The sequence below is a fragment of the Sorangium sp. So ce834 genome (assembly GCF_051521425.1).
Taxonomy (GTDB): Bacteria; Myxococcota_A; Polyangia; order Polyangiales; family Polyangiaceae; genus Sorangium; species Sorangium cellulosum_D.
In genome coordinates this window covers 4,368,358-4,426,028 of sequence record NZ_CP150351.1, presented here as the reverse complement: position 1 = coordinate 4,426,028, position 57,671 = coordinate 4,368,358, and the positions used below count along the sequence as shown (strand labels likewise).

Genomic DNA, 57,671 nt, shown 5'->3' with positions numbered 1-57,671 from the left:
GGAATCGGGCTCGGCGTCGTGGGTACCCGTGCGACAGGCCAGCGCTCAAGCGTGGCCGTCCGCGGTTGTCTCGTCGAGGAGAACCATCAGTCGGGCGTGGTCATATCTCACTCGGACGCGAGGATCGATGCCAGCATCGTACGCACGACCAAGGCGCTCGCCAATGCGTTTGGAGATGGGATCGACGTAGACAGCGGCACAGCCATCATCGAGAACGCGACAATCAACGGCAACGCTCGCGCCGGAGTCGCAAGCTTTGGCTCCAAGGTGACGATCCTCGATGCGACCCTCTTCTGCAACGCATTTGAGCTCAACTACGAGTCATTCAACGGAGTCGAGGGCAACTTCGAGGACAGCGAGCGCTGGCAGTGTACTCGCCGCGACGCCAAGCACTGCGCCGAGATCGACGGCTCGTGCCGGGCCCTCAGCGCCGGCTTGAAGCCTCCGCCCTCGCCGGCGTCGGCCTCGTCCCTGCCGTAGCCCTGACCCGCGGCGCACCGCCGTCTTCACGCCGACAGCGCGTGCGCCGACCGACCTCGCGCGCCCCGCCCCACCGGCTCGCCACACGAACGCCCGCTGCGCTGCGCGGGTGCCCGAGCCTCGCTGCAGCGCGGTACCCTTCCTCGCACCGCTGGCTCAGGTACGTCTGTGAGCATGTCAACGATGGTCCGTTGCGCCGGGTCGGCTCATGCCTCGACGTCCGGTTCGCCGTCGAGGCGACAGCCGGCAAAGATCGCTCCGTCATGGAGCTGTCGCGCGGGCGCTCGCCGAGGAGAGCGAGCTCGCTGTCGAGCGAGCTGCCCTACCTGCCGGCGAGCGCCGGCGCGACTCGGACCAGGAAGAGGGCGTGAATGCTGATCACGGTGTCGCCGCGATCATCGCTGCGACGGCATCGCTCGAACGGGAGGGAATGATGACCGGGATCGACCGCGCCCGCTGCCGAGGCGCTTATCCCCGCTACGGCAGCTCCTCGAGCGACCGCGGGATGACGTGCCTGCGGTCCGAGACGGTCGGCGGCGCCATGCCTTCGGGCTGAGCGTCTCCCCTGCTGTAGCTCTGCTGCACGGGAGGCTCGTCCCCGGCCGCGATATGGATCCGCCCGATGTAGCTGTCGCCTTGCACGGGGCCGTCGAGCAGCAGGCTTTGCCGCGCGTTGCCGCTGAAGGCCAGCTCATCGATCCGCACTTCGGAGTCGCCGAGCCAGTCGACGCCGTCGCCCACATCCCTGACCGCCAGTGCGTCGTTTTCGTCGAAGACAGGCAGCTGCGAGAACGCGGTCGCGGTGATCGCCGATCTGCACAGGATGATGCCTCGCGACTCACCGGTGACGCCGATGCCGACGCCGAAGTTGCCGTCCAGCTTCCCGTTGTGCAGCGTGACGTTGCAACGCTCGTCGTGATGCATGGCGCAATCGTCGCCGTCGGGTTGGCGGACGTTCTGGATCCATAGGCCCAGCGTGTTCCGGCTGATCTCGATGGAGTCATCCTCTCCCTTATCACCCAGCATGGCCGTCGAGCCGTCGACGAGGATGCCGAAGGAGACGCTATCGATCACCCGCACCTGCCGGGCGCCGAGGATGCCCGAGCACCCCGCCGCCGAGACGCCGCCCCCGAACTTGCCCGCCAGGGACGCGACGCCTTCCCTCGTTCGGATCACGTCCACGCCCTCCAGGCTCGCGGTGGCGCCGTGCAGCGAGACGCCGATGACGCGGTTGTCGCGGATGACGCTGCTCCTCACCTCGAGCGCTGGGCGGCTCGTGCAGGAGCAGCGCTCGTCGCAGCCCCGCCCCAGCATCTCGACCGCGCCGCGCTGGGCACCCGAGACGATGCTCCGCTCCAGGGTCACGTCGGCGTCCGTGGCGAAGATCCCGACGTGCCCCGCATTGGCGATCTCGGAGGCCACGATCGCGATCGACGAGCCCGGGCCGAGCTTGATTCCGTCATGCTCATAGTCGCTCTCCCCGATGACGCGCACCGAATCGATGCGCACCCCGGTCGCCCCCTCCTGTACCGTCACCCCCTCTCGTCCGACCTTGAGGCCGCGCACCACGGCGCCGTCGCCCGCCTCCAGCACGATGCCCTCGATCTCCACCGCGTCCGCCGAGCGCCCGAGGAGGCTCACGCCGCCGGGGACGGTGACCACGCCGTACCGGCCCGATCGGACCGCGATGCAGGCGCCGTCCGAGGCCGCCTGAGCCGCGGACGTGAGCTCATCATCGCTCGCGACGTCGATCACCGAGGTGCACGTGACCCCCGCGGTGCATCTCTCGCCGCCGCAGACGTCCCCGGCCGGGACGCCCGCGCAGACGCCCCGGACCAGGTTCTCCTCGGGGCATGTCGCAAGCTCCTCAGCGCCACATCCAGCAACGGCGGCGCACGCGGCGCCGCCCAGAATCGCCGCCGAGAGCCGAGCCCAGAACCGATTCACCATGATCTCTCCTCCAGAATTCGCCGCGACCATATAGCTGGCGCGACGCGCAACACCAACATGCAAAAATGGGAGCACCTGCATCCCTCGCCCTGCCCAGGGGGCGCGGCGTCATGGCGAGACCGCCCCCGCCCCGCGCTCTGCGGCGCTCAACGTGCCGTGAGCGCAGATTCCGTGCTTTTGGCGCTGAGATCGGCCACCTCGCCGTCGCGCTGTTGCCGACCTATGGCCGGCACGGTGGCCGGCCTGTGGCCGGCCCTGCGGCAACATTCTGGTCGAGGCGAACACCAGTCTCCTGACCCCGATCCGCGCGACGGCAGCCACGACACGACGGCGACCTCGCGGGGCACCCCGCGGGCGGTGCGCCCCTTCTCATGGCATCCTCCAGCCGCTACCCTCGCGCGCCATGACGCTGACGGATCCCTTCGGCTGGGTGGGCGCGACGCTCGACGGCCAGTTCGCCGTCGAGGCGGTCGTCGGCGAGGGCGGGTTCGGCGTCGTCTACCGCGGCCTGCACCTCGGGCTCGACGTCCCTGTCGCGATCAAGTGCCTCCAGATGCAGCCCGGCATGCTCACCGCCGGACGGGATGCGTTCCTCGCCAAGCTCCGTGCCGAAGGCAAGCTCCTCCACCAGCTCTCGCGGCAGACAGCCAGCATCGTCCAGGCCCTGGATATCGGCGCCGCCACCTCTCCGCGCGGCGTATGGACACCCTACCTGGTCATGGAATGGCTCGAGGGAGAGACGCTCGCCGCGGCGCTCGAGGCGCGCCGCGCCGCGGCGCTCGGGCCCATGGGCCTCGACGAGGCGATAGCGCTCCTCTCCCCGGCCGCCGAGGCGCTCGCGGTCGCCCACGAGGATCGCGTATCGCATCGGGACCTGAAGCCCGCCAACCTGTTCTGTGTACGTTTCCGCGGCGGCAACGGGCTCAAGGTGCTCGATTTCGGCATTGCCAAGGTCTTCGAGGAGACAACGCCGTTCGCAGCCGCCCGCACCGGGACGGACGGGACCCAGCGCGCGTTCACTCCCGTCTACGCGGCGCCGGAGCAGTTCGTCCGCGAATACGGCGCCACCGGACCATGGACCGACGTCTTCGCCATAGCGCTCATCCTGATCGAGGCCGCATCGGGTCGGCGCGTGCTCCGGGGCGAGTCCCTCGTCGAGCTCCTCATGTCCGCGATCGATGCCTGGCGGCGTCCCGACCTGCTCTCCGGCATTGCCCTCGATCACCCCGGCGTGGCCTCCGTCCTCCGCCGCGCGCTGATGGTCGAGCCGGGCGCCCGCTATGGCAACATGAAAGAGCTCTGGTCGAGCCTGCTGGAGGCGCGCTCCACCCATCCGGATGCGTCGCTCGCCGCGACGGGCCGTGAGCCGGATCTGAGCGAGTGCCTCGCGGCGACAGCCTCCATGTCCGAGAGGCCCGCCGCCGGCCGCGCGAACGGAGCGCAGAGCTCGCTCCCCCCACCCTCCGCGCCGGCGAGCGCGCAACTCTCTGGATCGGGCGAGAACCGCGTCTGCACTGTCCTGTGCGTCGATCTCTCCAGCCTCGCCGCGCGCGCCTCGCACCTCGACGACGAGGAGATCGCCGAGCTCACGGACCAGAGCCGCGAGCTCGTCGCAAGGGAGATCGAGCGCGTGGGGGGCATTATCACGCGCTCCGGCGACGAGCGCGTCGTCGCCGTCTTCGGCGTCCCGCGCGCCACCGACAACGACGCGGAGCGCGCCGTCGTCGCCGCGCTCCGCGTGGACGGCCTGCGCATGAGCCCCACGCCTCGACGCTCGGCGACCCCTGCGCTCCTCGCCGCGTCGTTCGGGATCGCCACCGGGCGGGTCTTCGCGCGGACGGGCGGCGAGCCGCAGCGCCCGGAGCTCCTCGTGACCGGAGAGGCCGTGCGGATCGCCGCCGCGCTGCAGGCGGCCGCGCCCGCCGGGGCCATCGCCGTCACGCGGGACACGTACCGCCAGATCGCGGGCCGATTCAATGTGATGCCGCTCGCCCCCATCGCCGTCCCCGGCCGGACCGAGCCGCTCTCCTGCTACCGGGTCACGGGCGCGATCCACGGCCACGTCGCGTTCGCCCGCACAGATTTTCTCGGCCTCGCGACGAAGCTCGTCGGGCGCGGCGCCGAGATCCAGCGAATGCTCGACGCGCTCGAGACGGTGCTCTCGGAGGGGCGGGCCCAGCTCCTGACGCTCGTCGGGCCGCCCGGCGTCGGGCGGAGCCGGCTGCTCGCGGAGCTCTTCACGAACCTCGCCGCCCGGCCCAGCAGGGTCCTGGTGATGACCGCGCAGTGCTCGCCGCTCACGGCGGATACCACCTACGGCCTCGCCTCGGCGCTCCTCCGCCAGCGCTTCCGGATCCGCCCGCGCGACGGCCAGCACGGGATCCGGCGGAAGCTACGCCTCGGCCTGCGCTGGGTCCGAGGGCGCCATGCCAGCGAGGCGACATCACACGACGACCGCTGGACGGGTCACGCGACCGGAGAGGAGATCGACGTCGCGGACATCGACGCCGCGCTGCTCGAGATCGAGGGGCTCCTCGGCGGGAACGCCGGGACGAGCGCCACCTTCGACTCGCTCGGGGTCGAGGAGTCCGGGGCGCTCCTGAAGCAGCGGATCACCGCCGCCTTGACGCGCCTCGCCCGCGTCGCCGCGCGGCAGCTGCCGGTCGTGGTGATCTGCGACGACCTCCAGTGGGCCGACGACGCCAGCCTCGACCTCCTGGAGAGCCTCGTCCAGGGCGTGGCGGATCTGCCGCTCCTGCTCGTGTGCAGCGCGCGGGCCGAGCTGCTCGATCGCCGCCCCGGCTTCGGCGTCGACGTGGAGGCGCACCGTCGCCAGGAGGTCGCGCCGCTCGCCCGCCGTCACATCGAGGAGATGATCAGGAACTGGCTCCGCCGCGTGCCGGGCCTCTCCACCGACGTCGTGCGGACGCTCGCCGAGCGCGCCGAGGGGAGCCCCCTCATCGTCGAGGAGCTGCTCCACCTGCTCGTGGACGCGGGCGCGATCGTGACGCGGGGGAACACGTGGCTCCTGCACGAGGAGCGCCTCGGGGCGCTGCGGCTACCCGCGACGATCCACGGGATCGTGCAGGCGCGGCTCGACCGGCTCGAGCCCGAGCTCCGCGAGGTGCTCATGCACGCAGCCGTCGTCGGACGGACGTTCTGGCAAGGGGCCGTCGATCACCTGCGGCGGGCAAGCACGACGGCCAACACGGGCGCCTCGGTGACGGCGATGCTCGGAGGGCTCCGGCAGCGGCGGCTCGTCCGCCTGCGTGAGCCGTCGATGCTGCAGGGCGAGCGCGAGATGGCCTTCGCCGACGCAGCCACCCACGAGGCGGCGTACGAGATGCTGAGCGGGAAGCTCCGCCGCGCGCTGCACCTCGAGGCGGCCACCTGGCTCGAGCAGCGAGCGGAGACAGGGGTCGCCGTGGCGCTCCTGGCGGCGCAGTACGACCGGGCCGGCGATGCGGCGCGCGCTGCCTCGGCCTATGCGCGGGCGGCAGCGCGCGCCATGTCCTTCGGCGAGAACGCCGAGGCGATCCGCCACCTCGAGCGGGCGCGCGCCCTGCAGGACCGGGCCGAGGAGGCGAGCGACGGCGAGCGCGGCAGCGGCGGCGAGCAGGAGCGGCGGAGCGCCGCCTCGCGGGAGTGCCTTCGCGTGCGCTTCGACCTCGCCGATGCATTGCGCCGCGTCGGCCGGCTCGACGACGCCGAGCGCGTGTACGAGGAGGCCCGCGCGCTGATCCGCGGGCTGAATCGCGCCGCGGGCGCGAGGGGCGACCGGGCCGAGGCGTTCCTCTGGGACGCCCGCATCGACGCGCGGCTCGCGCTGATCGCGAAGGTGCGCGGCGCGCTCCCGGAGGCGCGGGCGCTCGCCGAACGGGCGATCGCCCGCGCCACGGACGCGGGGGAGATCCGCGAGACACCGGCGATGTACGCATTGCTCACCTTCCTGCACCGCCGCGAAGGGCGGCGTGACGAGAGCTGGCGGGCCGCCAGGACAGGGCTCCGGATCTGCCGGACGATACGCCGGCGCGACGAGCGCTGGCGGGAGGACGTCGCGTCGATCCTGCTCGGCGTGGCGCTCGCGCTCGCCGCGCGTCGCAGGATCGTCAGCGCGGAGCGGACGTACCGCCAGGTCACGCGCCTTGTCTCGGATGCGTCCCACCCCCACCTCGCCAGCCTGGCGTGGAACGGCGTCGCTGTGATGCGCCTCTGGGCGGGTGATCTCCCGGGGGCGCGCGAGACGTTCCTCCGCGCGATCCGGCTCAAGGAGCGCTCGGGCGATCTGCATCAGATCGCGATCGGGTACAGCAATCTGGCCGAGACAGAGCTCGCCATGAAGGAGATCTCCGCGGCGCGCGATCACGCCCGGCGCGCGGTGCGGATCGGGGAGCAGAGCCGCGCCGGCTCGGATCTTGCCGATATGTACCGGAACCTGGCCGAGGCGGAGCGCGAGACCGGCGATCTCGGCGCGGCGCTCGCGGCGGGTCAGAAGGCGCTCGCGATCGCGGAGACGCATGGGCAGGTCTACCTCGGCGACGTCGCGGAGACGCTGGCGCGTACCATCGCGAACGCGGCGCCATCGGCGGACGCGGCTCTGCGCGCGGCCGCGCTGGACGCGGTAGCGGCGCTCGAAGCCTCCCTCGACGCGCACTTCCGCGAGGGAGAGCTGCGCCAGAGGGCCGAGGCGTGCCATGCGCTGCTCGCCGGTGCCACGGGCCAGCGTCCGGCAGGGTGAGGCCTCCGAGGGCGATCCGCTCTCGATCACGCTCCCAGCGAGCGGGTCGCGCGCGAGCGCGATCACGCCCACGTCGCCCCAGATGTCCGGCCGCGGCCTCTGCAGCCCGGGGCGGTTGTTGTCCGCTGGCGAATTCAACGGTACCGGCGCTCAGGTGGAGATCAGCAGCGACGGGCGCGGCTACTTTCACTCAGTTTGACTCCGGGTCTCGCGTGAGCGGTAGGCCTATGTCCTGAGGCCACACGTCGCGGGAACGTCGACCGCGCAACACATCAGGATGGGGCCTGCACTTCCGACAAACGCGCTGAGAAGCCGATTCCGTGCCGGCCGCGCTGCCCCTGGACAACGGTGAAAACCCGTTGCGCAGGGGGGAGGCGGTGGGATGCTGGACCGGATTCACAAGGGTAAAAGGCTGTCATCGCCGTGATGACATAGCCACGACGCCCTGAATGAACGTCATTCCTTACAGTGAAGCGAGCGCTCGTCGAGCGCAGCCGCGCGTCGACCCGCTCAAGGGGGGATCGGGATGAAGCTCTGGGGGATCTCTGCGTGTGCTCTCTCGATGGTGCTCATCGGGTGCGTGGGCGAGCCCAGCGGGGAAGAGGAAGATGTGCAGCAGACCGCGCAGGCGCTGCGTGAGCGCAAGCGCGACCTGATGTCCGGGCCGGGCGCGAAGCTCGGGCCTCATCTGCGCGCGCTGCAGCGGGCGGCGGCGGCGCGTCCGTCGGCCGATGAAGCCGCGTTCGACCAGAAGTTCGCGGCGCTCCGCGTGCAGGACGGCTACGTCGCCGTCAGCGCGTACGGCGACGACGGCGCGGCGCTCGCGGCGCAGCTCGCCGGCGAGGGCATGCTCGACGCGAGGGTCCATGGCGAGTCCGTGTCGGGCCGCGTCCCGATCGCGCGGCTCGGCGCCATCGCGGCCATGAGGGACCTGCGGTACATGAAGCCCACGATGGCGATGACGCAGGCGGGTCTGGTCACGACGCAAGGCGATCGCTCGCTGCGGAGCGACATCGCGCGCGCGCGGTTCGGCGTCGACGGCCGAGGGGTCCGCGTCGGCGTGTTGTCGGACAGCTTCGACTGCCGGCGTGAGCCGTTCCTCCCCGGGCAGATGTTCACCGACGCCGCGGAAGACATCCGCAACGGCGACCTGCCTCCGGACATCGACGTCCTCGAGGATCTGGACCCGACGCAGAATGGCGGATGCTTCGATGAAGGCCGCGCCATGATGCAGATCATCCACGACGTCGCGCCGGGAGCGAGCCTGTCCTTCCACACGGCAGCCCTCGGCGAGGAGGACTTCGCCGCCGGCATCGTGGCGCTCGCCGAGAAGGGCGCGGACATCATCGTCGACGACTTCTTTTATCTCTCTGAGCCGATGTTCGAGGACGGGCTGATCGCCGACGCCGTGAATAAGGTGGTGGGACAGGGCGTGGCGTACTTCACATCCGCGGGCAACCGGGCACGCCAGTCCTACCAGTCCAGGTTCCGCGACTCTGGCCGCGTCGGCGCGTCCGGCGGGCAGCGCCACGACTTCGATCCGGGTGCGCGCGTCGACGACCTGCAGCGCGTCTCGGCGAGCGCACGCTCGCTGACGATCGTGGCGCTGAACTGGGATCAACCCTCGCTCTCGGCCAACGGCAGGCGCGGTTCGCGGAGCGACGTGGACCTGATCTTCTACCACGAGAACGGCGAACCCGTGGAGGAGTGCACGCTGGACCCCGCGCAGCTCGTCTGCCAGATCGCAGGCATCACCAACAACCTCGGCGGGGACGCGGTCGAGCTCGCCTGGCTCTTCAACGGCTCTGACGAGGACATGGATTTCCAGATCGGTCTCGAGCTGATCGCGGGCCCGAAGCCGGATCTCATGAAATACGTGTGGTTCGAGCGCGCGGGTAATTTCAGCGTCGACGAGTTCGACACGCGGAGCTCCACGACGTTCGGTCACTCGAACGCCGCTGGCTCCGAGGCGGTCGGCGCGGCGGCGTGGTTCCAGACCGAGGAGTGGGGCCCGCTCGATCCGGCGTGCGTGCCCGCATGCCTGGAATCCTTCTCCTCCGTCGGCGGCACGCCGATCTTGTTCGACGATCGCGGCAGGCGCCTCCCGATCCCAGAGGTGCGGCTGAAGCCCGGCGTGACCGGACCGGACGGCGGAAACACGACGTTCTTCGTAAGGCCTCTCATGATCGAGATCCCCGGCAGCACCGAGCCCGACCAATTTCCGAACTTCTTCGGTACCTCGGCGTCGGCGCCGCACGTCGCGGCCGTGGCCGCCCTGATGCTCGACGCACGCGCGCGCGACGTCGCGGCCGGCACGAGCTTCTTCGGCTCAGGCAGGCTCCCACCGTCTCTCGTGTACCTGGTGCTGAGGCTCACCGCGGAGGACATGCGGCTGCGGGACCTCGGAGGCGAGATCGGTCCGGTGCCGGTCGAAGGAGCCCGCGGCTTCGACTTCGAGACGGGCTTCGGCTTCGTGAACGCGGTGCGCGCGTTGCAGGCGGTCTCGAGCCTCTAGCGAAGCCCGGGCTCGACGCTCGGGCCACGCAGCGCGACGCGATGGAGCGCTCGCCGGCGGCTGCTGCGCGCAGCCGGCCGGCGCGTCGTTTTCTTGCCGTCATGTCAGACGCCCGGAGGGCGCGGCGAAGGAATGGGCAGGCGGATCGCTCGGGGTGAACCCCCGGGGCCCTGCCTCATTCCACGGCACTGGCCGCGCCGCTGGCCCACCGGCAGCGCACGCTCGCGTGGGCGCGCGCCAGGCAAGAAAGGCACTCATTTCCATGCGAACTCCCATGCACACGGGTTCTCTATCGGTCGCCCTCGCCCTGCTGGCGAGCCTCGCGGGCTGCGTCGCGCCCGGCCCTCTGGACGAGGCTGGAGGCGAGGCGGTGGACACCGCGTCCGACGCGCTCGTGGCGGACCGGGCCAGCCTGCCGACGCCGGCGGCTTACTGGAGCTTCGACACCTGCACGGACGGCACGAACGCGCGGGTCCGGGAGGACTCGGGCCAGGGGGCGTTCGGGGTGATGTCCGGCCGCGGCCTCTGCAGCCCGGGAAAGTTCCTGTCCGCCGGCGACTTCAACGGCGCCGGCGATCAGGTGGAGATCAGCAGCGCGGGGCGGAGCTATCTCCACTTCCAGGACCGGATCACGGCCGCAGCCTGGGTCAACCCGCGGAGCGTGACGGGGAACCGCACCATCGTGAACCAGTGGTACGCCGCAGACTCGTTCCTGCTCGGCATCGCCCAAGGCAAGTACTTCTTCTCCGTGGCCTTCCCCAACGGAGGCGCGGGCCAGCACGTGATCGTCGAGACCCCCGCCGTCGCGAACGCCTGGGCCCACGTCGCCGGCGTGTACGACGGCGCGGCGCTCAAGCTCTACGTGAACGGCGAGCTCCGCGCCTCGACGCCCGCGTCCGGCACCCTGCAGCAATCGACGCGGCCCGTCGTCATCGGCGGACACCCCGCCTGGAACGCCTACGATGGCCAGATCGACGAGGTCCGCCTCTACCAGCAGGCCCTGAGCGCCACGCAGGTGGCGCAGCTCGCCGCGGGCGAGGTCTACCCGGTGAGGGCGTATTACGTCTATCCGAACGACCAGCCGTATCACCAGGAGTACGTCGACGCCATCAACACGTACCTGGCCGAGCTGCAAGGCTGGTATCGCCAGCAGTCGAACGTCTCGTTCCACCTCGTGGGCTCGGTCCAGGCGGTGCGCTCGTCCCAGAATTACCTGAACATGCGCTGCGGCGCGTCGCCGTCGAGCGCCTGCCAGAACAACCCGATCGAGATCCCGAACTGGCTGAACGCGGTGTCTCAGGCCGTCGGCGGCTTCCCGGCGCGGCAGTCCACGCTGGTCTTCTCCCAGGGCGGCGGCGGCTATGCCGGCGCCACCCTCTATGGCGACTACACCGGCTTCGCCGTCGTGGGCGACTGGGTGCTGGAGCCCATCTCCGGCGTGCGCGAGCCGCTGGCCATCCACTGCGGGTACGCCACGTGGCAATGCCTCGACGGCACGCCGAAGGGGACCGTCGCGCACGAGCTCGGGCACTCGTTCGGCCTGCACCACCCGGACAGCTATCCCGGCGAGTCCATCATGGGATGGCACGGCGGCTACCCGACGACCATCTTCTTCGATCACGAGCAGATGATCCTCCAGGAGAGCCCGATGCTCTCGTCCGGCGTGCTCGTGCGCGGCGGGCTCTGGCTCGACTTCGGGAACGCCGACACCATGTACTCGAACACGACGGTGACCCTCACCGGCTCGGGCTTCGGGCCCGGCGCACAGGTCGAGTTCGTGGACGCCACGCACACCGCCGTCGTAAGCCCGACCACCATCACCGCGACGAGCCTCACCGTGCAGGTCCCGAGCGGCCTCGGCCCCGGGTACATCCGCGTGCGCAACGGCAGCGGGGCGAGCAACAAGGTCGCCGTGAACTTCTATCCCTGAGGGCGGAGGCCCTCGCCGCGGCGCCGCAGCGCCCGCGCCGCCGTGAGCTGCGGTGTCCGCGCGCCGCGCCGGGTCCGACCGCTGAGGAGGCTCGCCCCCCCCCCGGCGCGGCCGCTCTTGCCGCGCCCCGGCGACATCGCGCGCGCCGCCCGCCTCTTGACCTCGCGCGACGACAATGCGACAAGAGCCGTACGACGAACGAGGTCGCGAGGTCGCGAGATCGAGCACGGCGCTGTACGCGAGATCGAGGCGATGCTCGGGCCATCGCCGTGCCGCGAGGAGAAAAGTCGACGGCGCGCTCCGTCGACGCGATCCCCGTTCCTTACCTGTCCACTGCAAGCGGTTCATGCGCAGCGTCGATCCGCGTGCGTCGTGATCATCCGAGCGCCTTGCGGGAATCTTTGCGGTTAACCTATGTTGAAACAATCGCGATTGCGCCACTTCGGGAATTTTTCATCGTCACCCGTGCTCGGTGCGTTGCTCCTGCTCGGCGCGCTGCACATCAGCGGCTGCGGCGATGACGGCGATGGTGGCTCCGGCGGCGCCGGTGGCCAGCCTGGGACGACCAGCAGCGGCACGACGGGAAGCGTCACCTCCGGCGGTCCGGACGGCACGACCTCGGCGTCGACCGGAGGCACCGGCGGCGCGAGCACCAGCAGCAGCAGCAGCACCAGCGCCGGCACCGGCGGCGGCGGCGAGGGCGGCTCGGGTGACGGAGGCGCGGGCGGTGAGCCGACGCCGCCGGTCGAGTCCGGTCTTCCGACGCCCCCCGGCGCCGACAACGTGGCGAAGCCGTCCGGCGCTGTCGGCGGGCTCAAGGTCATCGATTGGGCCGGCTTCGCGGGCGCCGTGACGTACTCCTTCGACGACGTGAACCAGACCCAGATCCAGAACTACGATGCCCTGAACGCGCTCGGCGTGCCGTTCACCTTCTATGTCTGGACCGGCAGGAACGAAGCGAACAATCCGGTGTGGACGAAGGCGCTCATGGACGGTCATGAGCTCGGCAACCACACGAAGAGCCACAGCAGCAACGACAACGGCTCTGATACGGACGCCGCGACGCAGTTCATCAAGGACAAGTGGAGCGTCACGCCGTATACGATGGCGGCTCCGAACGGCTCGGATGCGTATGTGAGCATCTCCCAGTCGCGCTTCCTCATCAACCGCGGCGTGTCCAACGCCCTGATCAGCCCGAACGACTCGAGCAATCCGTTCAAGCTGCCCACCTACATTCCCCCGCAGAACGCCAGCACGGCGCAGATGGACGCGGAGGTCACGAGCGCGCGGACGGGCAAGAAGTGGCGCACCTTCTGCATCCACGGCTTCACCGGCGGCAGCGACGGCGCCTATCAGCCCATCCCGCTCAACGCCTTCCTCGAGCACGTCAAGCACGTCAAGGATTTCGGCGACGTGTGGATCGGCACCATGGAGACCATCGGCGCCTACTGGCGCGGCCAGAAGGCGGTCAGCGACGCCGACAGCACCCAGGCCGGCGGCGCGACGACCTACACGTGGCAGCTGCCCGCGAACTTCCCGCCGGGCAAGTACGTGCGCGTGACGGTCACCGGCGGCACGCCCAAGCAGAACGGCGCCGCGCTTCCCTGGAATCCGCACGGCTACTACGAGGTGGCGCTCGACGCGAAGTCCCTCACGCTGTCGCCGTGAAGCGAGCCGCCCGAAGGTCCGCGCCGTCACCGGCGCGGCTTCGGGCAGCGCCCACCCCACCCGTTCATGCCAGGATGGCGGCCACGCGCAGCCGTGGCCAGCGAGCGGCGACCGCGCCGGCGGCGTAGAGCGCGGTCGCCACACGCCCTGGTGTGCAGGCGGCCCCTTCGAACCACAGGTACCATGTCTGACACCAGCGGGAGAACCATGGGGAGCTTCGCTCGGTTGCTCCGCGAGCCGGTCGTTCATTTCCTCTTCATCGGCGCGCTGCTGTTTCTCGCCCACCGGCTCATCGTCGGCGACCCGAGGGTGGTCGTCGTCGGCCCGGGGCTGAGGGCGGACGTGGAGCGGCGGTTCCGCGATGAGACGGGGCGGGCGCCGACCGAGGAGGAGCTGAAGGCGGCGATCGACCGGTGGAAGCGGGACGAGGTGCTCTATCGTGAGGCGCTGCGGGAGGGGCTCGATCGGCAGGACGCGACGGTGCGGACCGTGCTGGCGGACAAGCTGCGGGCACGGGCGGCGCAGCGGACGCCGCCGCGGGAGCCGACGGATGCAGAGCTGGACGCGTGGTTGGCCGCTCACCGGAGCCACTACGAAGCGCCGCTGCGGTACAGCTTCGAGGTCGTCGCTTTTCCCAAGAGCGACCCAGGGGCAGAGACGCAGCGGTCGGCATATCGACGTGCGCTGGCCGACGGTGCAGACCCGAGCACGCTCGGTCGTCCGATCGCGGGCGGCAACTTCACCCGCGACAAGCTCACAGCCAAGTTCGGACCTGCGGTCTCCGAGAGCATTTGCAACCTGCCGCTCGCGACGTGGCAACCCCTGGAGACCGAGGACAGCCTGCTGCTCGCGCGGGTCAACCGGATCGAAGGGGGGCTGCCCAGCCGCGAGTCGATACGTCCGACCCTCGTCGTCGACTGGGTCGCCGCGAGGAAGAGGCAAGCCGCCGACGACTTCGTCGAGAGCGTCGTCGCGCGGTACAGGTTCGAGGAGGTGCCTTGAATCCTCCGTGGCTGCTCCGGCTGGCGCGCGCCCTGCCGCTCTTCTTGGCCGTATTTCTGGCGCCTGCCCTCGCGGGTGGCCACGAGCTCAATTCGGCGTCGCTCTCGCTGACGGAAGTGGAAGGACGCGAGGGGCGGTTCCTCGTGCGCTGGGAGGCGAGCTCGTCCACCCTCAGGTCCGAGCTCGCGTCGCCCGCCGTGTTCCCCCCGCCCTGCAAGCTCGACGGAGAATTTCTCGACTGCGGTCCCGCCGGCCTGGTCGGCACCGTCGAGCTCCCCTGGCTCGAGGGTAGCGAGACCAACGTGATGGTGGCGATCGAGTGGCGGAGCGGAAGCCGGCTTCTCCGGGTGTTGACCGGCGGCGACCCGAGCTTCGTGGTTTACGGCATCCCCGCCTCCGCCGGGCTCCTCGCGCTGAAGCCGATCGTGATCGATTACGCGTGGCTCGGCGTCGAGCACATCCTGACCGGGTTCGATCACCTCCTCTTCGTCATTGCGCTCACGCTCCTCGTGCGCGGCGGTCGGAAGCTGGTCGGCGCCGTCACGGCGTTCACGGTCGCGCACAGCCTGACGCTGGCTTGCGCCGTGTTCGGCTGGCTGACGTTGCCGGCTCCGCCGGTCGAAGCGAGCATCGCGCTCTCGATCGTCCTGGTCTGCGGCGAGTGCCTGCGGCCGGCCGACTCGCTCGCCCACCGCGCCCCGTGGGCCGTCACGTTCGCCTTCGGTCTGCTTCACGGGCTCGGGTTCGCGTCGTCGCTGCTCGACATCGGACTGCCGGAAAAGCATGTGCCGACCGCGCTCCTGTTCTTCAATGTGGGCGTGGAGGTCGGTCAGCTCGGCGTGATCGCGCTGGTGCTCGCGCTGAGCCTCTTGGCCGCGCGGGTCCCCGTGCAACCGGCGACGGTGCGGCGCGGTCTGGTGTATGCGATGGGCGGAATGGCAGGTTACTGGTCGATCGAGCGCGTCGTGGCGACCCTGACGGGCACCAGCTTGTAGCGGATCCCGCGGAGGGAGTAGCACAGAGGGCGCAGAAGGCGCAGAGGATAGAAATTCTTTTCTCCCCTCTGTGCCCTCTGTGGTTCAAATTCTCTCATGAGATCAGAGACGAGCTCGACCGAGACGGGAGCAGCGCGCCCCCGCTCCACGGCGGCGCTGAGATTCCACGGATGTCGATGGGTTTCGTCGCCGCCTCACCGCGCGGGAGCGCGGGCGGCTCGGGGCGGCGGCGCACTGGCCGCCGGAGGATCGCCCCCTCACACCGGCGGACGTCAGGACTCGCGCGGGCGCTCGAGCTCGTCCCAGAGGCGCACGTCGCTGCGCTCTTTCAGGAAGATCCCGCCGACGACCACGGTGATGAGCGCCACCGCGATCGGATAGAGGAGGCCCGCGTAGATGTTGCCGGTCGCGACCGTCACCGAGGAGGCGATGAGCGGGAGCAGCCCGCCGAACACGCCGTTGCCGACGTGGTACGGGATCGAGAGCGACGTGTAACGCACCTTCGCGGGGAAGGCCTCGACGAGGTAGGCCGCGATCGGGCCGTAGACCATCGTGACGAAGAGCACGAGCACGAACACGAGCAGGGTGAGCACGACCGGGCTGTCCGCGTTCTGCTTCATCGCCCAGAACACCGGGAAGAACCCGATCGCGCCGCACAGGTTGCCCGCGATCATGATCTTCTTCCGGCCGATGCGATCCGAGAGCGCGCCGAAGAACACGAAGAACGGCATGCCGAGGGCGAGCGCCGCGGCGACCACGACCGTGGACGTGATGAACGGGACCTTCAGCGTGTTCTGCAGGAAGTAGAGGGCATAGAACTGCCCCGTGTACCAGACCACGCCCTGGCCGGCCGTGGCGCCGAAGAGGGCGATCAGGATGACCTTCCAGTTGCGCTTGTTGCCGAGGCTGTCCTTGATGGGCGCGGCCGACGTCTTCCCCTCGGCCTTCAGCTTCGCGAAGATCGGCGACTCCTTGAGGCGGACGCGCACGTAGAAGGACACGCCGACGAGGAGCACCGACAGGAGGAACGGGATGCGCCAGCCCCACTCCTTGAAGGCGTCCTCGCCGACGATGAGGCGGCTGCCGAGGATCACCGCCAGCGAGACGAACAGGCCGAGCGTCGCCGTGATCTGGATGAACGAGGTGTAGAAGCCCCGCTTCGCGTCAGGCGCGTGCTCGGCCACGTACACCGCCGCGCCGCCGTACTCGCCCCCGAGCGCGAGGCCCTGCACGAGACGGATCAGGACGAGCGCCAGCGGGGCGACGAGCCCGGCGCTCTCGTATGTCGGCAAGATGCCGATGAGCGACGTCGCGCCGCCCATGAGCAGCAAGGTCACGAGGAACGCGTACTTCCGGCCGACGATATCGCCGATGCGCCCGAACACGAGCGCGCCGAACGGGCGGACGACGAAGCCGGTGGCGAACGTGCCCAGCGTCAGCAGGAAGCCCGCCGTGGGGTTGTCCTTCGGGAAAAAATGCGTGGAGATGATCGCGGCGAGACTCCCGAAGATGTAGAAGTCGTACCACTCGATCATTGTGCCGCCGGCGGACGCGAAGATGACCTTCCAGAGCGTGCCGCTGTCGACGACCTCGCGCCCGGCCTCGCGGTCGCGGCTCGGTGGGGTCACGGCGAGGAATTCGGGAGACGTCTGTGCCATGGGAGCGGTTCCTCGAAGGAGTTCCAGCGCTTGTCGAGAGGGCTGAGGTCGGCCTCGTGCCGGCGTCGCGCCGCGGAGAAGGAGCCACGGTGTCGCGCAGGGCCTCTCGTGCCCCGCGTGACGGCGCGGCCGCGTTCGGGGGACGAGGGGCCGGGCAACAGGGCAGCGCGCGGCTCGACGCCGCGTCACCCCCACGGTGTTCCGTCTGCTGATCTCCAGGATCCAAATACCACGCGAGGCGCCGCGAGAGTACACGTTCTGCTACGGGCCAATCACGTACACAGGCCCGTCCGGTGAGATCCCGTTACGATCGGTAACACCCGCCGGGGTTCCAGAGCGCATCTCGTCGACTCAGGCCCCTCCGGCGAGATCCCGTTACGATCGGTAACACCCGCCGGGGTTCCAGAGCGCATCTCGTCGAGTCAGACCCGTCCGATGAGAGCCTGTTACGATCGGTAACACACCGCCGGTGGTCCAGAGGGCATCTCGTCGACTCAGGCCGGTCCGGCGAGACTCCGTTACGATCGGTAACACCCGCCGGTGTTCCAGAGGGCCATTTCGCCCTCGCCCCGCGCGGTCCGGCTCACGGCGCCGCCTCGGGCCCGCGCCGCGCCCCGGGCGCGCCCGCGAGCGGGAGCCGCACGACGACCGTCGTCCCCTGCCCCACCGCGCTCCGCAGCGTGAGGGTGCCGCCGTGATCCTGGACGATCGAGCGCGACAGCGGCAGCCCGAGCCCCGTGCCGCTCGGATCGCGCTTCGTCGTCACGAACGGCTCGAACACGGCGGCGAGGAGCTCCTCGGGGATGCCCGAGCCGTGGTCCTCGACCTCGACCACGATCTCGCCCGCGTCGATCCGCCCGCGGACGGCGATGGTCGCGCCGGCCCCGGACGCGTCGCGGGCGTTCGCGAGCAGGTTGACGAAGACCTGCACGAGCTCGCGCCGATCCCCGACGACGACGAGCGACTCCGGGCAGGCCTGCTCCACCCGGACGTGCGGCGCCGCGCGGTCGAGCCGGAGCAGCCGCTCGGCCTCGGCGATCACCTGGGCGAGCGACACGCGCCCGACCCGCGCGCGCGGGCCCTCGCCGGGCGACGGCACGGCGCCGGTGCGGCTGTGCTCGAGCAGCGTCCGCAGGATGGCCTCGATGCGCGCGGTCTCGCCGAGGATGAGGCCCGCCCGCGCGCGGATCTCGTCGCTGTCGGCCTCGGCCCGGAGGTTCTGCGCGAGGCAGGCGATGCCGGTGAGCGGGTTGCCGACCTCGTGGGCCACGCCCGCGGCGAGGCGGCCGAGCTGGGCGAGCCGGTCCTTGTGGGCGAGCTGCGCCTCGAGCGCGCGCTGCTCGGTGCGATCCTCGACGAGGAGGACGACGCCGCCCGAGGCGGCGCGCGCGTCGAGCGGATCGAGCGCGGCGCGGTGCACGCGCAGCGAGCGCGCGCGCCCGGCCACGTGCGCCTCGATCTCCTCGGCGCCCGCGCCGGCCTCGCCGGCGGACGCCGCGCGGACCGCGCGCGCGAACAGCTCCGCGAACGGGGCCGGCAGCCGGTCGAGCGGCGCGCCGACGAGGTCGCGCTCCAGGGCGCCGACGAGCGCCTCGAGCCGCCGGTTCACGAGGCTGATCGCGCCGTCGGAGCCCACGGCGCAGACGCCGAGCGGCAGCTGCGCGAGCACCGAGCGGAGCCACCGCCGCAAGAGGTCGAGCTCGCGCGCCGCGCCGACGAGCCGCGTCTCCCCGCGCGCGAGGCGGCGCTCCAGCCACCGGAGCTCCTCGGTGAGCGCGCCGCCCGCGCCCGGCGCCGCGGCGGGGGCGCCCGCCTCCTCCGCGACCGTCCTCGCGAGCACCGGGCCGACCAGCGGCGACAGGTTGCGGTGCAGGCGCTCCTGCAGCGCGTGGAGCTCGGTGGGCCGCGTCTCGTCGCGCGGGATGTCGAGCTCGATCCGGGCGCGCGTGACCTCGATGCCCGCCGCCTCGCGGCCGAGCAGCCGGGCGAGCCGCTCCTCCAGCGCGCCGACGCTCGAGGCCACGGTGGCGCGCTCCACGGACGGGCCGATCTCGCGCCGCCTGCACAGGCGCGCCGCCTCGCGCTCCGCCTTGGCCGGCGGGCGCAGCAGCGAGACGAGCCCGAGCGTGCCGCCGTTGACGGCGAGCGACACGAACGTCGGCAGCGACCAGGTGTCGATGGGCAGGGCGCGCGCCGCGCGCGCGGCGCGGCCGCCCTCGCGCAGGAGGTCGAGCCACGCCGGATCGAGCCCGGGCATCCCGGGGAGCAGCGGCGCGAGGCACAGGGCCGTCCAGGCGGCGATGCCGGCGAGCAGCCCGGCGATGAACCCCGCGCGCGTGGCGCGCTCCCAGAAGAGCACGGCGAAGAGCCCCGGCAGGAGCTGCGCGAAGGCGACGAACGACACGATGCCGCTCTCGACGAGCAGCCCGCCGTTCGCCTGCGCGCGGTGGAAGAGCCAGCCGCCCACGAGGATGGCGGTCAGGAGCCCGCGGCGCATCCACAGCACGCGCGCGTAGACGTTGCGGCGCAGCGTCCTCCGGGCGAGCGGCAGGAGCAGGTGGGTCGCGCTGTCGTTCGCGAGGGCGACGGCGGTGACCATGACCATGGCGCTCGCCGCGGAGATGCCGCCGATGAAGGCGGCGAGGGCGAGCCAGCGCTGGTCGAGCAGCTGGGGCACGAGCAGCACGTAGCTGTCGGCGGGCCCGGCCGGGGCGAGGCGAGTCCCGGCCCAGAGGATGGGCAGGACGGGCAGGTTGAGGGCGAGCAGGAACAGCGGGAAGGCCCAGGCCGCCCTGGCGAGCGCCCGGCCCCCGGCGCCGCTGGCGAAGGCCATGTGCCACTGCCGCGGCAGCAGGAAGGCCGCGGCGAAGCTGATGAGGAGCAGCGAGGTCCAGCCGCTGTCCTCGCGCACGGGGCGGGCGAGCGCCTCGACCTCGGCGGCGTGGCCGCGGAGCCAGCCCGCGAGGCCGGAGGGCCCGCCGAACGCGCCGAGCACGGCGGCGAGGCCCACGGCCGCGAGCACGGCGAGCTTCGCCGCCGACTCGAACGCGACCGCCGTCGCGAGGCCGTCCTCGCGCCGGCGCTCGGCGGACGGGCGGGCGCCGAAGAACGCCGTGAACAGGGCGAGCAGCGCGCAGAAGACGGCGCCCACGGCCTCCTCGTGCCCCGGCCCGGACAGCACGCGGACCGACTCCTCGGTCGCGCGGAACTGCTGCGCGACGTAGGGCAGGCTGGCGACGAGGGAGAACGCGGCGACGAGCGCCCCCGCGGCGGGGCTCTGGAAGCGGAACGCGAGCAGGTCGGCGAGCGACGAGAGGCGCTGCTCGCGCGTGATGTGGAGCACGCGCGACCAGAGGAGCGGCGTGGCCATGCACGCGAGGGTCGGGCCCAGGTAGACGGCGAGGAAGACGAGCCCGTGGCGCTGCGCGAAGCCGACGCCGCCGTAGTAGGTCCACGACGAGGCGTAGACGCCGAGCGAGAGGGCGAGCACGAGCGGGTGGCGCGCGAGCGCGCGGGGGATCCGCTCGCGCTGGGCGGCGAGCGCGATGGCGGCGAGCACGGCCAGCCAGGCGACGGTGGCGAACAGGAGGACGCCGACGGCGATCACGGCGGCGGCTCCCGCACGGCGCGGGCGGCGTCGCCGGGGGCGCCGTCGCTGCGGGCGGCGTCGCTGCGGGAGGCGTCGCCGCGGGCGGCATCGCCGTGGGCGCCGTCGCCGCGGGCGGCATCGCCGTGGGCGCCGTCGCCGCGGGCGCCGTCGCCGCGGTCGGCGCGCGTCGCGAGCCAGGCGAGGGCGATCAGCGCGACCCACACCGCGAAGACGGCCACCACCGCGAGCGGGCCGCGCGCCCAGAGCAGGCGCGCCGGCGATACGAGGAGGACGGCGCCCAGCAGGGCGAGGACGAGCGCGCGATCCGCCGCGCCGGCCTCCGCGTCGTGACCTCCGCGCATACCGCAAGAGGCTACTCAGGGTGGGGTCGCGCTGTCATGCGAACGTGGAGGTCGGGAGAAGAGCGGAAAAATTCAACGATTCTCGTGGGTTCTAGCTCACCCGGCGCGCCGGGACCGCTCACCCGGCGCGCCGGGACCGCTCACCGGCCCTCGGCCGCGATCTGGGCGAGCATCGAGCGCGCGTGCGCGATCACGCCCTCGTTGCCCGTGTCCATCCCCCACTTCGCCGCCATGGCGGGCCAGGCCGCCCAGCGCTCCTGGGCGTGGGCCGCGAGGCCGGGCCAGGTCGCGCCGCCGGCCGCCTCGAAGCGCGCGATGCACGCGTCGAACGCGGCCTTGCTGAAGGCGCCGGCGAAGAGGGCGAAGTCGACCGAGGGATCGCCGAGGTGGGCCTCGGTCCAGTCGAGGATCCCGGTGAGCCGGCCGCCCTCGTCGAGGAGCATGTGCCCGGGGTGGAGGTCGCCGTGCACGAGGGCGAGGTGGCGCGGCCACACCGCGTCGTTCGCGAGCCACCGCTGCCACCGCGCCCAGAGGGCGTCGGGGGGCGAGAGCGCGGCGCGCGTCTCGTCCATGGCCCGGGCGTGGAGCTGCCGCGCGTCGTCGATGGACTTCACCGGGACGCCCGCCGCCGCGATCGCCTCCACGTCGACGCGCTGCAGCGCCGCCAGGGCGTCGGCCATCGACGCGATGAACGCCTCCCAGGGCGCCGCCGGGTCGACGCGGTTCCAGCGCACGCCCGCCTCGGGGTCGAAGGTCACCGCGGGGACGTCGCCAAGCCTCGGGTAGGCGATCACCTGGTCGGTGTGGACGCGCCAGTCGGGCACGGCGACCGGCAAGCGCCCGCGCACGAGGGCGAGCACGCGCGCCTCGACGCGCGCGGCCTCGACCACCGCGGCCCGGCGCGGCGTGCGCACGATCCACGGCACGCCCTCCTCGTCGCGGGCGTGCACGGCGAGGAAGTCGAGCCCGGTCTGGTCGAAGCCCTCGTGCGAGGCGACGAGCCGGAGCCCCTCGCGGCGCGCCGCCTCGAGGAGCGCGCCAACGGAGTCGATGGGCGCGAAGGAAGGAGACGTGGACGGGGTGGACGGGGTGGACGGGGAGCTGGAACGTTCGGTCATGATCGCGAGCCTCGTCGCGCGTCGCCGCTGCGGGCGGCGCGCGTGGATGGGGAAGACTCGCGGCGCGAGCTCACGACCGGCCAGGCGTGCGTGGCATGCTCCTTCCAGGCTGCCGGGCGTGAGGCTCCGCGCCCCGGTCTTCCGCGTTGCGGGGGAAGACAGGGCACGGACGGGCACCCGCGCGCTCGCCACGTCGACCCGGCCGCGCCGGGGTTACGGGGAGGACGAGGATGCCGAGCTCAGCGCAGCCGGATGAATGCCACGGCCGGAGCGTCTCACGCCGCGCCCTGCGCCGCAACAGCGTTCACGGCGCTCGGCGCGACGCTGGCGGAGCGGCACGGCGGCGCCGCGAGCCCCCGGCTCGGCCTCCTCCATCCAGGCGGCGAGCGTCCCCTTCACCTGGCTACGCCTTCGCCTCTCTCCCGGAGAGCTTCGCCTTCACCAGGAAGTGCGAGAACGCCCCGAGGAACTCGCTCACCGACACGCTGCCGTTCCTGTCGACGTCGCAGACCTGCAAAAACTCGTCGATATCGCCGTCTTGAAAGCCCTTCTCGCGGAACTTCGCCATGATCTCGGCGACGTCCAGGGTGCCATCCCGATTCGTGTCGATCTCCTCGAAGACCTGGAGCATCGAGTCGCGCATCATCGCCTTGAAGATGGCGTCGCGGAGCTCGAACTCCAGCACGTCCAGGATGCTCCCGTCGGGAGACTCCAGGAGCCAGGGCGCCATCATCGTGGATCTCAGCACCGTCACCGTCGAGCCCGGCGACGCCGAGACCCCGAGGCGCCGCTTGTAGTCCTCGATGAAGACCTTGCCGTAATGCTCCTCGCTGAAGTCGGTCGTGCTCACGATCATCCGGTAGTGATAGATGTCGTCCCCGGGGGCGATGCTCAGGAGATCATAGATCGCCTTGTTCAAGCGGTTCATCATGTCGAGGCTTGTGTTGATCGAACCGTCGGGCTGCTTGAAGTTGACGGCGTAGGTGAGGATGTTCTGGTCGGGGCCGAGCTCCGGCAGCAGCGCCATCGCCTCGGGGTCGGCCAGGAGCTCCTCGAGGCTCGGTCGGTCGATCCGCTCGCGGATGAACTGCAGCTCGCTCTCCGCGTCGCCGCCCCCGATCTCCGCCGGGAGCCGCGGGACCGGGACGAGGATGAACCGGTCTTCCGGGCGAGCCAGGCAGAGGAGCCGCGCGTAGAACCTCTTGCAGTTGAACAGGGCCTTCCGGTGGAGCTGCCCGTACCCGCTCCGGGTCGGCCGGATGACCTTGTGGCTCAGGTAGACCGCCGCCACCGCGGCGCCTGGCTTCGACCCTTCGAGCCCGTAGATGCCCACGGTTGGCTCCGCGTCCCCGTGGACGATGTACGGGGCCTTGAACGTCACCATGTCGCGCATCGCCGAGTTCCGGTAGCAGAGCGCCCCGGCCGGGTAAGGGACATAGCCCGACTTGTGCGGGTCGACCGTGATCGAATCCGCCCGGCCGAGCGCCGAGAGCTGCGCCGTCACGTACCTGCTCATGCCGATCTCGGCCGCGGGCCCCGAGGGCGCGTCCTTCGCGCGCGGCCCCTCGTCCGGGCGGAGGATCGAGGCGAAATAGCCGCCCCAAGCGGCGTCTGCGTGGACCGCGAACGAGAGCCCCTCCTTCTGGAATCGCTGGCGCAGCTCGAGGATCCCCTTCAGCGGATCGACCGCGCTCTCCTCCGTGCTCCCGACGACGCTCACCACGGTGTAGACCGGCCGCCGCTCGTCGAGGCAGCGCTTCAGCGTCGCCTCCAGCGCGGAGAGGCTCATCCGCGCGTCGCAGTCCACGGGGATGTCGAGCACGTTCGCCGAGCCGATGCCGAGCACCGCCGCCGCCTTGGGGAATGAGTAATGCTTCGTGGCGGGGACGAGGAACACGGGCGAGCACGGCAGGTCCACCCCGCATCGCCGGTAGAGCTCCTGGATGCCGAGGTGCTGGAGGGAGTGGCCCGCCATCGCGGCCGTGATCGTGTCGCTCGAGATGCCGTACTCCTGCGTGAGGCGCTCGGGCAGCGCGAGGATCTCGTCCACCTTGAGGTTCAGGAGCGACCAGGCGTCGAGCCCGCCGAGCAGCGCGCGCCTGCCGTCGCACGTGGTCACGACGAGCTCACGCGCCGCCGAGAGGCTCGGCTCGGACTTCAGCGCGTCCCGGAGCGACAGCGGGTAGAACTTCAAGTTCCTGGCGGACCAGATCGCCTCGATGTTCGCGACCGTACCGCCGCAGGTGATGTGCCCCCAGGGTCGAACGGCCTGCTCGCCGGCGCCGTCGTCCGGCAGCGGATAGCCGAGCATCCGGCAGAGATCGTCGCCCACGATCATCTCCAGGATCGTGGTCGCCGTGGACCCTTCGAACGCGACATTGTTGGGGTTGTAGAGCATCGCCGCGAAGTAGCCGAGGACGCTGGGGATCGAGGTGTCCCAGTTCATGTGCCCCTGGTACCGATCGCTGAAGAAGGGCACCGATTTTTTGAGGAACGACATGAGCGACCGGAAGTTGTCCTTCAGCGAGTCCATCGCGTGGAGGTAGGCCGGGTGTCGCTTGGACTGCTCGGTGATGTGCGTGGGATCCTGAGGGTGGAAGTTCCGTCGCCAGAACGAGTGATCCCGGATGGCCTCGACGATGAGCCTCTCGAGCTCGTCGGCGTTCTCGGCCTTCGGGCCGAGAAACCACGCCTCCGGCGCCCTGGTCCCGGCCCCTTTGAGGAACGGCCCGTCGCCGAATTTGAAGGTTTGTTTCATCCTGGATTTGTCGTTCGACGCACGCCCGCTCATGGTGCTTTCGCTCCTCTTTGGTCGCCGTCTCGAGGAAATCGCGCAACGAGGGTGGCCGGTCCTTCCCCTCTCCTCTTGGCGGCATCGGCGCCATGGTGGTTTTTCTGCTGACCCGGGGCAACTTCCCGCAGCAGCGCTAGCTGCCTGGCGCCGTGTCCTCCCCCGCGAGGGCGAGCAGGCGCGCGAGCACGACCTCGAGCCACCCCACCGTGCGCCCGCACCGCCCGGCGCCCCGCGGCGCCGGCTCCCCGGCCTGGAGCGCCCGCGCCCCGCTGGCGATGCCGCCGGGGCGCCGCCGCAGGTGCCGCATGCAGAGGTCGCGCAGGTCGACGAACGGCGGGCGCCGCGGCCGGAGGAACGCCTCGAAGCGCTCGCCCGACGCGCGGCAGGCCACGTTCGACATGCGACACGCAGCCCCGCGGCCGCGCGCTCGCGATGGACCCGCGATCGACGGGCTACGGCGCCTGCGCGCCGTCCACCACGGCCGCGAACTCCGGATCGGTCAAGCTTTTCATGAAGGCCACGACGTCCGCCTTTTCCTCTGGCGTGATGGTGAACCCCCTGACGAGCGAGCTCTTGTTCGGGTTCTTGCTGCCCACGCCTGCGAACGGCCCCTCGTCGATGCTCCTGCCTCCTGCGGCGTAGTGGTCGACGACCTCCTCCAGGGTGGCCATGCTCCCGTCGTGCATGTAGGGCGCCGTCAGCTCCACGTTGCGCAGCGAAGGAACGCGGAATTTCCCCTTGTCCGCCGGGTCGCCGGTGAACTCGAACAGCCCTTCTCCGCCGGGCGGATAGTCCCCGTCCGGGCCGAGGTTGTAGAGGCCGGTATTGTGGAAATCCATCTCCTCCTGCTTCGTTTCGGCGCTCCGGAAGGCGGTCGTGAAGTTGATCCCGCTGTGGCAGTGATAGCACTCGAGCCGCTCGGAGAAGAAGAGGTCCATGCCGCGCAACGCGGCCTCGGACATCGCGTCCGCCTCTCCGCCGTACGTATAACGATCGTACGCGGAGCGCCCGGAGATGAGCGTCCTCTCGAACGTCGCGATCGCCTTCACGATGGTGTCGAGCGTGATCGGCTCGCTCTCGCCGGGGAACGCGGCGGCGAACGCGGCCTTGTATGCATCATCGCCGCGGAGCCGGCCGAGGACGACGTCCTCGGCACCGGTGATCCCGAGCTCGACCGGGCTCTCGCCGAACATCGGGACGAGCGCCTGCTCCTCGAGCGACGCCAGCGTGGGGTTGCCCCACGTGAGCAGCGGGAAATAGGCGACGTTGGCCAGCCCCATCGCGTTGCGCGGAATCGCGTCCCCCGTCGAGCCGGTCGGGGTCACCTTGCCGTCGGCAAGCCCCCTGTCGCGGTCGTGACACGAGGCGCACGCCATGGTCCCGTTGCCCGAGAGGCGTTGGTCGAAGAACAGGGCGCGACCGAGCGCGACCTTCGCCTCGGTCATCGGGTTGTCGGGCGGCACCCACGGCTTCGGGAAGCCGACGGGCAGGGCGAGCTCATAGCCGTCGGCAGGCGGGATCGCTTCCGTCTCGCCCCCACACGACGCCACCGCGAGCGCGAGGAGCGCCGCCGACGTGCTTGCGCGGGTCACTCCAGCAGAATGCGGCGTTGCTCGTTGTGACACAGGTTGCAAGCTCCGGAGATGGTTGGAAATGGCATGCTGTTGGTCTCCCCTCCGGCCGGTGCCCGCAGGAAGATGAACAGCTCCTGGTCCGGGAAGGGCAACGGCTCGGTCGTGAAGAAGTTCCCGTTCCCGTCGACGGCGACCGAGAGCACGAGATCTCCTTCGCCTTGGGCGGCCGTGCGGAGCTCGACCGTTCCGCCTGAGACCGGCGTGCCCGACGGCGCGTACACCGTCCCGGCAGCGGTGAAGATCCCCTTGCCAGGCCCATGGGGCTGGTGGCAGCCCATGCAGTTCTGCCCCATGTTGTGGCTGCGCTTCTCCTCAGCAGCGCTGATGTTGTCCACGTTGAGCGCCGGATCGCGCTGGAACCGAGGGTCGCCCGGAAGGACCTCCGCGTCGATCGGCTCGTCCATGTCCTCGTCGGACGAGCCGCACCCGGCAAGCGCACAGATCAAGAGCGGCGCGAGGAGTCTGGCCGCTGGTCGATGAAGGTACATCTCACTCCACCCGGAACGCGGTTTGCGGAGCGGACGGGCTCGCGCCGGCGAAGCCCATCCCGAGCGCCTTGAAGACGGGCGGGCACTCGGGATCGCCCTCGAACGACATGCAGCCGGCGACGCGATCCGTCATGCCATCCACCCGGTGGTCGAGATCGGACTCGGCATAGAAATTGGCGATATCGAAGACGATGGTGCTCGACTCCGGGTCGACGCCGTCGAGACGTACGTCGGCGACGTTGTCGGCGGTGCACGAAAAACCTTCGCTGACGGTACCCTGGCATGTCGTACTTCCCAGGTGGAAGAAGTACGTCGGGTTCATCGTCGAGATGAGGTCGAGGCGGACGAACTTGTAGCCGCCCTTCCACGACCACCACATACCGGGAATGTTCATGGGCGCCGGGGCTGTCGCCGCGTCCAGGTGGTTCATCTCCGGGGGCAACCCTAGGTTGAACCTGACACCGGCGTAATCGCCGGCCGGGGCGGTGCCCACGATCTCGGTCCTCGTCTCCGCGCTGCCGGTCTCACATGTGCCCGTGCCGTCCTCGAAGTCGAGGAACGCGACCTTGCCGCGCTGCCATATGCCGTCCTGCTCGAGCGAGAGCGGCTCCTCGGACCCGTCGTCGTGCACGAGCCGGACGTCATAGACGTACATACGGAAATCGAGCGGCTTCACCGCCGTTCGGGTCGTGCCGACTCCATCGAATGTGGTCGTGCAGGAAAACGGCTTGTCGCCGACCTTGGCGGCGAAGCTCAGCGCGAACGTCTTCGAGGCGACGTCCTCGCCGCCGTCGCCGCACCCGCTCAGCGCCGCGAGACAAACCGCGCTCAGGAGCGCCGATCGCGCCAGTGAACGAACCATTGGATAACCCCTCAAGCTACGAACCCTTGACGTGGCCCCCACCGCACCGGAGCGACACGTAGCCTACTCGAAAGTTTGCTCTCCGGGGTGCAGCAATTTGTCGGCCCTCTCGGCCGTCCATCGAGGGGTGCCGGCGGCAGCCGTGCGAATGTGGCCCCAGGAGCGCCTACAACATAACGGTGCAGACGCACCTGAGGCAGCTCAGACAGACGGCTGTCGGGTTGCGTTCGCCGGCGACGTGGCCACGCGCCGATCGCGCCCTCGCACCGTCGAGCCGCCCGCGAGCGATCCGCGCCGCCGCCACCATGTCGACCAGCGCCGCCTCGACCTCCTCCCAGCCGCGGGTCTCGAGCCCGCAGTCCGGGTCCACCCAGAGCCGATGGCCACAGGCAGCGCGCGCGCCTCGCGCTCGAGCAAGTCGGGCCTATGCCCGGTCACGGCGCCTGCTCCGTCTCGCCGGCGAGCGCGACTGCGCCGCGCACGCCGTGGTTCGACGCGCCGAAGAGATTGTCCGGATCGAGCGCGCGCTTGACCTCGCGGATGACCGCCCGCGCGCCCTCGGAGTACACCTCGTCGAGGAAGCCCTGCCGGATCTTCCCCACGCCGTGGTGGTGCGAGAGCGTGCCGCCGGAGGCGAGGATCTCCTCACGCGCCGCGTGCTCGAGGGCGGCATACTCCGCAACGGGATCGGCGACGCCCTTCGCGTAGAAACCGAGATAGAAGTACATCGCGACGCCCGTCGAATAGACCTGCGTGAGCCGACCGGTGAAGAAGGGCCGTCCGGGTAGCCGGCGGCGCTCGTGCTCGAGCTCCACGCGGCGTTTGACCCGCTCGTAGAGCTCGAGCGCGCGCGACCAGGGCACGCTCGTCTCGAAGCTCTCCGCGATGGCCCAGTGCTCGAACGCCAGATCGCGGATGTACGCGATGCCGAAAGTGAGCTGGTAGCCGCGCTCCCCGTTGGCGGCGCCTCCCTGGAGGCCACCATGGCGCGCCGCGATGGCCCGGAGCGTTCGCTCCTGAAAGGCGACCTCCGCGGCCGTGCCTTCGAAGACCACCGTCGCCACGCACATCTTGTGCGGATCGAAGCCCTTGATCCGCGTCACCACGAGCGCCTCTGCTCGGCTCTTGAGCCTTGCGGCGAGGCCCTTCGAGGCCGGCTTCAGTGCCTGTCCGAAATGGAACTGGGTGTTGTCCATCACGCGCACGCTCGCAGGAACGGCGCCGCTCTGTTGCAGGTCGTAGAGGAACTGGAAGCCGTGCTCGAGGTCCGGGAAGATCACGCTCGCGTAGCGCTTCACCTCGGGCAGGGGCCAGACCTTGACCACCGCGCTGGTGATGACGCCGATGTTACCCTCGCTCCCGAACAGGAAGGTCTTCGGGTTGACGCCGACGCTCTCACGCGGGCCCACGGCGGGGCGTTCGATCACGCCCCGAGTCGTTACTGCCGTGACATCGAGCACGATGTCCTCGATATTGCCATAGCGGTTCTTCTTCATCCCGCTGGCGTTCGTGGCGATCCACCCGCCGAGCGTCGAGAACTCCGCGCTGTCGGGCTCGTGTCCGAGCGTCAGCCCGTGCTTGGCCAGCTCGGCGGCGATATGCCGGCCGGTGGCGCCCGCCTCGATGCATGCCGTGCGGTTCACCGGGTCCACCCAGCGCAGCTTGTTCATACGGCGCATGTCCAGCACGACGACGACGCGCGCTTCGTCGACGGGCAAGCGCAGCGCGTCGGTGACATTGGTACCGCCGCCGAAGGGGATGAGGCAGGCCCCGCGCGCGTGCGCCACCTCGACGAGGCGCTCCACCTCGGCGTGTGCCTCGGGGAAAACGACGAGATCGGGTACGCGGGGGAGCCGACCATAGCGAATCGCCCAGATCTCGGCCCCGGTGTGGCCGTGGCCATGCCGCAGCCGGACCAGCGGATCGTCACTCACCTGATCGTCGCGGAGGAAGCCGCGCAGCGCCTCGAGCAGCGCCTCGTCGCGCCGCGCGGCGGGAACCGCGGGCGGATAGTGGGGCACGTTGCGGTTGTCGTGGGCGAGCGGAGCCTGAAGAATGCCCGACAGCCACGGCAGCAACTTCGGTAGATCGAGTCCGCTGATGTTGTAGCGGCGTCCCGTGAGCGTCACGTGGCCGTCCGGCTTCACGACGAAGCGTGTGTCCTTGAAGCCCCAGCCGTCGAGCGCCTCCTCCTCGTCGCCGAGCGGCGCGGCTGGCGCCGGTGTCCTGCCGCCGCCACCCCGCGAAGCCCAGCCCAACCGGCTCGCGACGTTCGCTCCTGCGCGCTCGATACGCGACCGCAACCCTCGCACCTGATCCATATCGTCACCTCGACGACCTCGTGTCCCTCCGCGCTGGCCTGGTCGAACATTGCCAGCGCGGTGACGGCCCACGGCGGGCGAGCCGACGCCCGCCGCCGTCGCCGCGTCCGATGGCTATCCGGTCTCCAGGGTCTCTGCACCCACGTCGGGACCTCCGCTTTGCCCGCTCCAACTGGCTCAGAAGAACGCCTTCAACAGGCCGATCGCGCCCTGCTTCCAGGGCACGCGGTGGGTCACGCCCGAGCGGCTCTCGAACTCGCTCCGGTGCGCCCGGTACCACTCGAGGTTGCGCACCAGCGCATCCTTGTTCGAGTACTTCGGTGCGAAGCCGAGAGCCCGCTCGGCCTTCTCGATCGACACGAAGGAGTCCTTCGATGCCGTCTCGTAGACCCACTTGTAGAGCGGCGACAGGCCCATCGCCTCGAGCGCGCGCAGGCCGAGCACCGCCGGCGCCGCGGGGAATGGCACGATCTTCTTGCCCTTGCCCACCGCGTCGAGCACCGCCTGGTAGTCCTCGCCCATGGTGGTGAAATCCTTCGCGCCGATGTTGAAGGTGTCGTTGACCACCGACGCATCCTTCGTCAGGCAAAGGTAGATGGCCTCGCAGAGATCGGCCACGTCGAGGAGCTGGTAGCGGTTCTTGCCGTTGCCGATCATGGGGAAGCCCTTGCCGTCGAGCGCCCAGTCGTAGAGCAGGGCGAAGACCCCGAGGCGCTCCGGGCCGATGAAGGACTTGGGCCGGATGATGGGCACCACGAGCCCCCGGCCGCGCTCCTCCAGGCATACGAGCTCGGCCTGGATCTTGGCCTGCCCGTACGGGCCCACGCCGTCGAGCCGGTCGTCCTCGCTGAGCGGGTGGTGGTCGGGGATGCCGTACACGGCCGTGGAGGAGATGTGCACGGCGCGCTCGACGCCGTGACGGCGCGCGGCGCTCATGACCACGCGCGTGCCGATCACGTCGGTCGTGTAGATCTCTTCCGGCGTGTACAGGGGCAGCGCCGCCGCCGTGTGCACGACGAAGTCCTGCCCCTTCATCGCCGCGTCGACGACCGCTGCGTCGCGGATGTCCCCGCGCACCTCGCGGATGCGTGACCGCTCGGGGTAGTCGAAGTCCAGGAGATCGAGCGACGTGACCTCATAGCCGCGCTCGAGCAGGTGCCGCACCAGATTGATCCCGAGGAAGCCCGCGCCGCCCGTGATCAGGACCTTCTTCTTGCTCATCGTCTTGCAACCTCGCTTCAGGGGAAAGAGAGCCGCCGACGCTCACGCGCCGCGCGCGTCGATGATGGCCCGGGCCTCGGCCGGGTGGCGCTTGCACTCGAGCAGCGCTCCGAGCAGGAGCGGCGCCACGATGGTGGCGTCCGACTCGATCACGAACATGGGCGTGTCCGCGGTCAGCTTGTCCCAGGTGATCTTCTCGTTGGGCGTGGCGCCGGAGTACGAGCCATAGGACGTCGTCGAGTCGGAGATCTGGCAGAAGTAGGCCCAGGGCCGGGCCGGCTCGCCGAGATCGTGCTTGAGCGACGGCACCACGCAGATGGGGAAGTCCCCCGCGATGCCCCCGCCGATCTGGAAGAACCCCACGCCCGCGCCCGCGCTGAGCGCGCGGTACTGATCGTACAGCTCGGCCATGTACTCGATGCCCGACTTCACGATGCTCGCGCTGCACTCGCCCCGCCTCACGTAGGAGGCGAAGATGTTGCCGAAGGTCGAGTCCTCGTGGCCCGGGACCACCAGCGGCAGCCCGGCCTCCGCCGCGGCCAGCAACCAGCACTCCTCGGGCGGTCCGCGGTGGAGCGCGGGCTCGACCGCCCGGACCAGGTCGTAGAAGTACTCGTGCCAGAAGCGGCGCTCGCCGCTCGCCGTCGCCCGCTCCCACATGGGGACGATGTGCTGCTCCACCGCGCGGAAAGCCTCGTCCTCGGGGATGCTGGTGTCGGTCACGCGCCGCATCCGGTTCTCGAGGATCCGCGTGTCGTCCTGCTTGGTGAAGTACCGGTAGTCGGGGAAGTCGCGGTAGCCGTCATGCGCCACGAGGCGGAACAGCGACTCCTCCAGGTTGGCGCCGGTCACGGACATGCCGTGGATCAGGCCGGCGCGGATGGCCGGCGCCAGCGTGATGCCGAGCTGGGCCGAAGACATCGCCCCGGCCACGGCCCAGAACATCTTTCCGCCGCGCTCGATGTGCTCCCAGTAGGCGAGGAGCGCGTCGCGCGTCGCGCGGGCGTTGAAATTCTTGTAGTTGCGGAGAACGAACGAGAGGAGGGGCAGCGTCGTGGACGCCCACGTCGTTCCAGCCATGTTTCGCCGAGCCTCGGCGACCACTGAATCGTCCCGGTGGCCTCGGGTCGCGCAGGCCACCAGGGACGCGCTACGGACCGGCGCAGGCCGGGCCGCCATCGCAGCGTCGGGTGGCTTCGGGAGGGACCGTAGCACGAATCGTCCGGATCGTGTCAAGCCGTCTCGATGGCCGCGAGCCGTGCGTCAGGCGTGCGCCGCCCTGAACCGCGCGACCGCGTGAGATCCGGTCCTCCGGCCGCTCGGAACGCCTCCGGGACGTCCGGAGCTTCCGTCCCGATCGCGGATGGCGAGCGCATGGACATCTGCACCTGGTACAGCATTCGCTAAGTTCCTCCCTGGTTCCGCGAGAGGTCTTGCTTCCATGATCAGGGGCGACATGCGCCGACTCAAGTTCTGGAGCGCGACCGGTCAGACGTGATGAAGCGAATTGTCCTCTCCACACGTCGGGAGCTCGGGGCTGTTCTCGGATGACCGGCCCTCGTCCAGACGTCTGGCCACGGATGCCGTCAGTCGCCTCCCGCAGGGCGCTCCTGGCTGCCTGGTGCCGCGTCCTCCCCCGCGAGGTCGAGCAGCCGCGCGAGCACGACCTCGAGCCATCCCACCGTGCGCCCGCACCGGCCGGCGCCCCGCGGCCCCGGCTCCCCGGCCCCGAGCGCCCGCGCCCCGTTCGCGATGCCGCCCGGGCGCCGCCGCAGGTGCCGCATGCAGAGGTCGCGCAGGTCGACGAAAGGCGGGCGCCGGAGGCCCTCCTGCGCGAGCAGGTCCACCGTGAAGACGCCCCAGGTGCCCAGCACGCCGTCGCCGACGAAGGCGCGGAACCGGGCCAGGGCGGCGCCCGCGTCCTCGCCGTCGCGCAAACGGGCCTCGGGCACCTCGAGCTGGTGCGCGACGCTCGTGCCCAGGGGGCGCCGCGGGCGGAGGAACGCCTCGAAGCGCTCGCCCGAGGCGCGGGAGGCCACGAGGTGCACGAGCTCCGACCTGGGCTCGACCGCGCCGTCGGCGGCCGGCCAGCCGGCGTTGGCGCCGCCGTCGACGAGCACCACCCTCGCCGGATCCCCGAGGTAGGGGCGCAGCGGCGCGAGCGGCGGGGGCGCCTCGGCGCGCCGCTTCCGCGGGGCCGTGCTCCTCGCCTGGTGCTCGATCTGCCGGTCGACCATGAACGCGAAGGCCCGGAGCATCTCGTCGAACCGCGCGGGCTCGCCCTCCAGCGCGCCGAGCGCGCTGGCCACCGCCTCGACCGTCGCGAGACACTCGGGCCGCGGCTCCCTGCGGATTCGGTAGTTGCCCGGCGCGCGGGGCGTGATGCCGATGCGGCGCACCGCGGCCAGACGGGGGTTCAGCGCGAGCATCTTCCTCGACTGCCACCACGTGCCGTCGACGACGATGAGCGAGCGCACAGGCGCCCCGTCCGCCGGGCGCGCGTCGCCCCCGGGATAGAGCACGGCCGTCGTCGGATCCGCGGCGAGGTCGGCGATCCTGGGGTCGTCTTCGAAGACCACCCCTTCGTGCAGCTCGGAGTTGGGCAGCGAGAGGTGGGTCATGCGCGCCGTGCCGATGCCCACGCGCCGCTCGCGCGGGTGCTGGAGGAGCACGACCCGGGTCCTCGTCGGCAAGGAGGGCAGGAGCGAGCAGTAGCAGACCGGACGGGGGCGCCGGCAGCGCCAGCAGACGTCGCGCATGGGGGCCACCCTAGAACACCGACCGGGTCGATCGACCGAGAAATGAACCGCCAAGGGCGCCAAGGACGCCAAGACGAGAACAAGATCTTGGCGCCTTGGCGGGTCGAAGACCTGCTCACCTCAGGCGGTTTCAGTTCGTTTGTCACTCTCGGCCGCGCCGGCCACGAGGTCCACGCGCCGCGCGGCCGCGGCCTTCTCCGGCGCGCGGCCGCCGGGATCCTCCGCTCGGTCCAGCCGTGTGATCGCGCCGTGCTGCTGCGGCTCGGTCTGGATCGAGCTCCGCGTAACAGAAATCCCGCCAGGATCTCTGGGACAGCGCGAGGTAAGATTCAGACAGCTCGGCGCGGCGGCGGGCCGGCACGGGCCGCGGCGGCGCCTGCGTGTCATGCTGGCCCAGACACCGCGCCAAGGCACGCTCCCTCTCGCCGGTCGTGCCCTGGCCCATGCTGCCACGAAAGGAGCCCCGAACTCTACCCCGCTCGACGACGTGCTGTTCCAGCAACCGCGTCGCGCGACGACACCGCCGCAGTGGCTCGCTTCCATCCTACCAAGGAGCGTTCATGCGACTGTCATTATCTTCGGCACATTGCGTCCTCGCCTTGGTCACCGGGCTCACGGGCATGCTCGGGTGCTCGGAGGACCCTGGTCCCGGCAGCAGCGCGCCCGACGCGGGCGCGCCCAGCGATCCCGACGCGGGCGCGCCCGACGGCAGCCCGCCCGCCTCCGCGACGTTCGGTCCGCTCGGCGATCGGCCGGATCTGCCCGTCGACGGGCGGCTCACCATCGACGGCCTGCTCTCTGCCGTCGATGTCGTCCAGGACAGGGACGGTAGGCCACATATCTATGCCGAAAACCTCGTGGATGCGATGCGCGTCGAAGGGTATCTGACGGCGCGCGACCGCGCGCTTCAGCTCGAGATCTTGCGGCGCACCGCCGAGGGGAGGCTCGCAGAGCTCTTCGGCGAGCTCGATCCCACCACCATCGATCAGGACATCGCTCTCCGCCATGTCGGTCTCGGTCGGATCGCCAGGGCCCAGCACGACGCGCTCCCCGAGGGGGAGCTCCGCCAGGTGCTCGACGCGTACGCGGACGGGGTGACCCAGGTGTTCAAGAAGATCCGCTCCGGGGACATCCTCCTCCCCGAAGGCGCGATGGGGATACCCGCCGAGGCGTTCACCGACTGGAGCGGCGTCGACTCGCTCGTGATCAGCCGCTTCCAGAGCTACCTCCTGTCGTTCGACGCCGAGCTGGACATCACCATGCAGCAGCTCTTCGACGCCGCCCGGACGACGTTCGCGTCGAGCAGCGCCGATCCGCTCGCGCAGAAGCGCGCCGGCTTCGAGCGGGACTTCCTGAGGTTCGCCCCCTCCGAGCCCGCGGTGACCAGCAGCGGCTACCCCGCCTCCCCGGCGCGGGAGAAGGCGCAGAAGGCGGAGGACAAGGCGGCGAAGAGAGCGTCTCGCGCGCGACGACCGGGCCGCGCCGCGCCGGGCCGCGCGAAGCTCATGTCGTCGCTGACCGGCTACCTGAGCGCGGTCCAGCGCGCCAGGAGCAAGGTCGCCCCGGAGGGCTTCGGCTCGAACAACTGGGCCATCCACGCGAGCCGGAGCGCGACGGGGCACGCGCTCGTGGCCAGCGATCCCCACCTGTCGCTGAGCGCGCCGGCCGTCTGGTATGCCGTCTCGATCCACGTCACCGCGCCCGAGGGCAAGGACGCGAGCCGCGATGTTCACGTCGGGGGCGTCACCTTCCCCGGGATTCCGGGGATCATCCTGGGCCACAACGAGCACGTCGGGTGGGGAGCGACGGTCGCGATGTACGACGTCACCGATGTCTATGCCGAGACGCTCACGCCCGACGGCAAGGCAGTGCTCTTCAAGGGCAATCCAGTGCCCCTCCAGACGGTCGAGGAGGTCATCGCGATCGCCGGCAGGGAGCCCTATACCTACCGTGTCCCGATCGTGCCCCATCACGGCCCGCTCCTGCCGACCATCGTCGACCACGCGGTGGTGGATCCGGACCCAGCCGTGGGGGCGCTCAGCGTCCGCTGGACGGGGCTGGAGCCGACGAAGGAGCTGGAGGCCATCTTCGGCCTGCTGCGCGCTCGCTCGGTCGATGATGCGCAGGAGTCGCTCTCGAAATTCAGCGTCGGCGCGCAGAACTGGGTGATGGGCGACGCCGCGGGCGACATCCTCTGGACGACGCACGCGGCGATCCCGACGCGGTCTCGTGAGGCGTTCGCCTGGGACGCGGCCACCTATACGGGCGTCCTCCCCTGCATGGTGCTCCCCGGCGACGGGACCGCGGAGTGGACCGGGACGCTCCCCGAGCACCTCATCCCCCGGGCGAAGAACCCGCCGGCGGGATACATCGCCACGGCGAACAACGACCCCATCGGGGACTCCCTGGACAACGATCCATCGAACGGCGCGCTCCTCGACGGCACCCCCATGTACCTGGGTTGCAGCTTCGACATCGGGTTTCGCGAGGGCCGCATCCAGGAGCGGATCGATGCCCACGAGGGACCTCTGTCGCCGGAGGATTGCGCGGCGATCCAGGGCGACATCAAGTCGGCGCTCGGCGCGAGGCTCGTGCCTCACCTCCTCCGCGCCATGGACCGCGCCGACGAGGAGCACGCGACGCCCGGTACTCACCCCGAGCTGAGCGCGATCGTCGCGGACGCCGCATACGACCCGCAGCGCCTCGCCGCCCTGCGGGCGCTCCTCGACGGCTGGGGCAAGGAGGCGGACTACAAGGCGGCCGCCGGCATCGATCTCGATACCGCCATGCCGCTCGCGGACGAGGGCGATGGCCCCCGCGCGATCGACGCCCGCGCCTCGGAGGCGACCTTGGTCTTCAACCTCTGGCTCGTCCGGGTGGTGCGCCGGGTGCTGGGCGACGAGCTCGGCCAGATGGGCTTCTCGTCGTTCTCCCGGGAGCTGTCGGCGAAGGCGCTCCTCCACCTGTTCTCCGCCGATCGGGAGCAGCTCGCCACCTTCGATCCGGCCGTGCAGGACAGCGCGCTGTGGGACGACATGGGCACGCCAGCGGTCGAGTCCAGGGACGAGCGCGTGCTGCGCGCCCTGCTCGACGCCCTCGCCTGGCTCGATCAACAGGGCGGCTCCGGGGCTGCGGCGCCCCGCTGGGGCGCCTTTCACACGGTCACCTTCGACGCGCTCGTCCCCCTCTTCAGCAGCCTCAGCATCCCTCCGCCGAGCGATCCCCTCTGGAGCGGCGGCTTTCCGCGCGGCGGCGACGAGTTCGCGGTGGACTCCTCGGATTACCGCCTCTCGTGGGCGCTCGACGAGTCACCGGATTTCCGGTACGTCCACGGCCCGTCGCAACGGCTCGTCGTGGAGCTCGACCCGGCGGGGCCGAAGGCGTGGAACGCCATTCCCGGAGGCAATGTCTGGGACGCCGAGAGCCCACATTTCCGCGATCAGGCGGAGCTCTGGCGAAAGAACCAGACGCGCCTGGTGCCGTTCCTGCTCCCCGACGTGATCCAGGCGAAGGAGTCGCGCACGGTGGTCGAGGCGCCGTAGCCGGCGCCTCCTCCGAGGCCCACCCCGGGCCGGCTGGTCCTCCCCCGCTTCCGCGGAGCGCGCAAGGCTCGCGCTTTACAGACCAACCCACAGAGCCATGTAAACGTCGTCGAGGTACTCGTTCGGACCGATCTTCAACCGCCTCGTCTTGCGCCCCTCTTCGACGAACCCGAGCGATCGATAAAGCGCGATCGCGGGCTCGTTCGACGAGCGCACCTGAAGCTCGACCTTTTCGACGCGCGGGCTTGACCGCGCCCAGCGCAAGAGCGCGCTCATGAGGGCTCTGCCGGCGCCTCGGCGTCACGTGGGGAGGGGGATGACCCTGGCACAAGATGGCACGCATCGATCCTGCTCCGCTGCGGCGTCAGCCCATCTACACGCTCCATGCGCTCGGCACGAGACATGCTTCCATGTCCATCATGGCACAGAAGCGCTCATCGAACTCCGTCGTGTCGTTATGCTCTGCGATCCTCTGCTCCGCGAGCTGCACCTCCCAGCAGGCTTCGGATGAATCGCAGTCCGCTCAACCGTTGACGCAGCAGGAATGTGCGCAGCTCGGGGGCAATCCGGTCGGTATCGCGGGGAGCCCGCCGCAGCTCGGCGATCCGGGTGTGGATCTGTCACGAGACGATGAATGTCCAGGGAGCCGCGCGCTGAAAGGGACGCTCGAAGCGGCTGGCGATGCCAACGGTGGCATTTGCTGTGAAGCCCCGCCGTCGATGACATTCGCAGCGTGCGACGAGGCTGGCGGACAGAGATTGCTGGATCCTGGCGATGGCTCCAGCTATGTCGCAGGCTGCGAGGAGGGTTCGAGCCTGATTGGCTGGCTCACGGCGTGCGAGGGTTCATCCTGCGGCGAGGGTGGCATCTGCTGCCGGCCGTGAACGGGGCCGGCGGCCGCGGCCGACTCAGAATTTGCCCCCCAGCGCGACGCGGACCGTCGCGAGCTTGCCCTGCTCCAGGCCGAACCCGAGCGGCTCGTCGAGCGCCACGAGCAGCCCGGCCCGGAAGTAGAGGCCCGACGTGGGCGGCTCCACCCCGACGAAGGGCTCGGCCGCGAGCGCCACCTTGTCGGTCCGCGTGAGCGGGAACGCGGCCTGGAGCCGCGCGCCAACCCCGAACCCGCCCAGGCTGCGCAGCTCCGCCTCGCTGGCGTGCTCGATGAACACCTCCGTCTCCCCGTCATCGGTGGGGATGGCGAACATCGCCACGAGATCGCTCCGCACGTAGAACGCCTCGATCGGGCGCAGCTCGACGCCGCCGCGGGCGCGCAGCGGGACGTGCTCCAGGAGCGTCCGCTGCGCGTCGAAGTACCCGCGCACGGCCAGCGCCGCCGCCGCGGCCGCCGCCGTGTCGTCGGACGGGTCCTGCGTGATCGGGATGGAGGCCGAGAGCCCGCCGATCACCATCAGCGTGGGGAAGACGCTCGCGACGTAGTGGAGCCCTATCGAGGGGTTGCCGAAGAAGAACCCCTCGAGCTCCGGCGCGACGGTCGCCGCGTCGCCCTCCGCCGGGCCGGGCGGCCTCGCCTGGCTGCTCCCGTACGCAAAGGGCAGCTCGGCGTCGAGGTGGAGCCCCGCGAAGAGCGGGATCTGGGCGACCGCCGCGAAGGACGCCGCGAAGGAGCTCGCCTCCCCGCCGGCGCTCGTCCCGCCGCCGCTCGCCGCCTCCCGGCGCGGGAGGTTCGCCTCGATGGTGCTGACGAGCACGTCCGCTTCCACGCCGAGACGGAAGCCATGGGACTTCGCCCAAGCCTCTTCCTTGACGGTCTCCTCGGCGAGCGCCGGCGCGGCGGCCGGGAGCAGGAGAGCGAGGGCGGCGAAGGGCAAGGCAAGCGGACGCATGCCGGTATCTTAGCGGGTTCTCCGGACCGGCGCCCTCCGGCGGGACCATGGCCCCGGCAGCCCGGAGGACGGTCCGCGACCCGGCGCCGATCGTTCGGCAGCGCCCGCCTACGCCTCGGGCCGAGCCATGGCCGCCCATCGTAGGATCAGCTGCCGAGCCATCGCCGTGCGAGCTCGAGTATGCGGGCGTTATCGGGAACGTCGCGCAGGAAGCGCTCGCGCCAGGATGGCACGCGCCTCGTAGAGCCCCCCGCGGCCGCTCCGCGCTCAGCTAGGCCGCGGCACCGGCCCGCGCTCGCGGACCTCACCGGCGACGTGGCCGATCTCGGCCGGGTGGGCGGCGACGGACCCGAGCACGCGGCACTGAGCACCAGTGTCCAGTCATCAGCGCCCGATGTGGCCCTCGACCTTCGCGGCCGCTCCGCGCCCGGCGATGGATTCGACGACCCCCGAGCTCGCCGGCGTCCTCCTCGGCGCCGCGGCCGCCCCCGAGTTCGTGCTTGAGGACCTCGACGCCGCGGCCGCGCTATCTGCTAGGACGGCACGTAGGCCTCGTAGTCACTTATTCAGTGCCACCGCCATGCGGAGCTCTTCCTCTGTCTCGTTCGCCGTCCCTGCCCTCCCCTTCCCTTGCGCGTTCTCTCCGGAGTGATCATCCTATAGAACCTCACGCGATCCGCATCCCTCCTGGAAAAGTGACGCTGTATCAGCAACTTATCCATGCATCGAGGGGGCCGCTTTCGCTCCACAGCCTGCGGGGCCAAACGTACTGACTTGCGCCGAGCAGCGCTCGCATCGGCTTACTGACGCTCAGGCCATGCCGAGCACGCGCAGGCGTCGCATCCCGGAGTATGCTATGCATGCAGGCTATGCGTCGCACGCCTCAGCACCCCCCTCCCCACGTTCTCACGCTGGACGGGTTCGGCGCCGGGGGCTTACCCTTGTGTGTCGTTCGCGTCCCACGACAAAGGCGGCCCACGCTGCCGCCCGGGCCGCTCGTCTCGACCTTCTTCATGGTATTCGTGCTGACGGCGGGAAGGGGGCGAGGCCGTCATCTGGAGCAGGTCAATCTTCATGCCGGGGATATCCACCTCATCCCCGCGGGCGTGGAGCATCAGCCCCTCGATGTCGGCGACCTGGAGGGATGGATCGTGGGCTTTGATCCGACGCTGCTGAGCACTCCGGAGCGGCTGCCGGGACGACCACGAATCCGAGGCGATGCGAAGGACGCTCCGGTGCGCAGCCTCTTTCTCCGGGGACTGCTCCGGCTGCGACCCGGAGAGCCCCGGCGGCAGCGAATCGAGCGCCTGGTGGCCGAGATGGATACCGAGCTGCGAGAGGCCCAGTGGGGCGCGGACAACGCCGCGCTCGCATTGTTTACCCTCCTGATCACGGAGCTCATCCGCGAGCTTTCGGAGCACGCGCCTCTGGCGTCGCCCATGCTCAGCGGGCTCGTGCAAGATGCGCTCAGGTTCATCGAGGCGCACTGTCTGGAGCCCCTCTCGCTTCAGGACGTCGCGTCGGCGGTCGGGCGCACGCCTTCGCACCTGGCCAACGCCATCCGCCGGGAGACAGGGCTGACGGTGGGGGACTGGCTGCGCGAGCATCGCATAGCCGAGGCCCGGCGGCGGCTCCTGGAGACGGACGCGAGCATCGAGAGCATCGCAGACCAGGTTGGCTACGCCGACGTCACCCATTTCATTCGCACCTTCCGGCGCGCCCAAGGGATGACCCCCCGGGCCTTTCGCGATCAGCGCCGCCGCCCCGGGCCTTGAAGGCCCCGCCATCCGACCCCAATCCAGGCCGATATCCGCCCCAAGCCACGCTCTGCCGGCGTGCGCCGTCGATGGCTAGAGTCAAAGCATCATGACGACTTCAGCAACCCACGGGCGCCGCGTTTTGATCGTTGGACTTGGCATCGCCGGCATCGCCACGGCCCTGCGGCTGCACAGGGCCGGCTGGGAGCCCGTGATCATCGAGCGGGCCCCCGAGCGCCGCAAAGGCGGCTACTTCATTGCCCTCTTCGGCACGGGCCAGGCGTCCGCCAAGCGGCTCGGCGTGCTCGAGGTCATGGGCAACCGCAAGCACCCGCAAACCAAGACGTACGAGGTCGACCGGGCCAATCGTCGTCGCAAGGGCATGACCTTCGCCGACGTGCCCGGCCAGCCGCGCATGCTGCTGCGCGGCGACGTCGAGAATGCGTTGTTCAACGCGCTGCCGGAGCGGGTGGAGATCCGCTTCTCGACTGTCCCCACGGGGATGGATCTAGGAGGTCGCGGCGTCGATGTCACGATGACCCACACGAAGACCGGCGAGACCGTGACCGAGCACTTCGACCTCGTGGTGGGGGCTGACGGAATGCGCTCGACCGTCCGGAAGCTCGTCTTCGGCCCGCACGAAGATTTCCTCTACCCGCTAAATTACATGATCGGGGCGGCCATCCTGAGCGAACCCGTCCGCGGCTATCACCTGCATGATGGGCTGGTCCTTGCCGAGGTCGGGCGGTCGGCGTGGGTATTCCCCTTCGCGGACCACAACCCAGGCCTGCTCTTCTCCTACCGCGTGGACGACATCGATGCGCAGTTCCGGAGGACCCCCATCGAGTCGCTGCGCAGGGCTTACGGACCAGAACCGGCAGGGCCCGTGCTGAGGCAGCTCCTCGACAATTTCGCGGCCGCAGACGAGTACCTGTTCGACTCGGTCAATCAGGTTCGCATGAATTGCTGGCACAAGGGGCGGGTCGTGCTGGTCGGCGACGCTGCGTGGTGCTTGACGCTGTATTCAGGGATGGGCGCTTCGACCGGCATGGCCGGGAGTGAGCTTCTGGGCAACATGCTGGAGAAGTACCCTGACGACGTGGGGCGCGCGCTCGTCGCCTGGGAGGAGAAGCTGCGCCCGTTCATCACGAGCCTGCAGGCCGACGGGCTGAGAATGAGGGCGCTCTTCACACCGTCCGGGGAAGCTCAGCGGATCCTGCGCGCGGCGTTCGTCCGCCTCGCCAGCTCGCCCGTCACGCGCCCGATCTTCCGACGACTGACCATCAATGACCAGCTGAAGATGCGCGACATCGTCGCGCATTAGGTCCCTCTGTCTCGCGTGTGGTCGTCGCCACCTCCAGCGACAACGCCGATCGTAGTGCCCCCGCCGACACCGCGGGATCTCGAGGGCCTGGATCCGCCGTGCGACCAGCATGCCGAGCGGTCCCTCCCTCTCGCGTCGGCGCAGTGCCTGCTGGTCCTCCTGGCTGAGCTGGAGCCCCCTGAACCTGGCCCTCGGCTGCTTTCGTTCTTCGCTCACGCCCCCCAGACGCACGAGCCGAACGAAACGGATCGTCAACACCGAGGCGCGGCACTAGCTGGTCATCGCTCGACCACCGGCCCCGCTGGCGCGGGCCCTCGCGCGTGGGGTCTCCCGCCAGGCAGCCGTCGAGCTCGACCAGGGTTCACGCAGCCGGCGCAGCGTCTCAGGGCGAGTTCGGTCGCCTGTCGCCCCCACATTGTCGAGCGCTACGGCGTCGGCGTCGATCTCGTGCGGCACCTTGGTGAGCGCGGGGAGCTCCCGGCCCACGTCGGCTCGGTGGCCCCCCGTCACCCCTTCCCCGCCGCCTCCCAGGCCTCCAGCAGCTGCCGCGCGGCCCGCAGCGGGCTCAGCGCGCCGGCCTCCACCAGGCCCTCCAGCCCCGGCATCCGCTCGCGCACGGCGGCGCTCCGCAGGAACGCCTCCCGCAGGTGCCCCTCGATCAGCTCCACCAGCCACCGGCGCGCCTGCGCGGCCCGGCGGCGATGCAGCCAGCCGCTCTCCTGCATGTGCGCGCGGTGGCGCAGCACGAGCTCCCACGCCTCGCGGACGCCGCGGTTCTCCTGGGCCGAGCAGACGCCCACCACGGGCATCCAGCCGTGGGGCGGCGGCGGGAACAGGTGCAGCGCGGCCTCGTACTCGCTCCGAGCGCGCGCGGCCCGGCCCTCGCTCCCGCCGTCGGCCTTGTTGATGATCACGAGGTCGACGAGCTCCATGATCCCGCGCTTCATGCCCTGAAGCTCGTCCCCGGCCCCGGGGAGCATGAGCAGCAAGAAGCAGTCCGTCATGTCGGCGACCGCGACCTCGGACTGCCCGACACCGACGGTCTCCACCAGGATGTTGCGGTAGCCGGCTGCCTCGCAGAGCACGATCGCCAGGCGCGTCGCCCGCGCCACGCCGCCGAGCGAGCCGCCCGACGGCGACGGGCGGATGAACGCCCGCGGATCGCTCGCCAGCCGCGGCATCCGGGTCTTGTCGCCGAGGATGCTCCCGCCGTGAACGGGGCTCGTCGGGTCGACCGCGAGCACGGCGACCGTCTCCTCCCGCTCGCGCACGAGGTGCACGCCGAGCGCGTCGACGAACGTGCTCTTGCCGACGCCGGGCACGCCGCTGACGCCGAGGCGCACGGCGCCGCCCTCACGCGGCGATGCATGCGACAAACACAGCTCCAGGACCTCCTCGGCGAGCTCCTGATGGCGGGGGAGCGCGCTCTCGGCCAGCGTGATGGCGCGCGCGAGCGCCGCGCGGTCGCCCGCGACGAGGCCGTCGACGAGCTGCCTCGGATCCGGCTTCAACCTAGCGCGCCTCCTGCGCGGCGAGCCTGTCGATGAGCGTGCGCACGATCCGCGCCGCGGCGTCGGGGATGACCGTCCCCGGCCCGAAGACGCCGGCGACGCCGCGCTCCTCGAGATAGCGGTAGTCCTGCGGCGGGATCACCCCGCCGGCCACGACGAGGATGTCCCCGCGGCCGGCCGCCCCGAGCGCGTCGAGCAGCTGGGGCACCAGCGTCTTGTGACCGCCCGCGAGCGACGAGACGCCGACCACGTGGACGTCGTTCTCGACGGCGTGACGGGCCACCTCGTCCGGCGTCTGGAAGAGCGGGCCGATGTCGACGTCGAACCCGAGATCCGCGAAGGCGGTCGCGATCACCTTCATGCCCCGGTCGTGCCCGTCCTGGCCCATCTTGGCGACCAGGATGCGCGGGCGGCGGCCCTCGAGGCCGGCGAACTCGCGCACGAGCGCCTCCACCTCGCGGCCGGCGCCCGCGTCGCGGATCTCCGCGCCGTACACGCCGCTGACGGCGCGCACCGGGGCCTCGTAGCGGCCGAAGACGCGCTCCAGCGCCTCGGAGATCTCGCCGAGCGTCGCGCGGCGGCGCGCGGCGTCCACCGCCAGCGCGAGCAGGTTCCCCTCCCCCGTCGCGGCAGCGCGCGTGAGCGCGGCCAGCGCCTCGCCCACGGCGGCCTCCGCGCGGGCCGCCTTCACGGCGCCGAGCCGCGCGACCTGGCGCTCGCGCACCGCGGAGTTGTCGACCTCGCGGAGCTCGAGCGGCGCCTCCCGCTCCAGCCGGTACGCGTTGACGCCGACGATGATGTCGCGCCCCGCGTCGATGCGCGCCTGCTTGCGGGCCGCCGCCTCCTCGATCCGCATCTTGGGCAGGCCGTTCTCGATCGCCTTGACCATGCCGCCCAGCGACTCCACCTCCTGGATGAACTTCCACGCGCGCCGCGCCAGCCGGTCCGTGAGGCGCTCGACGTGGTGGGAGCCGCCCCACGGGTCGATGACGCGGCACACGTCGGTCTCCTTCTGCAAGAAGAGCTGGGTGTCGCGCGCGACCTTGGCCGAGAAGTCCGAGGGGAGCGCCAGCGCCTCGTCCAGGGCGTTCGTGTGCAGCGACTGGGTGCCGCCGAGCACGGCCGCGAGCGCCTCGATGGCCGTCCGCGTGATGTTGTTGAACGGGTCCTGCTCGGTGAGGCTCCAGCCCGAGGTCTGGCAGTGCGTCCTGAGCGCCATCGACTTCGGGCTCTTCGGCTGGAAGCCCTTCACGATCTTCGCCCAGAGGAGCCGCGCCGCCCGCAGCTTGGCGATCTCGGTGAAATGGTCCATGCCGATCCCGAAGAAGAACGAGAATCGACCGGCGAAATCGTCGATATCCATGCCGGACGCGATGCCGGTGCGCAGGTACTCGAGGCCGTCGGCGAGCGTGTACGCGAGCTCCAGCTCGGCGGTCGCCCCCGCCTCCTGCATGTGATAGCCGCTGATGCTGATCGAGTTGAACTTCGGCATCTTCTCGGCTGCATACCGGAAGATGTCGGCGACGATCCGCATCGACGGCGCCGGCGGGTAGATATACGTGTTCCGGACCATGAACTCCTTGAGGATGTCGTTCTGGATGGTCCCGGAGAGGAGCTCTGGCCGCACGCCCTGCTCCTCGGCGGCGACGATGTAAAACGCCATGACGGGGAGCACGGCGCCGTTCATGGTCATCGACACGCTCATCTTGTCGAGCGGTATCTGGTCGAAGAGGATCTTCATGTCCTCCACGGTGTCGATGGCCACGCCGGCCTTCCCCACGTCGCCGACCACGCGCGGGTGGTCCGAGTCGTAGCCGCGGTGGGTCGCGAGATCGAAGGCGACCGAGAGCCCGGTCTGCCCGGCGGCCAGGTTGCGCCGATAAAACGCGTTCGACTCCTCGGCCGTGGAATACCCGGCGTACTGGCGGAGGGTCCACGGGCGGACCACGTACATGCTCGTATACGGCCCGCGCAGGAACGGCGGAATCCCGGCGGTGAAGCCGAGGTGCTCGAGGGGCGCCGTGTCCTCCGGGGCCGCGGCCGGCGCGGGGAGCTCCGCGGCGCCGTCGATCTGGCGCAGCGCCGCCAGCGCGAGGCTCCGGGTGAGCTGCTCGACGTACCAGCAGCCCGCGGCCGGGCTGCCCCCGGCCTCGAAGCGGGCCTCCTCGCGGAGGATGACCCGGGCGTTGCCGAGCAGGCGCTCGGGCGGCGTGATCACGACGTCGTCCGCGCCGCCGGCCACGGCCGCCATCATCGCCACGATGCCGCGGAGCAGGTTCTTGTGCGGCTCGTCGCCGGGCACGGCGGCCGACGGGATCACGGCGGTGAGGGTGGCGCCCGGCCGCACGCGCTCGGCGAGGAGGCGCGCGGCGCGCAGGCGGGCGATCTCGAAGAAATAACGGCAGCCGAGCGTGAAGCGCAGCTCCGACGCGCCGCCCCGGAGCTCGGCGACGAGCGAGTCGACGAGCGGCCCGCCCTCCGCGGCGGGGAGCGGGGGGCTGTCCGGCGCGAAGATCGGCGGCACGAGGAGCCCCTCGGCGCTCGCCCAGGAGAGATCGTCCGCGGTCTTGCCCTTGAGGTCCCGCGCGAGCGCCTGTCTCCACGTCTCCAGCGCGACCGGCGCGAACTCGGAGAAGAGCCTGTCAACCATGGGCCTCCACGACCTCGATGAGGTGGCCGAACGGCGCGTCCTCGCGCGACTTCGGGTGCATGAAGAAGATCGTGGTGCCCCGGGAGCCGGGCCGGGGCGCCGCGTCGATGATACGGAAGCCCCGCGCCTTGAGCTCGTCGAAGGCCGCCTGGACGTCGCGGACCCGGTAGGCGACGTGGGCGAAGCCGCCGCGGCCGCCGTTCTTGTCGATGAGCTTCTGGACGGGCGACTCGGCGGAGAGCGGCTCGAGGAGCTGGATGTGGTTGTCGCTGTCGCCGACGCGGAGCATCACCTCGCGGACCTGATCCGTGCCCCGGACCTCCTCCCGGTGCACCTCGCGGAAGCCGAGCAGCTCGTAGGCCTTCACCTGCGCGTCGAGCTGCCCGGCGGGCACGGCCATGGCGATGTGGTCGATGAACAGAAAGCCGGGAATCTGGTCCTTCATGCGCCCTCCTCCAGGTCAGCGAGCGGCATCGAGCGGCGAGCATGTGGAGCGATCGCCACCCGTGAAAAGCGGAATGCCATAGAAATGCCAAGCCTCCGGGCTCACCGGACCCGCCAGGCCGGGTGCTCGTCGCCGACGGCGGGCGCCGCCACCAGGCCGTTCTCGGCCGCCCCGTCGTCGCTCTCGGGCTCGCACACGTACACGGCTATCGCGCCGAGCGGCTGCTCGGTGTCGATCAGGGACCACCCCTCCGGGGCGCGCCGGGCCTCCGCGCGCCATTCGACGGCCACCTCGCCGACCTGGGCCGCCTCGAGGATCGCGCGGCCGTGCTCGGCGCCGAGCGACGCCACCCGGGCGACCTCGACGTCGTGCACGCCCTCGGCCGGCGCGACGCGGAGCCCGTGCCGGCGCAGGGCCTCCGCGATCGCCGGCGGCACGAGGTAGGCCCGCGGCCGATCCACCACGGTCGTCCCGACGAACCGCGCGAGGTGCGGGATCCGCACGGTGACGGGCGCGCCCTCGAACGCCCGCGGGCTGCGCGTGAGGACGTCGACCGGGGTCCCGGTCGGCTCGAGGCGGTAGCGGACCGCGACGCGATCCGGCGGCCGGGCGCTCGAGGCCACGACCTCGCGGATGGCGTCCGCGTGCGCGGCGGCCCAGGAGAGGGTCTCGATCTGCCACGCCGACGCGGTCTGGACCCGCTCCTCGAACGAGAGATAGCTGTAGCACTCGAGCAGCAGGTCGAGCCGGCCCGTCAGCCCGCGGTAGTTCGAGCCGAACCGCGGGTGGTGCGGGTAGGTCATCCAGCCGAGCCCGACGGCCGCCGCCGGATCCGCGTCGCCGCCCGCGTCGAGCGCGCGCTCGTCCTCGACGAAGTTGCCGTACCAGCCGCTCTCGAAGCCGCGCTTGCGCACCGCGGCCATCACCTCGGGGACCAGGCGATCGCGCACCATCGCGATCGGCTCGGCGCGGCCGGATTCGACGGTGTGCGGCACGTCGACCGTCATGTGGAACCGGTGCACCGAGCCGTTGGTCGCGTGGTTGTCGATGGTGAGATCGGGCGCCCACGGGATGCACACGCGCTCCTGGAGCAGGCGCATCTCGGGCGCGGCCTGGCGGAGGTAGTCGCGGTTCAGGTTGATGCCCTGGCTCTGCGTCCGGGTGCCGACGACCGGCCCGGGCTGGCCGGTGAGCTTCTTCAGGTCGAGACGGCGGTTCTGCGGGTCGAGCGCGTCGTTGCCGTCCGGGTTGAACAGCGGCACGACGAGGAGCACGAGCGTGTCGAGCCAGTCGGGGTGCCGGCCGTCGAGCAGGTCGCGGACGAGCGCGAGGCTGGCCTCCTTGCCCTCCACCTCGCCGGGGTGGATCCCGTCGAGCATCAGCACCACCGGGCGCCCGGCGCGGCGGGCCTCGGCCGGGGAGCGCACGCCGTCCTTCGACAGCACGAGCAGCGGCAGCTCCCGTCCGCCCGGGCTGGTCCCGAAGGTCGTCACGGCGAGGCGCGGGTCGTCGCGGGCTTCCAGCGCGCGGACGAACCGCATTACGTCGGCGTGGAGGGAAGTCTCGCGGAATCCGGTGGCTTCGGCGCGGGTGAGCAGCATGAGCCCGATCTCTACCGCGCCGCTCGCCGGGCGGGACAGCTATCGGCGCCGGGGGCGCGCCTCGCGGGAAGAGGCGGGAAGAGTCGGGAAGAGAGCGCGCGCGTGGCTGTTTCACGAGCTAGGCTCGAAGCGTGGGCCGCCGCTCGGCGGGCCCGGCGAGGACAGGATGGGCACCAGCGAAACCAGGGCGATCACCCGTGAGCTCAAGCTGCATGCGGCGCTGCTCGGAGGCGTCGTCGCGCTCCTCTGGGCGATCGAGATCCTCGATTTCACGGTGTTCCGCGGATCGCTCGATACCCTGGGAATCCGTCCTCGGACGATCCCGGGCCTCGTCGGCATCGCGCTCGCGCCGTGGCTGCACGGCGGGTTCGCGCACCTCGCCGCGAACACGGTCCCGCTCGTCGCGCTCGGCTGGCTGATCCTGCTCCGCAGGACGAGCGACCTCGTCCTCGTGACGCTCCTCTCGGCGCTCGTGGGCGGCCTCGGCGTCTGGCTCATCGGGTCGAGCAGCTCGGTGCACATCGGCGCGAGCGGCGTCATCTTCGGGTATTTCGGCTTCCTGCTCCTCCGCGGCTGGTTCGAGCGGAGCCTCCTCGCGATCGCGCTCTCGCTGGTGGTCGGCTTCGTCTACGGCGGGATGATCTGGGGCGTGCTCCCGACGCAGGTGGGCATCTCCTGGGAGGGCCATCTCTTCGGCTTCCTCGGCGGCGTCCTCGCCGCGCGCCTCGTCGGTGGCCGCCTGCGCGCGCAGGCCGCTGGCGCCGGCGGGCGCTCGATGTCGAGGCGATGAGGCGCCCCGCGCTCCGTCTTCCCGTCCTGAGCGCGGAGGAGCGGCTCGCCGCAGAGGAGCGGCTCGCCGCGCTGCACCGCGAGCTCGAGGCGTGCCGCGCCTGCCCGAAGATGATCGGCCCGGTGGTCCACGGTCCGCCCGTCCCGAGCCGGATCCTGCTCATCGGCCAGGCGCCCGGCCCGCGCGAGGGCAGCCTGGGCCGCCCGTTCGCGTGGACGGCGGGCCGCACCCTGTTCCGCTGGTTCGAGGCGGCGCTCGGCGTGCGCGAGGACGAGCTCCGGCGGCGCGTCTACATGTCGGCCGTCGCGCGCTGCTTCCCCGGCAAGGCGAAGGGCGGCGGCGACCGGAGGCCCGATCCCGAGGAGATCCTGCGCTGCCGGACGCACCTTGCGCGCGAGGTGGGGATCCTGGAGCCGAGGCTGATCCTGCCGGTGGGCGGCCTGGCGGTGGAGCAGGTGCTCGGCCACCGAGGGCCGCTCGCGGGCGTGATCGGCGAGGTGCGGCGGGCGCGCTTTCACGGCGTCGAGGCCGACGTCATCTGCCTGCCGCACCCGAGCGGCGCGTCGACCTGGCACAAGACCGAGCCGGGGATCTCGCTCCTCGGCCGCGCGCTCCGCCTCATCGCGGAGCACCCCGAGGCCGCGCGCGCGTTCGCCGGCGCCGCGCCCGCTGCCGCGGCGCCCGAGGGGCCGCCGTAGTCGCGCGGAAGGCGCCCGGGAGACGCGCGGAAGACGCGCGGAAACCGCGCCGGGAGGCCCCTCCCGACGAAGCGCGGACATCCTGTCGAGGACGGCCAGGCCGACAGATCAGGATACGCGCCGACAGCACGGAACGCGCGGCAACTCCGCCGGGCGTGCGCCGTATTCAGTGCCTCACGACGCGTCACGACCGCCAAGCACACCGCGGTCGCGGCGCACCGCAAAACGGATTGTCATTTTGGCAGGATGCGCCATTGTACAGGTCGCCGACGTGTCCACTTTGGCAGAGCGACACCAGAAGCCCTGTGATCCATGCGGTGGATCCGGCGGAGGGCTGCTGGCACGACGCTCGCATTCACATGCAGCAAAGGCGCTGGCGGCGGGCGGGCGCTCGCGAACGAGGCAGGTAGCACCATGTTGAAGATCCTCCGGAAGTTGAATGAAGGCAGCCTCCTCCAGCGCACCATGATGCATATCGCGGTGTTCGTCGCCGGATCGGCGAGCGTCGTGGCGCTGACCAGCGTGCTGCTCGTGTCGACCGCGAAGGCGGTGCTGCCGCCGCACGACGCGACCGAGGCTGGCGCCGACACGGCGGATACGGAGGAGAAGGGCGCCGACGCGGATGCGGAGCCGGGCTCGCCGGAGGCGGCGGCGCGCCCCGCCGGCGCGAGGGCCGGGGCCAAGGCGCTGGCGCGTGTGGCGAATCGCCGCGAGAGCGCGGTCGCGCAGTGACGGCCGCGCCGGCGCGGGCGCCGCGGGGGAGGACAGCGCCGCGATCCGTACAGCTTCTCCTGGTGTAGGTCGTTTCGCATCTCCTGGGCATCGTGTGGCGCCGGCTGGATCGGCTCGGCGCGCGCGTGATAGCAACGTCGCCGATGACCCAGCCCCCGAGCCCCCTCGCCACCCCGGTCGCATGGAACCTTGTCGCCGACGACTACGCCGTCGACATCGTCCCGCACTTCGAGAAATACGCCGCCGACGCCCTCCGGCTCGCCGCCATCGGTCCGGGCGCGCGCGTGCTCGACGTGGCCGCCGGGCCAGGCACCCTGTCCCTCCTCGCCGCCCGGGAGGCGCAGGTGACCGCCCTCGACTTCTCCCCCGCGATGGTCGAGCGGCTGCGCGAGCGCGCCGCGCGCGCGGGGCTCGCCGTGGACGCCCGCGTCGGCGACGGCATGGCGCTGCCCTTCGAGGACGGCGCCTTCGACGCCGCCTTCTCGATGTTCGGGCTGATGTTCTTCCCCGACCGCGACCGCGGCTTCCGCGAGCTCCTCCGGGTGCTGCGCCCGGGTGGCCGGGCCGTCGTCGGGAGCTGGGCGCCGATGGACCGGTCGCCGATCATGGACGAGCTCTTCTCGGCGATCCGCGCCGAGCTGCCCGGGCTGCCCTTCGGCGAGGGCAAGGCGCCGCTCGGAGATCCGGCGGAGCTCCGCGCCGAGATGGAGGCCGCCGGCTTTCGCGACGTCTCGGTGCGCGAGGTCGAGCACGCCTGGGAGGCGGCCTCGACCGAGGAGCTCTGGGGCTCGATGCGCCGGAGCAACGCGCCGCTGGTGCTCCTGCGGGACAAGCTCGGCGAGGCGCGCTGGGACGAGCTCGGCAAGGCGATCCTCGGCCGGCTGCAGGCGCGGTTCGGCGAGGGTCCTCAGCGCCTCGGGATGGTCGCCAACCTGGGCGCCGGAACGCGCTAGCTCCACCCACCAGGAGTCCGGCCAGGGCTCCGGGGAGAGAGAGCTCAACGCACAGGCGCAAAGGCGCGCTCCCCGACACGAGCTCATTGTGTCCGCGCGACCACGGCGAGAAGGGTGTCGAGATCGAGCGGCTTCTTGAGCAGCGCGCACGCGCCCAGGGTGGCCGCTCTGGGATCACCCCGCGGGCTCATCGGGACCTCCGGCCGGCGGGGACACCTCGGTCGGCAGAGCGTGGCGGCGCCGGCGCAGGGGGAGGTCCACGATGAAGGCCGCCCCCGCGCCGAGCTCGCTCTCGACGCGGATCGAGCCGCCATGGGCGATCACGATCCGGCGGCTGATGTACAGCCCCAGGCCGAGACCGCCGTAGTGCTGCGCCGAGACGCCTCGCTCGAAGCGTTCGAAGATATACGGCACGCAGCTCGGGTCGATCCCGATGCCGCGATCGGCGACGACCAGCTTGGCCATCTCGCCCTCGGCCGCGACGCTGATCTCGATCGGCTTGCCCCTCCCATACTTGATGGCGTTCAGCACCAGGTTGGTCACCACCTGCTCCAGACGGGCCCTGTCCCACATGCCCACCACGGGAGCGTCGGCCCGCCATATCACCGTACTTCCGGACTGCTTCAGCTCCACGTCGAAGTCCTCCACGACCTCTCGCGAAAGCGCCCGGAGATCGACGTCTCCCAGCGTCAGCTCGAGCTTGCCTGCCTGGATCCGAGCCACGTTGAGCAGATCTTCAATGAGCCTGACGAGCCGCCGGCACTGCCGGTCGGCCATCCCGGCCAGCCTCTGCGCGCCGGCGGGGAGCGTCGTCGCCTCGCGCATCAAACCTTGCACGGCGAGCTTCAGGCCCGCGATGGGGGTATAGAGCTCATGAGAGGCGATCGACACGAAGTCGTCGCGCATCCGCACCGCTGCTTCGGCGGCGGCCCGGGCCCTCTGCTCGTCCTCCAGGAGCAGGGCGCGCTCCGCCTCGATCCTCTTCCGCTCCGTGATGTCCGTGGAGATGCCGCCCACCGCGTACGGGACGCCGGCAGCGTCGCGCAGAGGGAACTTGATGGCGACATAGGTGTGCACGCCATCGTCCTGAGGCATCACCTCCTCGTCTTCCAGCGCCGTCCCGGCGAGGAGCGCCCGCTCGTCGAAAGCGCGGAGCGCCTCGGCGTGCTCCCGGGAGAACACGTCATCGTCGCTCTTGCCCACGATGGCCTCGCGAGTGATGCCGAACAGCTCCTCGAAGCGGCGGTTGACGAGGACGTAGCGCCCCTCGATGTCCTTGACGTAGACGATGGCCGTCGAGCTGTCGATGATGGCGCGCAGGAGCTCCTGGCTCGTGCGCAACGCCTCCTCCGCGCGCCTGCGCTCCTCCGCGACCTTCCGCAGCGCCGCCTCCGTCTGCTCGTGCTCGGCGATCTTGTGCCTGAGCTGGGCGTTGGCACGGCTGAGCTCGGCGGTGCGCTCGGCGACCTGCTGTTCCAGCCGCTCTTTTGCCCGGGCTTCTTCTGTCAGGCGAGCATCGAAGTCGAAGATGGATTTCAAGTCCACCTCGATCACATCGCGACACTGCGCCAAGAGCGTCTGGTAGGTCTTGCTGTACTGGTTCGCGCGGTCATCCAGCACGCAGATGGTCCCGAAGATATCCCCCGTGGGCCAGGCGATCGGGAAACCGAGGTAGGATATCATCCCGAGCTTGGCATCCGGGTTCGACTCCCACCGCTCGTCTTTCAAGGCGTCAGGGACCAGCAGCGGCATTCGGGTCTTCATCACGGTCTCGCAGTAGAGCCCGGTGTCGAGACGCGCGCGTTCGTTGGGCTCATAAGGGTTCCCCTTCGACTCGCTGGAGACGCAGACGACGATCTCGGGCGGCTCGACTCTCATGATCAGAGCGGCCGGGACGCGCAGGATCTCCGCGAGGAGATCGGTCATCTCCTGCCACTTGCGAGCGATGTCCGTCGGAATGTCGATGGCGACCGTGCTTGATCGGCCTCTTCGGCCGCTCCCGGGCGACGAGGTCTTCGTCCCGAGGTCGTCCGTACGCTGCTCCGGCGGGCAGACGGAGGCGGCCCCATGCGGCCCGAGGCCCGCGCCCTCAGCGCGCCCCGAGGGCGCGGGCTCGCCCAGCCCCGGGCGGCGGGCATGGTCGACAACGAGCGCGCCTGGCTCTGTGTGATCGTCGGTCCCGGTACGCATGAGCCCCCACGATGACGAATCGTGCGAAGGGCCATCAGGTTGTCAAGGTGGGCGCGACGGCGCCGCCTCTGAGGACGCAGCGCGACGAGCCGGCCGGGGCCGGTCGAGCCCTACCCTGGTTCGCCGCCCAGGGCGCGCGGCCCGGGCGCCCTTCGGAGAGCGGCGAGGACCCATCGGTATCTCCGAGATGTCCGAGATGGTCGGCGGCGCCCCATCAGGCAGCTCCCTCCCGTCAATCTACGCGCTCGCGTCGGTTTGCCCGATGGACCGCCGACCTCGGCGGCATCCACGCGCAGGAGACGCTCTCTATGAAGCCGGTCCACCCCACGGCAGCCCCCCGCGCGGGCACCCCGCCGTTCCTGGCCTTTTTCCTCTCGACGGGCGCGGCGCTCGCGGGGTGCACCCCCGAGATCGCCACCATCGGTCGCGGGCTCGGGGCCACGACATCGTCATCGCCCGCCTCTTCCTCGTCCACGTCCACCGCCGGCGGCGATGACCCCGGCATGGAGCCCGGCGCCGGCGGCGGCTCCCCCCAAGGCACCGCCGGCGCCGGCGGGGACGGTCGTTGCGATCCGCACCTCGTGGGGGTGGTGCGCGACTTCAAGGCCTTTTACTCCGAGGGCGGACACCCCGACTTCGAGTACTTCGCGGGCGAGGGGATGACAGGCCTGGTCGAGCCCGAGCTCGGCCCCGACGACAAGCCGGTCTATGCCCATGAGGGCGGCACGGATCACACGACCGGGCCCGAGGCGTTTCATCAGTGGTATCACGACGACCCTGCGGTCAACCTATCGATTCCGTACGTCGTCCCCCTCAAGGTGAGCGAGCGCGGCTTCGGGCACTTCTACGGAGAGGAGTTCTTCCCCATCGACGATCAGGGGTGGGGCAACGAGGGGCGAGAGCACAACTACGGCTTCACGTACGAGCTCCACATGACCTTCGAGTACCGGCCCGGCGACGTCTTCTGGTTCGTCGGGGACGACGATCTCTGGGTGTTCATCAACAGGCGCCTCGCGATCGACATGGGCGGGCTCCACGGCGCGACCGCGGCGTACGTCGATCTCGACGCGAGCGCCGAGGAGCTCGGCATCGAGGTCGGCGAGGAGTATCCCCTCGACTTCTTCCACGCGGAGCGCCACGGCGCCGGGTCGATGTTCTCGATATCGACGTCGCTCACGTTCACGAACTGCGACCCGATCCTGAAGTAGCGCCGAGCGCGCGCTGCGCGCCAGCTCGGCGCGCCTGGAGCGGGCCGCGCGACCCGGGCGCCGAGCGCCGCGAGCCGCTCGAGGCACGCCGACATGTCGCCCTCCTGACAGGGTCGAGGAAATGTTGTTTCGAGACACGCTATCGACGTACCGCCGGCGCGCGCGCTCGTGCTAACACCCGCGCCGGTCGCCCGGACGCAGACGAGCTGGCCACGGGCGACCGAACGCGGCCATCCCCATGGCCGCCGAGACTCGCGGGCCGGCGACGCATGGAGCTTCGATGAGGAACAACCTGCTCACAGCATTGCTTATCTTGCCCCTCTTGGGTTGCGGATCGGGCTCGGAGGACAGCGCGGGCGCGACGACGAGCACGGGCTCCGGCGGGTCGGGAGGTGCGGGCGGGCCATCGCCGGGCTGCGCTCCGACCGCGGCGCCGGACATCGCCGACGTCTCCGGCACGTGGGCGTACCGGGCCGTCGGGTCGCAGCTCACCCAGGCGCAGGGGCTGGATCCGTTCCATACGCGCATCGTCAGCGTGCTGCTCGTCACCCAGCAGCAAGACGGCGACGCCATCTCCTTCAACGGCACGTACTGCGACCATTACACCGAGGATCCGGACGCGATCGTGCACGCCGTCATCCCCGACACCTTCCGCGAGGCGCTCGCGCCGGTGGCGCGCGAGGGCACGTTTGCGGCGAGCGAAGGAAGAGGACGCCGCTACCAGCTCGGACGCCTCTACGAGGTGGTCGGCGCGGCGCTCGAGGACCCCGCGCAGGACGAGCTGCCCACGGCTCCGGCGGACGCCCGGGTCGTGGACCAAGATGAGGACGGACACCCGGGGATGACGCTTCAGCTCCAGGGGCTCATCGACGGCTCGGTGTACGTCGCCGAGCGGAAGTGGACCGAGCTCGACGGCGTCGCGGTCGCGGCCGATCGCATCGAGGGTCGCCTCGGGTTCGCGTCGGAGCAGAGCGTGCTCGACACGGATCCTCCGATCCTGAAGGCGAGCACGGCGGCGTCGAGGACCTACCCCGATCCGGAGGAGTGCAACAGCACCTTCGTGATGGTCCGCATCCCCGACGACGCGGACTGCGCCTGGATCGAGGCAGCGGCCGAGACGCTCTTCGAGTGATGCCCTCTCCGGGCGGCGGCGGGCTCGGCGGCGCTGCTCACTGAGGCAGCCGCAGGACGAAGCCGGCGCCCGCCAGCCATCCTCCGCTGGAGAAGCCGGGATAGCCCGGGTTGTTCGTCTGCAGGCCGGCGACGCCCTCGAGCGCATCGCCGCTCACGATGTCGACCAGGTTGTCGGGGACCTCGTCGAACACGGGGTCCCTGGCCGACCGGCTCTTTTCGACCTCGCGCGTCACGAGCAGCTGGCCGTGCAGGAACGCCCCCACGCCGAAGTCGGCGCCGAAGAGCGACACCGGCGTCTCGAACGAGGCGCTGACCGCGAGGCGCGAGTTGTCGACGTAGTTGGTCCTGCCGGTCTGGTCCGGCACGGGAGACGGCGTGAAGGCGACGTCGGCCGAGAGCCTGCGGCTCCGCAGCACGACCGAGCCGCCGAGCCCCACGGACACGGTGGTCGACCACGGATCGGACGGGCGCTCGGCGTGCCGATCGCGGTACTCGGACCACCGCGTCAGGAGAGCGTGCGCGCCGAGCTCCCAGGCGGGCGGCGCCGGGCTCTTCGAGCCCGCGGCGCGCTCGCCCGCCCCGTCGCCGCTCGGCGGGCCCGCGACCGAGGCCGCGAGCCCGATGCGCGTCGGCTCGTGGCCGAGCGTCATGCGATAGACCTGGGGGACCGCGCTCTCGCCCTCTGGATAGGTGTAGTTCCAGAAGCGGATCCTGTTCTCGCCGTCGGTGTCCGACGCCGAGGGCAGGTGGAGCGTGGCCGAGAGGCGCAGCCAGGGTGTCGGGTTTGTCGCGAACGCGAAGTAAGGAGCGAAGACGCTCTCGACCTCCACCTCGGGATTGATGAGCGCGGTCCGCTGGTCGCCCGCGTCGGGCACGTGGACGGACGTCCGCGCGGCGGTGCCGATGGTGACGTCGACGCCCGCCCCGACGGAGAGCCAGCGGGTGATCCGGCCTGCCATCGACACCGCGAGGCTGGTGAGCGACAAGCGATCTCCGAGCAGCTCGAACTCCAGTCGATTCGAGAAGTACTGCGCGCGCTCGTCGGGGAAGAAGGGCCGCTGCTCCTGGAAGCTCCTGATCGGCAGCAGGGCGTAGAAGCCCAGGACGAGGCGATCTTCGTAGAGCGGCCGCACCAGCCCGAGGGTCGCGTACGTGATGGCGTCACGCTCGCGCGTGTCCTCCCGAGGGCTCGGGAGCTTCGACGCGGG

At 70.8% G+C, this 57,671-nt stretch carries 38 protein-coding genes and 2 pseudogenes (2 of these 40 only partly in view); 17 read left to right on the top strand and 23 right to left on the bottom strand.

All coding sequences use genetic code 11. The annotated features are described in order from the left end of the window. A protein-coding gene (locus WMF20_RS16180; RefSeq protein ID WP_437614626.1) for a right-handed parallel beta-helix repeat-containing protein crosses the window boundary here: on the top strand, positions 1 to 480 show its 3' portion. 2,544 nt of this gene lie to the left of the window's left edge; 480 of the gene's 3,024 nt are visible here — the last part of the coding sequence; its start codon lies beyond the left edge, outside the window; it ends in the stop codon at positions 478 to 480. Positions 481 to 957: 477 nt separating this feature from the next. Here WMF20_RS16180 and WMF20_RS16175 read toward each other — a convergent pair whose 3' ends face one another. Then, positions 958 to 2,430, bottom strand: a complete 1,473-nt coding sequence (locus WMF20_RS16175; RefSeq protein WP_437614624.1) for a right-handed parallel beta-helix repeat-containing protein — start codon at positions 2,428 to 2,430, stop codon at positions 958 to 960. Between the two features lie 403 nt (positions 2,431 to 2,833). Here WMF20_RS16175 and WMF20_RS16170 point away from each other — a divergent pair, with 403 nt between their 5' ends. The 6 genes from WMF20_RS16170 (at position 2,834) to WMF20_RS16145 (ending at position 15,278) form a co-directional block, all read left to right on the top strand. Next, positions 2,834 to 7,168: a protein kinase domain-containing protein gene (locus WMF20_RS16170; RefSeq protein ID WP_437614622.1), complete on the top strand. Its 4,335-nt coding sequence runs from the start codon at positions 2,834 to 2,836 to the stop codon at positions 7,166 to 7,168. Positions 7,169 to 7,694: 526 nt separating this feature from the next. Then, positions 7,695 to 9,683, top strand: coding sequence for a S8 family peptidase (locus WMF20_RS16165; RefSeq protein WP_437614620.1), 1,989 nt, complete (start codon positions 7,695 to 7,697; stop codon positions 9,681 to 9,683). Positions 9,684 to 9,945: 262 nt separating this feature from the next. Next, positions 9,946 to 11,613, top strand: coding sequence for a LamG-like jellyroll fold domain-containing protein (locus tag WMF20_RS16160; protein ID WP_437614618.1), 1,668 nt, complete (start codon positions 9,946 to 9,948; stop codon positions 11,611 to 11,613). Between the two features lie 465 nt (positions 11,614 to 12,078). Next, positions 12,079 to 13,281 (top strand): polysaccharide deacetylase family protein, encoded by a 1,203-nt coding sequence (locus WMF20_RS16155; protein WP_437614616.1) that lies wholly within the window; start codon positions 12,079 to 12,081, stop codon positions 13,279 to 13,281. A 207-nt stretch (positions 13,282 to 13,488) separates the two neighbouring features. Continuing rightward, positions 13,489 to 14,283 carry a hypothetical protein gene (locus tag WMF20_RS16150; RefSeq protein WP_437614614.1) on the top strand — a complete coding sequence of 265 codons (795 nt, stop codon included), beginning with the start codon at positions 13,489 to 13,491 and terminating at the stop codon, positions 14,281 to 14,283. Next, entirely contained in the window at positions 14,280 to 15,278 is a 999-nt protein-coding gene (locus WMF20_RS16145) for a HupE/UreJ family protein (RefSeq protein WP_437614612.1), read from the top strand. Before WMF20_RS16150 ends, WMF20_RS16145 begins: the two co-directional genes overlap by 4 nt. Before the next feature lie 272 nt (positions 15,279 to 15,550). Here WMF20_RS16145 and WMF20_RS16140 read toward each other — a convergent pair whose 3' ends face one another. The 14 genes and pseudogenes from WMF20_RS16140 to WMF20_RS16075 all read right to left on the bottom strand — a co-directional run bounded on the left by WMF20_RS16140 (position 15,551) and on the right by WMF20_RS16075 (position 34,084). Further along, a complete protein-coding gene (locus WMF20_RS16140; protein ID WP_437614610.1) occupies positions 15,551 to 16,936 on the bottom strand; it encodes an MFS transporter in 1,386 nt (461 codons plus the stop codon). 583 nt (positions 16,937 to 17,519) lie between these two features. Then, the gene (locus WMF20_RS16135) at positions 17,520 to 20,543 is read right to left on the bottom strand and encodes an ATP-binding protein (RefSeq protein ID WP_437614608.1); all 3,024 of its coding nucleotides are present in this window, start codon (positions 20,541 to 20,543) and stop codon (positions 17,520 to 17,522) included. Next, entirely contained in the window at positions 20,540 to 20,887 is a 348-nt protein-coding gene (locus tag WMF20_RS16130; protein WP_437614606.1) for a hypothetical protein, read from the bottom strand. Before WMF20_RS16130 ends, WMF20_RS16135 begins: the two co-directional genes overlap by 4 nt. Positions 20,888 to 21,027: 140 nt before the next feature. Then, on the bottom strand, positions 21,028 to 22,005 hold the full coding sequence (locus tag WMF20_RS16125) for a macrolide 2'-phosphotransferase (RefSeq protein WP_437614604.1): 978 nt from the start codon (positions 22,003 to 22,005) through the stop codon (positions 21,028 to 21,030). A 403-nt stretch (positions 22,006 to 22,408) separates the two neighbouring features. Beyond that, positions 22,409 to 24,763, bottom strand: coding sequence for a pyridoxal-dependent decarboxylase (locus WMF20_RS16120; protein WP_437614602.1), 2,355 nt, complete (start codon positions 24,761 to 24,763; stop codon positions 22,409 to 22,411). A 169-nt stretch (positions 24,764 to 24,932) separates the two neighbouring features. After that, a complete protein-coding gene (locus tag WMF20_RS16115) occupies positions 24,933 to 25,199 on the bottom strand; it encodes a hypothetical protein (RefSeq protein ID WP_437614600.1) in 267 nt (88 codons plus the stop codon). Between the two features lie 52 nt (positions 25,200 to 25,251). Beyond that, the gene (locus WMF20_RS16110) at positions 25,252 to 26,391 is read right to left on the bottom strand and encodes an MbnH family di-heme enzyme (RefSeq protein WP_437614598.1); all 1,140 of its coding nucleotides are present in this window, start codon (positions 26,389 to 26,391) and stop codon (positions 25,252 to 25,254) included. Then, a complete protein-coding gene (locus WMF20_RS16105; protein ID WP_437614595.1) occupies positions 26,388 to 26,837 on the bottom strand; it encodes a carboxypeptidase-like regulatory domain-containing protein in 450 nt (149 codons plus the stop codon). The genes WMF20_RS16110 and WMF20_RS16105 overlap by 4 nt, the downstream gene beginning before the upstream one ends. Positions 26,838 to 26,922: 85 nt before the next feature. Then, positions 26,923 to 27,783, bottom strand: a complete 861-nt coding sequence (locus WMF20_RS16100; RefSeq protein WP_437614593.1) for an MbnP family copper-binding protein — start codon at positions 27,781 to 27,783, stop codon at positions 26,923 to 26,925. Between the two features lie 166 nt (positions 27,784 to 27,949). Then, positions 27,950 to 28,165 (bottom strand): annotated as a pseudogene (locus WMF20_RS16095) (hypothetical protein); the annotation flags it as partial. A 52-nt stretch (positions 28,166 to 28,217) separates the two neighbouring features. Then, complete coding sequence (locus WMF20_RS16090; protein WP_437614591.1) at positions 28,218 to 30,104, bottom strand: FAD-binding oxidoreductase; 1,887 nt, start codon at positions 30,102 to 30,104, stop codon at positions 28,218 to 28,220. 177 nt (positions 30,105 to 30,281) lie between these two features. Then, the gene (locus WMF20_RS16085; RefSeq protein ID WP_437614589.1) at positions 30,282 to 31,325 is read right to left on the bottom strand and encodes an NAD-dependent epimerase/dehydratase family protein; all 1,044 of its coding nucleotides are present in this window, start codon (positions 31,323 to 31,325) and stop codon (positions 30,282 to 30,284) included. A gap of 42 nt (positions 31,326 to 31,367) precedes the next feature. Continuing rightward, the gene (locus WMF20_RS16080) at positions 31,368 to 32,405 is read right to left on the bottom strand and encodes a deoxyhypusine synthase family protein (RefSeq protein WP_437614587.1); all 1,038 of its coding nucleotides are present in this window, start codon (positions 32,403 to 32,405) and stop codon (positions 31,368 to 31,370) included. Between the two features lie 506 nt (positions 32,406 to 32,911). After that, positions 32,912 to 34,084 (bottom strand): DTW domain-containing protein, encoded by a 1,173-nt coding sequence (locus WMF20_RS16075; RefSeq protein WP_437614585.1) that lies wholly within the window; start codon positions 34,082 to 34,084, stop codon positions 32,912 to 32,914. Between the two features lie 560 nt (positions 34,085 to 34,644). Between WMF20_RS16075 and WMF20_RS16070 the strand changes: the two genes are divergently transcribed. Next, positions 34,645 to 37,626 carry a penicillin acylase family protein gene (locus tag WMF20_RS16070; protein ID WP_437614583.1) on the top strand — a complete coding sequence of 994 codons (2,982 nt, stop codon included), beginning with the start codon at positions 34,645 to 34,647 and terminating at the stop codon, positions 37,624 to 37,626. 75 nt (positions 37,627 to 37,701) lie between these two features. On the opposite strand, the pseudogene WMF20_RS16065 reads toward WMF20_RS16070, so the two are convergent. After that, a pseudogene (locus tag WMF20_RS16065) lies at positions 37,702 to 37,914 on the bottom strand (GNAT family N-acetyltransferase); the annotation flags it as partial. 44 nt (positions 37,915 to 37,958) lie between these two features. Here WMF20_RS16065 and WMF20_RS16060 point away from each other — a divergent pair. Continuing rightward, a complete protein-coding gene (locus WMF20_RS16060; RefSeq protein ID WP_437614581.1) occupies positions 37,959 to 38,510 on the top strand; it encodes a hypothetical protein in 552 nt (183 codons plus the stop codon). A 24-nt stretch (positions 38,511 to 38,534) separates the two neighbouring features. On the opposite strand, the gene WMF20_RS16055 is transcribed toward WMF20_RS16060, so the two are convergent. Beyond that, positions 38,535 to 39,470 carry a hypothetical protein gene (locus tag WMF20_RS16055; protein ID WP_437614579.1) on the bottom strand — a complete coding sequence of 312 codons (936 nt, stop codon included), beginning with the start codon at positions 39,468 to 39,470 and terminating at the stop codon, positions 38,535 to 38,537. 1,013 nt (positions 39,471 to 40,483) lie between these two features. Between WMF20_RS16055 and WMF20_RS16050 the strand changes: the two genes are divergently transcribed. Both WMF20_RS16050 and WMF20_RS16045 read left to right on the top strand, forming a co-directional pair. After that, positions 40,484 to 41,245, top strand: a complete 762-nt coding sequence (locus tag WMF20_RS16050; protein WP_437312911.1) for a helix-turn-helix domain-containing protein — start codon at positions 40,484 to 40,486, stop codon at positions 41,243 to 41,245. Positions 41,246 to 41,336: 91 nt separating this feature from the next. Beyond that, on the top strand, positions 41,337 to 42,551 hold the full coding sequence (locus tag WMF20_RS16045) for an FAD-dependent monooxygenase (protein WP_437614576.1): 1,215 nt from the start codon (positions 41,337 to 41,339) through the stop codon (positions 42,549 to 42,551). A 506-nt stretch (positions 42,552 to 43,057) separates the two neighbouring features. Here the strand turns inward: WMF20_RS16045 and meaB are convergent. From meaB to WMF20_RS16025, 4 genes are all read right to left on the bottom strand, one after another. After that, complete coding sequence (meaB, locus tag WMF20_RS16040) at positions 43,058 to 44,062, bottom strand: methylmalonyl Co-A mutase-associated GTPase MeaB (protein ID WP_437614574.1); 1,005 nt, start codon at positions 44,060 to 44,062, stop codon at positions 43,058 to 43,060. 1 nt (position 44,063) lies between these two features. Continuing rightward, positions 44,064 to 46,712, bottom strand: a complete 2,649-nt coding sequence (scpA, locus tag WMF20_RS16035) for a methylmalonyl-CoA mutase (protein ID WP_437614572.1) — start codon at positions 46,710 to 46,712, stop codon at positions 44,064 to 44,066. Next, entirely contained in the window at positions 46,705 to 47,157 is a 453-nt protein-coding gene (locus WMF20_RS16030) for a VOC family protein (protein ID WP_437614570.1), read from the bottom strand. Before WMF20_RS16030 ends, scpA begins: the two co-directional genes overlap by 8 nt. 101 nt (positions 47,158 to 47,258) lie before the next feature. Continuing rightward, positions 47,259 to 48,758, bottom strand: a complete 1,500-nt coding sequence (locus tag WMF20_RS16025) for a M14 family metallopeptidase (RefSeq protein ID WP_437614568.1) — start codon at positions 48,756 to 48,758, stop codon at positions 47,259 to 47,261. Between the two features lie 166 nt (positions 48,759 to 48,924). Between WMF20_RS16025 and WMF20_RS16020 the strand changes: the two genes are divergently transcribed. The 4 genes from WMF20_RS16020 (at position 48,925) to WMF20_RS16005 (ending at position 51,931) form a co-directional block, all read left to right on the top strand. After that, positions 48,925 to 49,548, top strand: coding sequence for a rhomboid family intramembrane serine protease (locus WMF20_RS16020; RefSeq protein ID WP_437614566.1), 624 nt, complete (start codon positions 48,925 to 48,927; stop codon positions 49,546 to 49,548). After that, on the top strand, positions 49,545 to 50,246 hold the full coding sequence (locus WMF20_RS16015) for a uracil-DNA glycosylase family protein (RefSeq protein ID WP_437614564.1): 702 nt from the start codon (positions 49,545 to 49,547) through the stop codon (positions 50,244 to 50,246). The genes WMF20_RS16020 and WMF20_RS16015 overlap by 4 nt, the downstream gene beginning before the upstream one ends. Before the next feature lie 414 nt (positions 50,247 to 50,660). Beyond that, positions 50,661 to 50,978: a hypothetical protein gene (locus WMF20_RS16010; protein ID WP_437614562.1), complete on the top strand. Its 318-nt coding sequence runs from the start codon at positions 50,661 to 50,663 to the stop codon at positions 50,976 to 50,978. A 143-nt stretch (positions 50,979 to 51,121) separates the two neighbouring features. Next, positions 51,122 to 51,931: a class I SAM-dependent methyltransferase gene (locus WMF20_RS16005; RefSeq protein WP_437614560.1), complete on the top strand. Its 810-nt coding sequence runs from the start codon at positions 51,122 to 51,124 to the stop codon at positions 51,929 to 51,931. Positions 51,932 to 52,105: 174 nt separating this feature from the next. Here WMF20_RS16005 and WMF20_RS16000 read toward each other — a convergent pair whose 3' ends face one another. Beyond that, entirely contained in the window at positions 52,106 to 53,857 is a 1,752-nt protein-coding gene (locus WMF20_RS16000) for an ATP-binding protein (protein ID WP_437614558.1), read from the bottom strand. A 572-nt stretch (positions 53,858 to 54,429) separates the two neighbouring features. Between WMF20_RS16000 and WMF20_RS15995 the strand changes: the two genes are divergently transcribed. After that, positions 54,430 to 55,329, top strand: a complete 900-nt coding sequence (locus WMF20_RS15995; protein WP_437614556.1) for a fibro-slime domain-containing protein — start codon at positions 54,430 to 54,432, stop codon at positions 55,327 to 55,329. Positions 55,330 to 55,609: 280 nt separating this feature from the next. Beyond that, positions 55,610 to 56,461: a hypothetical protein gene (locus WMF20_RS15990; RefSeq protein WP_437614554.1), complete on the top strand. Its 852-nt coding sequence runs from the start codon at positions 55,610 to 55,612 to the stop codon at positions 56,459 to 56,461. 37 nt (positions 56,462 to 56,498) lie between these two features. On the opposite strand, the gene WMF20_RS15985 is transcribed toward WMF20_RS15990, so the two are convergent. Continuing rightward, positions 56,499 to 57,671, bottom strand: the 3' portion of a protein-coding gene (locus tag WMF20_RS15985) for a hypothetical protein (RefSeq protein WP_437614552.1). 336 nt of this gene lie beyond the right edge of the window; only the last 1,173 of its 1,509 coding nucleotides appear in the window; its start codon lies beyond the right edge, outside the window; its stop codon occupies positions 56,499 to 56,501.

Coding starts and splice junctions, on each gene's coding strand:
- WMF20_RS16165 (WP_437614620.1), top strand. CDS start 7,695: ATGAAGCTCTGGGGGATCTCTGCGTGTGCTCTCTCGATGGTGCTCATC.
- scpA (WP_437614572.1), bottom strand. CDS start 46,712: ATGGTTGACAGGCTCTTCTCCGAGTTCGCGCCGGTCGCGCTGGAGACG.
- WMF20_RS16050 (WP_437312911.1), top strand. CDS start 40,484: ATGGTATTCGTGCTGACGGCGGGAAGGGGGCGAGGCCGTCATCTGGAG.
- WMF20_RS16170 (WP_437614622.1), top strand. CDS start 2,834: ATGACGCTGACGGATCCCTTCGGCTGGGTGGGCGCGACGCTCGACGGC.
- WMF20_RS16045 (WP_437614576.1), top strand. CDS start 41,337: ATGACGACTTCAGCAACCCACGGGCGCCGCGTTTTGATCGTTGGACTT.
- WMF20_RS16100 (WP_437614593.1), bottom strand. CDS start 27,783: ATGGTTCGTTCACTGGCGCGATCGGCGCTCCTGAGCGCGGTTTGTCTC.
- WMF20_RS16030 (WP_437614570.1), bottom strand. CDS start 47,157: ATGAAGGACCAGATTCCCGGCTTTCTGTTCATCGACCACATCGCCATG.
- WMF20_RS16105 (WP_437614595.1), bottom strand. CDS start 26,837: ATGGACGAGCCGATCGACGCGGAGGTCCTTCCGGGCGACCCTCGGTTC.
- WMF20_RS16075 (WP_437614585.1), bottom strand. CDS start 34,084: ATGCGCGACGTCTGCTGGCGCTGCCGGCGCCCCCGTCCGGTCTGCTAC.
- WMF20_RS16055 (WP_437614579.1), bottom strand. CDS start 39,470: ATGCGTCCGCTTGCCTTGCCCTTCGCCGCCCTCGCTCTCCTGCTCCCG.
- WMF20_RS15995 (WP_437614556.1), top strand. CDS start 54,430: ATGAAGCCGGTCCACCCCACGGCAGCCCCCCGCGCGGGCACCCCGCCG.
- WMF20_RS16060 (WP_437614581.1), top strand. CDS start 37,959: ATGGCACGCATCGATCCTGCTCCGCTGCGGCGTCAGCCCATCTACACG.
- WMF20_RS15990 (WP_437614554.1), top strand. CDS start 55,610: ATGAGGAACAACCTGCTCACAGCATTGCTTATCTTGCCCCTCTTGGGT.
- WMF20_RS16150 (WP_437614614.1), top strand. CDS start 13,489: ATGGGGAGCTTCGCTCGGTTGCTCCGCGAGCCGGTCGTTCATTTCCTC.
- WMF20_RS16125 (WP_437614604.1), bottom strand. CDS start 22,005: ATGACCGAACGTTCCAGCTCCCCGTCCACCCCGTCCACCCCGTCCACG.
- WMF20_RS16160 (WP_437614618.1), top strand. CDS start 9,946: ATGCGAACTCCCATGCACACGGGTTCTCTATCGGTCGCCCTCGCCCTG.
- WMF20_RS16140 (WP_437614610.1), bottom strand. CDS start 16,936: ATGGCACAGACGTCTCCCGAATTCCTCGCCGTGACCCCACCGAGCCGC.
- WMF20_RS16025 (WP_437614568.1), bottom strand. CDS start 48,758: ATGCTGCTCACCCGCGCCGAAGCCACCGGATTCCGCGAGACTTCCCTC.
- WMF20_RS16175 (WP_437614624.1), bottom strand. CDS start 2,430: ATGGTGAATCGGTTCTGGGCTCGGCTCTCGGCGGCGATTCTGGGCGGC.
- WMF20_RS16080 (WP_437614587.1), bottom strand. CDS start 32,405: ATGGCTGGAACGACGTGGGCGTCCACGACGCTGCCCCTCCTCTCGTTC.
- WMF20_RS16005 (WP_437614560.1), top strand. CDS start 51,122: ATGACCCAGCCCCCGAGCCCCCTCGCCACCCCGGTCGCATGGAACCTT.
- WMF20_RS16010 (WP_437614562.1), top strand. CDS start 50,661: ATGTTGAAGATCCTCCGGAAGTTGAATGAAGGCAGCCTCCTCCAGCGC.
- WMF20_RS16070 (WP_437614583.1), top strand. CDS start 34,645: ATGCGACTGTCATTATCTTCGGCACATTGCGTCCTCGCCTTGGTCACC.
- WMF20_RS16130 (WP_437614606.1), bottom strand. CDS start 20,887: ATGCGCGGAGGTCACGACGCGGAGGCCGGCGCGGCGGATCGCGCGCTC.
- WMF20_RS16120 (WP_437614602.1), bottom strand. CDS start 24,763: ATGAAACAAACCTTCAAATTCGGCGACGGGCCGTTCCTCAAAGGGGCC.
- WMF20_RS16000 (WP_437614558.1), bottom strand. CDS start 53,857: ATGACCGATCTCCTCGCGGAGATCCTGCGCGTCCCGGCCGCTCTGATC.
- WMF20_RS16090 (WP_437614591.1), bottom strand. CDS start 30,104: ATGGATCAGGTGCGAGGGTTGCGGTCGCGTATCGAGCGCGCAGGAGCG.
- WMF20_RS16015 (WP_437614564.1), top strand. CDS start 49,545: ATGAGGCGCCCCGCGCTCCGTCTTCCCGTCCTGAGCGCGGAGGAGCGG.
- WMF20_RS16085 (WP_437614589.1), bottom strand. CDS start 31,325: ATGAGCAAGAAGAAGGTCCTGATCACGGGCGGCGCGGGCTTCCTCGGG.
- WMF20_RS16115 (WP_437614600.1), bottom strand. CDS start 25,199: ATGTCGAACGTGGCCTGCCGCGCGTCGGGCGAGCGCTTCGAGGCGTTC.
- WMF20_RS16020 (WP_437614566.1), top strand. CDS start 48,925: ATGGGCACCAGCGAAACCAGGGCGATCACCCGTGAGCTCAAGCTGCAT.